Origin of the sequence: Hymenobacter persicinus, from assembly GCF_004167665.1 — a bacterium.
GTDB lineage: Bacteria > Bacteroidota > Bacteroidia > Cytophagales > Hymenobacteraceae > Hymenobacter > Hymenobacter persicinus.
In genome coordinates, this window is sequence record NZ_SEWE01000005.1 from 1 (window position 1) to 56,914 (window position 56,914).

The 56,914-nt window shown below is 63.6% G+C and carries 48 protein-coding genes and 1 tRNA gene (1 of these 49 cut by a window edge); 17 read left to right on the forward strand and 32 right to left on the reverse strand.

The window, feature by feature from the left end:
- Positions 1-69 precede the first annotated feature (69 nt).
- The 5 genes from EWM57_RS21050 to EWM57_RS03595 all read left to right on the forward strand — a co-directional run bounded on the left by EWM57_RS21050 (position 70) and on the right by EWM57_RS03595 (position 8,633).
- Positions 70-234, forward strand: coding sequence for a class I lanthipeptide (locus EWM57_RS21050; protein ID WP_165370398.1), 165 nt, complete (start codon positions 70-72; stop codon positions 232-234).
- A gap of 288 nt (positions 235-522) precedes the next feature.
- Positions 523-3,678 (forward strand): lantibiotic dehydratase, encoded by a 3,156-nt coding sequence (locus EWM57_RS03580; RefSeq protein ID WP_129919764.1) that lies wholly within the window; start codon positions 523-525, stop codon positions 3,676-3,678.
- A gap of 145 nt (positions 3,679-3,823) precedes the next feature.
- Positions 3,824-5,050: a lanthionine synthetase C family protein gene (locus EWM57_RS03585; RefSeq protein WP_129919765.1), complete on the forward strand. Its 1,227-nt coding sequence runs from the start codon at positions 3,824-3,826 to the stop codon at positions 5,048-5,050.
- Between the two features lie 19 nt (positions 5,051-5,069).
- A complete protein-coding gene (locus tag EWM57_RS03590) occupies positions 5,070-7,259 on the forward strand; it encodes a peptidase domain-containing ABC transporter (RefSeq protein ID WP_129919766.1) in 2,190 nt (729 codons plus the stop codon).
- 81 nt (positions 7,260-7,340) lie between these two features.
- Entirely contained in the window at positions 7,341-8,633 is a 1,293-nt protein-coding gene (locus tag EWM57_RS03595) for an HlyD family secretion protein (RefSeq protein WP_165370399.1), read from the forward strand.
- 48 nt (positions 8,634-8,681) lie between these two features.
- On the opposite strand, the gene EWM57_RS03600 is transcribed toward EWM57_RS03595, so the two are convergent.
- Positions 8,682-8,879 (reverse strand): class I lanthipeptide, encoded by a 198-nt coding sequence (locus tag EWM57_RS03600; protein WP_129919768.1) that lies wholly within the window; start codon positions 8,877-8,879, stop codon positions 8,682-8,684.
- A gap of 4 nt (positions 8,880-8,883) precedes the next feature.
- Positions 8,884-9,027, reverse strand: coding sequence for a class I lanthipeptide (locus tag EWM57_RS21055; protein WP_165370400.1), 144 nt, complete (start codon positions 9,025-9,027; stop codon positions 8,884-8,886).
- A gap of 269 nt (positions 9,028-9,296) precedes the next feature.
- Here EWM57_RS21055 and EWM57_RS03605 point away from each other — a divergent pair, with 269 nt between their 5' ends.
- Positions 9,297-9,644 carry a helix-turn-helix domain-containing protein gene (locus EWM57_RS03605; RefSeq protein ID WP_262708229.1) on the forward strand — a complete coding sequence of 116 codons (348 nt, stop codon included), beginning with the start codon at positions 9,297-9,299 and terminating at the stop codon, positions 9,642-9,644.
- Between the two features lie 122 nt (positions 9,645-9,766).
- On the opposite strand, the gene EWM57_RS03610 is transcribed toward EWM57_RS03605, so the two are convergent.
- Positions 9,767-10,285 (reverse strand): DinB family protein, encoded by a 519-nt coding sequence (locus tag EWM57_RS03610; RefSeq protein ID WP_165370402.1) that lies wholly within the window; start codon positions 10,283-10,285, stop codon positions 9,767-9,769.
- Between the two features lie 133 nt (positions 10,286-10,418).
- The gene (locus EWM57_RS03615) at positions 10,419-11,864 is read right to left on the reverse strand and encodes an MFS transporter (RefSeq protein ID WP_129919771.1); all 1,446 of its coding nucleotides are present in this window, start codon (positions 11,862-11,864) and stop codon (positions 10,419-10,421) included.
- A 303-nt stretch (positions 11,865-12,167) separates the two neighbouring features.
- On the opposite strand from EWM57_RS03615, the gene EWM57_RS03620 reads away from it, so the two are divergent.
- Positions 12,168-12,992 carry a DUF5602 domain-containing protein gene (locus EWM57_RS03620; RefSeq protein ID WP_129919772.1) on the forward strand — a complete coding sequence of 275 codons (825 nt, stop codon included), beginning with the start codon at positions 12,168-12,170 and terminating at the stop codon, positions 12,990-12,992.
- Here EWM57_RS03620 and EWM57_RS03625 read toward each other — a convergent pair.
- The 6 genes from EWM57_RS03625 to EWM57_RS03650 all read right to left on the reverse strand — a co-directional run bounded on the left by EWM57_RS03625 (position 12,970) and on the right by EWM57_RS03650 (position 19,806).
- A complete protein-coding gene (locus EWM57_RS03625; protein ID WP_129919773.1) occupies positions 12,970-13,596 on the reverse strand; it encodes a nucleotidyltransferase family protein in 627 nt (208 codons plus the stop codon). The two genes, EWM57_RS03620 and EWM57_RS03625, sit on opposite strands and share 23 nt — an antisense overlap.
- 70 nt (positions 13,597-13,666) lie before the next feature.
- The gene (locus EWM57_RS03630; RefSeq protein ID WP_129919774.1) at positions 13,667-14,863 is read right to left on the reverse strand and encodes an XdhC family protein; all 1,197 of its coding nucleotides are present in this window, start codon (positions 14,861-14,863) and stop codon (positions 13,667-13,669) included.
- Between the two features lie 126 nt (positions 14,864-14,989).
- Positions 14,990-17,329, reverse strand: coding sequence for a xanthine dehydrogenase family protein molybdopterin-binding subunit (locus EWM57_RS03635; RefSeq protein ID WP_129919775.1), 2,340 nt, complete (start codon positions 17,327-17,329; stop codon positions 14,990-14,992).
- Between the two features lie 99 nt (positions 17,330-17,428).
- Entirely contained in the window at positions 17,429-18,412 is a 984-nt protein-coding gene (locus EWM57_RS03640) for an FAD binding domain-containing protein (RefSeq protein WP_129919776.1), read from the reverse strand.
- Positions 18,413-18,416: 4 nt separating this feature from the next.
- On the reverse strand, positions 18,417-19,061 hold the full coding sequence (locus EWM57_RS03645; protein ID WP_129919777.1) for a (2Fe-2S)-binding protein: 645 nt from the start codon (positions 19,059-19,061) through the stop codon (positions 18,417-18,419).
- Positions 19,062-19,353: 292 nt separating this feature from the next.
- Positions 19,354-19,806 carry a DUF4890 domain-containing protein gene (locus EWM57_RS03650; RefSeq protein WP_129919778.1) on the reverse strand — a complete coding sequence of 151 codons (453 nt, stop codon included), beginning with the start codon at positions 19,804-19,806 and terminating at the stop codon, positions 19,354-19,356.
- 380 nt (positions 19,807-20,186) lie between these two features.
- Here EWM57_RS03650 and EWM57_RS21750 point away from each other — a divergent pair, with 380 nt between their 5' ends.
- Positions 20,187-20,321, forward strand: a complete 135-nt coding sequence (locus tag EWM57_RS21750; protein WP_262708226.1) for a hypothetical protein — start codon at positions 20,187-20,189, stop codon at positions 20,319-20,321.
- A 215-nt stretch (positions 20,322-20,536) separates the two neighbouring features.
- On the opposite strand, the gene EWM57_RS03655 is transcribed toward EWM57_RS21750, so the two are convergent.
- The 7 genes from EWM57_RS03655 to EWM57_RS03685 all read right to left on the reverse strand — a co-directional run bounded on the left by EWM57_RS03655 (position 20,537) and on the right by EWM57_RS03685 (position 33,654).
- Complete coding sequence (locus tag EWM57_RS03655) at positions 20,537-22,045, reverse strand: glycoside hydrolase family 32 protein (protein ID WP_129919779.1); 1,509 nt, start codon at positions 22,043-22,045, stop codon at positions 20,537-20,539.
- Between the two features lie 122 nt (positions 22,046-22,167).
- Positions 22,168-23,052 (reverse strand): carbohydrate kinase family protein, encoded by an 885-nt coding sequence (locus EWM57_RS03660; protein ID WP_165370403.1) that lies wholly within the window; start codon positions 23,050-23,052, stop codon positions 22,168-22,170.
- 122 nt (positions 23,053-23,174) lie between these two features.
- Positions 23,175-24,509 carry a sugar porter family MFS transporter gene (locus EWM57_RS03665; protein WP_207218264.1) on the reverse strand — a complete coding sequence of 445 codons (1,335 nt, stop codon included), beginning with the start codon at positions 24,507-24,509 and terminating at the stop codon, positions 23,175-23,177.
- 179 nt (positions 24,510-24,688) lie between these two features.
- Entirely contained in the window at positions 24,689-26,404 is a 1,716-nt protein-coding gene (locus EWM57_RS03670; protein WP_129919781.1) for a RagB/SusD family nutrient uptake outer membrane protein, read from the reverse strand.
- Positions 26,405-26,427: 23 nt separating this feature from the next.
- Positions 26,428-29,586, reverse strand: a complete 3,159-nt coding sequence (locus EWM57_RS03675) for a SusC/RagA family TonB-linked outer membrane protein (RefSeq protein ID WP_129919782.1) — start codon at positions 29,584-29,586, stop codon at positions 26,428-26,430.
- Positions 29,587-29,931: 345 nt separating this feature from the next.
- Entirely contained in the window at positions 29,932-32,712 is a 2,781-nt protein-coding gene (locus EWM57_RS03680; RefSeq protein WP_129919783.1) for a substrate-binding domain-containing protein, read from the reverse strand.
- Between the two features lie 84 nt (positions 32,713-32,796).
- Entirely contained in the window at positions 32,797-33,654 is an 858-nt protein-coding gene (locus EWM57_RS03685) for an AraC family transcriptional regulator (protein ID WP_129919784.1), read from the reverse strand.
- Positions 33,655-34,268: 614 nt separating this feature from the next.
- On the opposite strand from EWM57_RS03685, the gene EWM57_RS03690 reads away from it, so the two are divergent.
- The 3 genes from EWM57_RS03690 (at position 34,269) to EWM57_RS03700 (ending at position 36,218) form a co-directional block, all read left to right on the forward strand.
- The gene (locus EWM57_RS03690; RefSeq protein ID WP_129919785.1) at positions 34,269-35,480 is read left to right on the forward strand and encodes an MFS transporter; all 1,212 of its coding nucleotides are present in this window, start codon (positions 34,269-34,271) and stop codon (positions 35,478-35,480) included.
- A gap of 72 nt (positions 35,481-35,552) precedes the next feature.
- Positions 35,553-35,888, forward strand: coding sequence for an ASCH/PUA domain-containing protein (locus EWM57_RS03695; protein ID WP_129919786.1), 336 nt, complete (start codon positions 35,553-35,555; stop codon positions 35,886-35,888).
- 60 nt (positions 35,889-35,948) lie between these two features.
- Positions 35,949-36,218, forward strand: coding sequence for a SemiSWEET family sugar transporter (locus tag EWM57_RS03700; protein WP_129919787.1), 270 nt, complete (start codon positions 35,949-35,951; stop codon positions 36,216-36,218).
- Between the two features lie 117 nt (positions 36,219-36,335).
- Here EWM57_RS03700 and EWM57_RS03705 read toward each other — a convergent pair.
- From EWM57_RS03705 to EWM57_RS03735, 7 genes are all read right to left on the reverse strand, one after another.
- Positions 36,336-36,423 (reverse strand) — tRNA-Ser (locus tag EWM57_RS03705).
- Between the two features lie 57 nt (positions 36,424-36,480).
- Positions 36,481-37,575, reverse strand: coding sequence for an asparaginase (locus EWM57_RS03710; RefSeq protein WP_129919788.1), 1,095 nt, complete (start codon positions 37,573-37,575; stop codon positions 36,481-36,483).
- 124 nt (positions 37,576-37,699) lie between these two features.
- Positions 37,700-38,467 carry a TatD family hydrolase gene (locus EWM57_RS03715; protein ID WP_129919789.1) on the reverse strand — a complete coding sequence of 256 codons (768 nt, stop codon included), beginning with the start codon at positions 38,465-38,467 and terminating at the stop codon, positions 37,700-37,702.
- 24 nt (positions 38,468-38,491) lie between these two features.
- Positions 38,492-39,604, reverse strand: coding sequence for a glycosyltransferase (locus EWM57_RS03720; RefSeq protein ID WP_129919790.1), 1,113 nt, complete (start codon positions 39,602-39,604; stop codon positions 38,492-38,494).
- 3 nt (positions 39,605-39,607) lie between these two features.
- A complete protein-coding gene (locus tag EWM57_RS03725; protein ID WP_242509969.1) occupies positions 39,608-40,240 on the reverse strand; it encodes a polysaccharide deacetylase family protein in 633 nt (210 codons plus the stop codon).
- 106 nt (positions 40,241-40,346) lie between these two features.
- Positions 40,347-41,480 carry a glycosyltransferase family 4 protein gene (locus EWM57_RS03730; protein ID WP_129919791.1) on the reverse strand — a complete coding sequence of 378 codons (1,134 nt, stop codon included), beginning with the start codon at positions 41,478-41,480 and terminating at the stop codon, positions 40,347-40,349.
- 81 nt (positions 41,481-41,561) lie between these two features.
- On the reverse strand, positions 41,562-43,070 hold the full coding sequence (locus EWM57_RS03735) for an oligosaccharide flippase family protein (RefSeq protein WP_262708227.1): 1,509 nt from the start codon (positions 43,068-43,070) through the stop codon (positions 41,562-41,564).
- Between the two features lie 149 nt (positions 43,071-43,219).
- Between EWM57_RS03735 and EWM57_RS03740 the strand changes: the two genes are divergently transcribed.
- Together EWM57_RS03740 and EWM57_RS03745 are read left to right on the forward strand one after the other, a co-directional pair.
- On the forward strand, positions 43,220-44,305 hold the full coding sequence (locus tag EWM57_RS03740; protein WP_129919793.1) for a GumC domain-containing protein: 1,086 nt from the start codon (positions 43,220-43,222) through the stop codon (positions 44,303-44,305).
- Between the two features lie 7 nt (positions 44,306-44,312).
- Positions 44,313-45,791 carry an O-antigen ligase family protein gene (locus EWM57_RS03745; RefSeq protein ID WP_129919794.1) on the forward strand — a complete coding sequence of 493 codons (1,479 nt, stop codon included), beginning with the start codon at positions 44,313-44,315 and terminating at the stop codon, positions 45,789-45,791.
- 232 nt (positions 45,792-46,023) lie between these two features.
- On the opposite strand, the gene EWM57_RS03750 is transcribed toward EWM57_RS03745, so the two are convergent.
- From EWM57_RS03750 to EWM57_RS03780, 7 genes are all read right to left on the reverse strand, one after another.
- Entirely contained in the window at positions 46,024-47,283 is a 1,260-nt protein-coding gene (locus tag EWM57_RS03750) for a GAF domain-containing SpoIIE family protein phosphatase (protein WP_129919795.1), read from the reverse strand.
- An 88-nt stretch (positions 47,284-47,371) separates the two neighbouring features.
- On the reverse strand, positions 47,372-48,556 hold the full coding sequence (locus EWM57_RS03755) for an ABC transporter permease (protein ID WP_129919796.1): 1,185 nt from the start codon (positions 48,554-48,556) through the stop codon (positions 47,372-47,374).
- A 2-nt stretch (positions 48,557-48,558) separates the two neighbouring features.
- Positions 48,559-48,816 carry a hypothetical protein gene (locus tag EWM57_RS03760; RefSeq protein ID WP_129919797.1) on the reverse strand — a complete coding sequence of 86 codons (258 nt, stop codon included), beginning with the start codon at positions 48,814-48,816 and terminating at the stop codon, positions 48,559-48,561.
- A 97-nt stretch (positions 48,817-48,913) separates the two neighbouring features.
- Positions 48,914-49,429: a c-type cytochrome gene (locus EWM57_RS03765; RefSeq protein WP_242509970.1), complete on the reverse strand. Its 516-nt coding sequence runs from the start codon at positions 49,427-49,429 to the stop codon at positions 48,914-48,916.
- 172 nt (positions 49,430-49,601) lie between these two features.
- Positions 49,602-51,755 (reverse strand): glycoside hydrolase family 97 protein, encoded by a 2,154-nt coding sequence (locus EWM57_RS03770; RefSeq protein WP_129919798.1) that lies wholly within the window; start codon positions 51,753-51,755, stop codon positions 49,602-49,604.
- A gap of 144 nt (positions 51,756-51,899) precedes the next feature.
- The gene (locus EWM57_RS03775; RefSeq protein ID WP_129919799.1) at positions 51,900-53,075 is read right to left on the reverse strand and encodes a glycosyltransferase; all 1,176 of its coding nucleotides are present in this window, start codon (positions 53,073-53,075) and stop codon (positions 51,900-51,902) included.
- Complete coding sequence (locus tag EWM57_RS03780) at positions 53,072-54,112, reverse strand: lysylphosphatidylglycerol synthase transmembrane domain-containing protein (protein ID WP_165370404.1); 1,041 nt, start codon at positions 54,110-54,112, stop codon at positions 53,072-53,074. The genes EWM57_RS03775 and EWM57_RS03780 overlap by 4 nt, the downstream gene beginning before the upstream one ends.
- A 95-nt stretch (positions 54,113-54,207) precedes the next feature.
- Here EWM57_RS03780 and ruvC point away from each other — a divergent pair, with 95 nt between their 5' ends.
- On the forward strand, positions 54,208-54,855 hold the full coding sequence (gene ruvC / locus EWM57_RS03785; RefSeq protein ID WP_262708228.1) for a crossover junction endodeoxyribonuclease RuvC: 648 nt from the start codon (positions 54,208-54,210) through the stop codon (positions 54,853-54,855).
- A gap of 48 nt (positions 54,856-54,903) precedes the next feature.
- Positions 54,904-55,119: a KTSC domain-containing protein gene (locus EWM57_RS03790; RefSeq protein WP_129919801.1), complete on the forward strand. Its 216-nt coding sequence runs from the start codon at positions 54,904-54,906 to the stop codon at positions 55,117-55,119.
- Positions 55,120-55,129: 10 nt separating this feature from the next.
- Here EWM57_RS03790 and EWM57_RS03795 read toward each other — a convergent pair whose 3' ends face one another.
- Complete coding sequence (locus tag EWM57_RS03795) at positions 55,130-55,927, reverse strand: PhzF family phenazine biosynthesis protein (protein WP_129919802.1); 798 nt, start codon at positions 55,925-55,927, stop codon at positions 55,130-55,132.
- Positions 55,928-56,141: 214 nt separating this feature from the next.
- Between EWM57_RS03795 and EWM57_RS03800 the strand changes: the two genes are divergently transcribed.
- Together EWM57_RS03800 and EWM57_RS03805 are read left to right on the forward strand one after the other, a co-directional pair.
- Positions 56,142-56,696 (forward strand): RNA polymerase sigma factor, encoded by a 555-nt coding sequence (locus EWM57_RS03800; protein WP_129919803.1) that lies wholly within the window; start codon positions 56,142-56,144, stop codon positions 56,694-56,696.
- Positions 56,689-56,914, forward strand: the 5' end (the start) of a protein-coding gene (locus EWM57_RS03805; protein ID WP_129919804.1) for an outer membrane beta-barrel protein. 1,358 nt of this gene lie beyond the right edge of the window; only the first 226 of its 1,584 coding nucleotides appear in the window; its start codon is at positions 56,689-56,691; the stop codon falls past the right edge of the window. The genes EWM57_RS03800 and EWM57_RS03805 overlap by 8 nt, the downstream gene beginning before the upstream one ends.

Genomic DNA, 56,914 nt, shown 5'->3' on the forward strand with positions numbered 1-56,914 from the left:
CCTTGCTGCCACTTCGGACGAAGTCGGTGCAGCGGTGCACCGGCGGGGGGCCGAAGCAGCTACAGTATTATGAAAAAAGTAACCACCAAACTCGCGCTCAACAAGCAGACGCTGGCCTCGCTCGACCAGAAGCAAATGGCAGCCGCCAAAGGCGGTTTCACCTACTCTCTTTCCCTGGGTGAGCGTTGCATTAAATCCGGCCACTTCACGGACGTTGGACAGTGCCACGACTAGTGGATAGTTTTTCAAAAAAAGGGGTGACTGCGAATGCAGCCACCCCTTTTTTTATAACTCTCTGGGCACAATAGAGATACCACCTACAAAAGTTGCACCCAGCCAAGTTAATTTAAAATTAACCCTATCAAATTACGGTTGAGCTTGCAAAAAAGCAGTAGTATTGGGCTCGCTATTACCCTGACTACAACCTTAGTTGCGCAGTTTTTTAGGGTTCTCAATTTTCATCCGGCACTAGCGAATAGGTTATTCTTCCAGCAACAACTACCTGTATAGCAATATCGTTTTATGCTTTTTGATTGCGGCTTTTTTTTCCTGCGCACCCCGGCTCTCCCTTACGGTACCATCGATGAGCTAACTTCCGAGAAGCTACGCGCCCTGTGCGACGACCCTTACGTTCGGGAGGCCATATTCGTCGCTTCCCCAGATCTGTTTGCAGTGTTTGAACAGTGGCGGCAGGGGGCCCTGACTGATCCGAAAGACCTTGACCGGCTGGAGCTGACCGTCGCTAAGTACCTGCTTCGCATGAGCTACCGCAGCACGCCGTTCGGCTTGTTTGCCGGAGTTTCCCGCGGCGACCTGACGGCGGGCACTGATCTGCAGCTCGTGGGGCCCGCGCAGTACGAGAAGCACGTGCGGCTCGATATGGATTACCTCTGCGCCCTGGCCCTGTCGATTGCGCGTGACCCGGCCATTCGGGAGCAGCTGCTCTACTGGCCCAACACGACGCTTTATTCCACCGCGGACAGTACGCGCCTGGTTGAGTACAAGGTTTTCAACAAGGTTCGGACCCACCACCTGGTAAGCCTGGAGCGCACTTCCTACCTAGATAAGGCCCTGGCCAGGGCTGCCACCGGGGCGACCATACGCAGCATTGCCCAGCACCTGACCGACGAAGACGTGACGCTGGAAGAAGCGGAAAGCTACGTGCACGAATTAGTCGGCAGCCAGGTGATAGTCAGCCGGCTGGAACCCGTGCTAACCGGCGCCAGCTATTTACAAACCGTTATCAGCGTGCTGACTCCGCTACCCGGTTGCGCCGAACTGGTGGCCCACCTGACCACCCTCGACCGCAGCCTGACCGAGCTGGGTCAGCAGCCCAGCGCCGCCGCGCTGCCCCTCTACAAAAATATTGCGGCCCAGCTCAGTACCCTGGGCGTCTCGTTTGAACTGGGCCAGCTGTTCCAGGTTGATCTGCGCAAACCAACCCTGGGCCACACCCTGAACGTGGCCGTGGTGGATGAAGTCCGCAAAGCCATTGACCTGGTCAGCCGGCTGAACCGCCACGAGGAGGCCGACCACCTGACCAAGTTCAAGGAAGCCTTCCGCGCCAAATACGACCAGGCTGAGGTAGCCCTGGTGCAGGTGCTCGATAGTGAAATGGGCCTGGGCTACCCGCTGAACAGCGCCTCCGTGTCGGACAATACTCCGCTGCTGCAAGGCATCGTGGTGGACTCGGCCGCCGCTGCTACAACTAAAACCTACCGCTGGACCGAGTGGCGCAAGTTTTTGCTGGACTCGTACCTGGAAACCCTGCGTACTGGCTCCCCGGTGCTCACGCTCACGGCCGAGGCGGTTGCCCCCTACCTGCAGCAAATCGACGCCGCCACGCTGCTGCCGGCATCCTGCTACTCCATGGTCACGCTGGTCGCCGAGTCCGCCGCCGCCGTTGATGCCGGCCAGTACCAGGTGCTGCACCACGGCACCGACGGCCCTTCGGCGGCGCGCCTGCTCGGGCGCTTCAGCTACCTGGATGCGACGCTGACCGCCCAGCTCCGGGAGTGCCTGGACCGCGAGGCGGCGGCCTATCCGGAAGCGGTGCTGGCCGAGATTGTGCACATCAACCAATCCCGAATGGGCAACGTTGTAATCCGGCCCCAGCTGCGGGCCTACGAAATTCCCATCATGGTGCAGGCCGGCGTCGATGAGGAGCACTGCATTCCGTTGGATGATCTGCTGCTTTCGCTCCACCACAACACGCTGGTGCTGCGCTCCAAGCGCCTGGGGAAGCATGTCATTCCCCGTCTGAGCACGGCCCACAACTACGGCTTCAACACGCTGCCCGCCTACCGCCTGCTCTGCGACTTGCAGCACCAAGACCAGATGCTCAACTGCCGCTGGGACTGGGGCGTACTCAACGAAGCCGATTTTCTGCCCCGGGTGGAGTTCGGCAAAGTTATTCTGGCCCGGGCCCGCTGGATGCTCAGCACCCGGGAGCTGCAGCAGTTTCGGGATGCCAAAGCCGAGCTGAGTTTCATGGCGGAACTGCGGCAAACCCGCCGGCTTCCCCGCTGGGTGACCTATAAAGAAGGCGACAACGAGCTGCCCTTCGACCTCGACAACCCTTTGTCGGTGAAGCTCCTGAAGTCGCTGCTCAAGAACAGCACCACCGCAACGCTCGAGGAGCGCCTGGTGCAGACGCCAACCGGCGCGGTGCAAAGCCCGGACGGCAGCTTTCTGAATGAATTCATCATTCCCCTGCACAATCCCCACTTCCGCCCCACGCTCCGGCCCGCCGCCAAACGACCCGACCCGGCTTCCGTGGTGCGGCAGTTCCCGGTGGGTTCGGAGTGGCTTTACCTCAAGCTGTACTGCGGGGTGAAAATGGCGGACAAGCTTCTGCTCGAATACATCAAGCCGGTGGTAGAGGAGCTCACGGCGGCGGGCGTCGTGGAGCAGTGGTTCTTTATTCGCTACGCCGACCCGAATCATCATCTGCGGCTGCGGTTTCGCGGACGCGGGCCATTTTTTGCTACTGTGCTCAGCCGCCTGCAGCAGGTGCTCGAACCCCTCCTGCACGATGCCCAACTCACCGACTATTACCCCGCCACCTACCAGCGCGAACTGGAGCGCTACGGCTGGAGCACGATCGAGCACAGCGAAGCCATGTTCTGGCAGGACAGCCAGGCCGTGGTCGACATCCTGGCCCTGCTGGATGAGGGCGAGGCCGGCGACGAACTGCGCTGGCAGATTGCGCTCCGGGGGGTGGACGCCCTGCTCACGGATTTCAAGCTGACCACGGCCGAACGTAAAGCCTTGTTTGACGGCCTGCAGGAACGCTCCAAAACCGAATTCGACGCGCATTCTGCCGTTGCCCGCAAATCTCTGGGCCACCGCTACCGCCAGGAGCGCGCGAAAATTGCCGCTATTCTGCAACAGCCCCTCACGCCCCAGGACGAGCTTTACCCGGTGGGGCAACTCCTGGCCACGCGCAGTCGGAACTGGCAGCCGCAGGTAGACCATATTCGGTGCCTGGCCCACGACGGGCAGCTTACGGTAGGCTACACGCCCCTGCTCGAGTCGTTTATCCACATGTTTCTGAACCGCATATTCCGGTCGCAGCAGCGCATGCAGGAGATGGTGCTCTACGACTTTCTGCACCAAGCCTACGCCTCCCAGCTGGCCCAGCAGCGCACCGCCCCTCCCGCCCTGCTGCCGGCTTAGGCTTCCTGACAACCGGTTACCCGGCCCGCGGCACCTTCCTGTCGCCACCCGCCGCACGCAGGGCCGGCCCCAGCCCTACGGACTGCGCTCCGGCTCTAAACGGCCGCCCGCCGCGGGCAGGCCGACGCCCCTTAGCACCATTTGCATGAATGCTTATCTAGCCCCTGCCACCCACTCCGTGCTCGACGAGAGCCTGACGCACATAGCCGAGCTGTTGCAGCGCCATCCGGAGCTGCACCTGCCCACCCTGATCCAGGGCAATGCCGGCATCGGCCTGTTCTTCGCCTACTTATACCAGTATCGGCCCCGGGAAGAATACCTGGAAGCCTGCGCCACCCAACTCGAACAGGCCATTGAGGCCGTCAGCACCTCCGACCAGACGCCCTTTCTGGCCACCGGCTTCCTGGGCCTGGGCTGGGTGGTTGCCCACCTGATTCGGCAGGGCGTTCTGGACGAGGAAGCCGAGGAAGTGCTGGACGCCATCCGGCCCGCCATCGTGACGGCCGCTACCACGGGGCCCATCAGTACCACCTACGACCTGCTGTATGGCTTTCTCGGGGCCTCAGTGTTTTTTTCGGAGCATGCCGACGCCGACTATGGGGCTCCGCAGCGGGCTATTCTGGCGCAGCTGCGCCGGCAGGCCCTGCCAGTAGCGGCCGGTACGGCCTGGACCAATTCCTCCGACCCCACCGACCGCAGCTTCAATTTGGGCCTGGCCCACGGCATCCCGAGCGTGGTGGTGGTGCTGCTGCAGCTGCGCAAGCAGGGCTACGACCCCGCCCAGTGCGAGCTGCTGATCCGCGGGGCCATCCGGTTTGTGCTGGCCCAGGAAAAAGCCACCGGCCATTCCTTGTTTGCCACCAGCGTGGAGGGCGCAAAACCGCTGGCCACGAGTCGGCTGGCCTGGTGCCACGGCGACCTGGGCGTGGCCCTCATGCTGCTGCTGGCCGGCACCGAACTACAGGACCCAGACTTGCGCCACAAGGGCCTAGAAGTAGCTCGCCATGCCGCCGGCCGGCCGTTGGCCTCTTCCGGGGTGAGCGTCACGGAGGGTCCGGGCGGCGTGGATGTAGGCTTTTGTCACGGCACGGCGGGCATTGCCCTGCTGTTTCTGCGGCTGCATCAGCTGACCGGGGACGAACTGCTGGGGCAAACGGCCCGCTACTGGCTGGAACTGACCCTGACCAACCTCACCCCGCGGCTGCAAGAGCTAAGCGCCGCCTTCTGGATCAAGGAGTTTGACGGGGAAAGCCCGGACCTGGAGCAGCGCTACGGAGTCCTGGAGGGCATTGCCGGCGTCGGGCTGACGCTGCTGGCCTTCGCCAACCCGGAGAAAGCGGACTGGACCCGCCTGTTTCTGCTGGCACTTTAATCGGCTTAGCGCATTTCGTATGAAGAAATTTCCGGTTTATATCCAGCTGGACCAGATGGACTGTGGGCCGTCGTGCCTGCGCATGATTGCCAAGCACTACGGCAAATCGTTCAGCCTACAAACCCTGCGCTCAGCCTGCGGACTGAGCCGCGAGGGGGTTTCCTTGCTTGGCATCAGTCAGGCGGCCGAAACAATAGGCTTCCACACCCGGGGCGTGCGCATCTCGTTTGAGCAGCTGCTCGAAGACGTCACCCTGCCCTGCATTGTGCACTGGAAGCAGGAGCATTTCGTGGTGGTGTACAAAGCCCGCAAGGGCCAAGTGTACGTGGCCGACCCCATGAATGGCCTGGTCACCTATTCCCAAGAAGAGTTCTGCGAGAACTGGGCGGCGACGGCTGCCGTGGAGCACGCCCAAGGCATTGCCCTGTTGCTCGAGCCCGGTCCCACCTTCGCCGACGACGCCGAGGAAGCCAGCCAGAAGTACGGATTCCGGCAGCTGTTTACCCACCTCTACCCTTACCGGCGCCTGGTCGCGCAGCTGTTCGTGGGGCTGGTGGCCAGCAGCCTGATTCAGCTGCTGCTGCCCTTTCTGACCCAGTCCATCGTCGATATTGGCATCAACACCCAAAACCTGAATTTTATCTACGTGGTGCTGCTGGCCCAGATCGGGCTGTTCGTGGGCCGCACCTCCATTGAGTTTATCCGCAGCTGGATTTTGCTGCACATCAGCGTCCGGATCAACATCTCCATTCTGACGGACTTCCTGATCAAGCTCATGCGGCTGCCGCTGTCGTTTTTCGACGTCAAGCTGTTTGGCGACATCATGCAGCGCATGAACGACCAGCGCCGCATCGAGAGCTTTTTGACCGGCGCCTCCCTGGACATTGCCTTTTCCCTGTTCAACCTGCTGGTTTTCGGCGCCGTGCTGCTGTACTTCAACACGGCCATTTTTCTGGTTTTCTTCGGGGGAAGCCTGCTGTATACCGGCTGGGTGGTGCTGTTTCTGAAGCAGCGCCGCAAGCTGGACTTCAAGCGGTTTGAGTTTCAGTCGAAAGAGCAAAGTGCTCTGGTGGAGCTGGTCAGCGGCATGCAGGAAATAAAGCTGGCCAATGCCGAAACCCAGAAACGCTGGCGCTGGGAGGCGCTCCGCGCCCGGCTGTTCCGGCTCAATACCAAGTCGTTGGCTCTGAACCAGGCTCAGCAAACGGGTGCCCACTTCATCAACGAAGGCAAAAACATCATCACTACCTTCCTGGCCGCCAAGGCCGTCATTTCCGGCGACATGACGCTGGGGGCCATGCTGTCGGTGCAGTACATCATCGGTCAGCTCAACAGCCCCATCGAGCAGCTCATCACCTTTCTGCAAACGCTGCAGGAAGCCAAAATCAGCCTGGAAAGACTCAGTGAGATTCACGAAATGGAAGACGAGGAGCCCGCGGCCCTCACGCCCGTCCCCATCCGGTACGAGCAGCAGGACATTGTCGTCAGCAACATGTCCTTCGGCTACGGCACGGCGGGCGCGGGCTACACCCTGGACAACATCAGCCTGACGATTCCGGCCGGCAAGACGACGGCCATCGTGGGCATGAGCGGCAGCGGCAAAACCACGCTGCTCAAGCTGCTGCTCAAGTTCTACACTCCCAGCGCCGGGGGCATTCAATTGGGCAGCACCAACCTGAAAGACATCAGCCACCACCTGTGGCGCGACAACTGCGGGGTGGTGGGCCAGGACGGATTTATCTTTTCCGATACCATCGCCAACAACATTGCCGTCGGGCAGGAGGCTATCGACATGGTGCGCCTGCGCCACGCGGTGACGGTGGCCAACATTGCCGGCTTCGTGGAAACGCTGCCCTTGGGCTACAATACCAAGATCGGGGCGGAGGGCAACGGCATCAGCCAAGGCCAGAAGCAGCGCATCCTGATTGCCCGCGCCGTGTACAAGAATCCGGATTACATCTTCTTCGACGAGGCCACCAACGCCCTCGATGCCAACAACGAAATCCGGATCATGAACAACCTGGAAGACTTCTTTCAGGGCCGGACGGTGATAGTGGTGGCCCACCGGCTGAGCACGGTCCGGAATGCCGACCAGATTATCGTGCTCGAAAACGGCCAGATTGTGGAACAGGGCAACCACCACGAACTGGTGTACCAGGAGGGCAAATACTACGAGCTGATTAAGAACCAACTAGAGCTGGGCGCCTAAGCAGCACCGCCGGCTACTCCCACTCTACCTATTTTTTGTCTTATGCCCGCCCATCGACCTTCTACTCCGACCTCCGCCGGAGTGCCTGCTTTCGCCGTCCAGGAGCGCAGCGAAGACATGCAGGACCTCGTGGAGAAAGTCCCCAGCTGGATTGCGCGCTGGGGCATCACCCTTATTTTCGGTTTGCTGCTGCTGGTGCTGTGGGGCAGCTACGTCATTCAGTACCCCGACATTATCACGGTGCCGCTGCGGCTGACCACCCACAACTTTCCCAAGCCCGTCAGCAGCCGGCTGGAAGGCAAGCTGGTCCGGCTGCTGGTGCAGGACCGGCAGCCCGTGCGGCGGGGGCAGCCCCTGGCCTACCTGGAAAGCACGGGCAACCACGCGCAGGTGCAGCGGCTGACCCGGTGGCTGGAGCAGCTCGAACAGGCCATGCAGGTCAATGGGCAGCCCTCCCGCCGCCTAAGCGCCGCCGCTACTTCCTTCGCCTACGCGCAGCTGGGAGAGCTGCAAACCGACTTTCAGACCTTTGAGCAGGCCCGCGCCCAGTACGAGTCCTTCGCCTCGGGCGCGTACTACCAGCAGAAGCAAGGGCTGCTGGAAAAGGATTTGGCCAACCTGGAAAAGCAGCACGACGGCCTGCTGGCCCAACGTAACCTCTACGAGCAGGACGTGGTGCTGGCCCGGCAGGAATTGGCCGCCCAGCGGGAGTTATTTGCCCAAAAGGTTATTGCCCCGCTCGACTTCAAGCAGCAGCAAAGCAAGTTCTTGAACCGGCAGCTCCCGCTCCGGCAGGTAGAGCTCAGTTTGATCAACAACCTGGCCCAGCAGTCGGCCAAGCGCAACGAGCTGCTGGACCTGCGCCACCTGATTTCGCAGCAGCAGGGCATTTTCAACCAGGCCCTGCGCAGCCTGCACAGCGCGGCCAGCAGCTGGGAGCGACAATACATTTTAACCGCGCCCACGACGGGCAAGGTTTTCTTCACTTCCTTTTTGCAGGAAAAACAAACCGTTCAGCCCGGGCAAGAGCTTTTTTCGGTGGCGACGCAGTCGAGCACAGAATTCGGGGAAGTGCAGATTCCGCAGTATAATCTGGGCAAGGTAAAACCTGGCCAAGCCGTCATTTTAAAATTCAACAGCTACCCATTCCAGGAATTCGGAGCCGTGCGCGGAAAAATAGATTATATCTCCGACGTGCCGGCCAAAAATGGCTCCTTTCTGGCCCGGATTATTCTGCCTCAGGGGTTGCGCACCACCTACAATCGGCAGATTACCTACCGGGCCGGCATGCAAGCCTCCGCCGAAATAATCACCGAGGACTCGCGGCTGCTGGCCAAAATATTCTACAATTTCCGCAGGAGCGTAAGCCGCTAGCACGACTGTCCGCGGACCCGGCGCGGGCCCGCGGACAGTCGGTTTTGCTTACAGCGAGTTGATGCAGCCTTCTCGGGTAGGTACGCCCATCATCTGCGAATACCGGCAAAGGTCACCCATGGACAGGGAATACGTGTGGTCCATATCGGGCCACATCATGCCGCCCTTGAGCTGGGCCATGGCCTGATCGTCGAGGGAGGCCAGGGTTTTCTTGTTGAGCTGGAGTTTGTTGTTGAGCTTTTTCATGGTCTTACTCCGCGTGAGGATTGCAGCAAACGGTCATGGTCAGGGAGTACGTGAAGCCCAGGCCCCCTTTCACTTCCGCCAATTTCTGGGCGTCGAGGCTGACCAGAGTCATTTTCTTCAGCGCCAATTTGTTTTTCAGCTTTTTCATGTTGTACACATTTTCCAAATACCCCACCGATGCAGTATAGCCCGGCTTTGATTTGTTGGGCTAAAACAACAACAGCCCGCTTGTCCCCCCAATAGCTTCGCGCTCTAAACCGCAGGCGGAATTAAAAACGACGAAAAAACCACCCCGAAAATAGTGAGCTTGGGGATGAGCGCGCCACCCGCCCGGCAGGTATTTTTTTCAACCACTTTACTCTTTTCCCGTTGGTAAAGCTCAACGGTACACTATTCATTTCACCATTCTTTTTACGCATGCAGGTTCACCACATCTTGCGCAGAATCAGAGAAGAACAGGGTCTTTCCCAGGAGCACTTGGCCTATCAGTTGAAGGTTTCCCAAAACTGCTACCACAAAATCGAGTCGGGGAAAGTGGCCTTGAAAGTGGAAACCCTCATCACCATTGCCCAGCTGCTACGGGTTCCCATCGGCGTGTTCTTCCACGAACCGGCCTTCCCGGCGGGTACCGAGGAGTTAAGCCCGGGGCAGCTACGCGGGCTCCAGGGGGGCCGCGGCTGGCTACCGACTGCCTTGCTCCAGCTGCCCGACCACGGGCTGTATCGGCAAACTACTCGTCCGGCCCGGTTGTCGGATTGCTGCTAACCCAGGCGCCAGCCGCGGCGGGCCCGGCTGGCGGCGCCGCCCAAAAAAGCCCTTTACCGTTGTCGGGTAAAGGGCTTTTTGCGAGCGGCGCAACCTGGACTGCTCCTATCCGGCCGCGGGGCTTAGCGCGCGGGCGTTTCGTCGGCGGAGCTGCCGTAGATGGCGGGCACCGGAATATCGAGCAGGCGCAGGTACACGCTGAGTTGCCCGCGGTGGTGAATCAGGTGGTTGAGCACCAGCGTGCGGGCCACGGCCGTCCGGGGCAGGGTCATGATTACCTGCTCGCCGCGGCGCATGGTCCAGAGCCCCTGAAAGGTGGCGTCGTCGACGTCGCCGAGGGCTTGGTGGATGTTCTGGGCGTTGACGTCGAAGCGGCGCAGCACCTCGTCGGTATCGGCGGGCTTTTCGGGCCAGGCGTAGCTGAGCAGGTCCGTTTCGGCGCCCTGCAAGGACATTTGCAGAAAGCCGACCAGGTTAGCCATGTGCGAGGCCAGCGTGCCCAGCTTCATGGATTTGGCGTGGGGCTGCCAGCCAAACTGCTCGGTCGGAACCCGCTCCAGCAGGCGGCGGGTGAGCTGCAGTTCACGCTTGAGCTCCTCGTTAAGGGCAGTTTGCAGGGAAGGCTGGGTGGGAGTTGTCATGAAAAAACGGGAAGGGTTGGGTCCTAAAGTTCTCGAATAAGCCGGATTCCGCGCAAATGTTACGTAGCCCACTCCCCATGACACGCAAAAGCCCCGCCGCCGGGCGAGGCTTTTACTTGTAGGTAGCGGGCACTTACTTGGTGGAAGTGGGCATGCCAACGTTGGGCGTGGCCAGCGGCGGGGCCAAGTCCTGGCCGGGCGCTGCGGCATCGTCGCGCAGCTTGCGGCCGCGCAGCTGCAGCAGAAAAATCAGCCCCAGGATGAAAAACACAATCAGGGCCAGGATGCTGTAGCGCATGTTGCCGCCCATCAGCTGGGAAATTCCCCCGAATACGACCAGGCCGATAACGATACCGACTTTCTCGGTCACGTCGAAGAAGCTGAAATACGCGGCCGAGTTGGGCGTATTTTCCGGAATAATCTTGGAATACGTGGAGCGCGACAGGCTTTGCACTGCCCCCATGGTAAGACCAATGACGGAGGCCAGGGCGTAGAAGCTCCAGCCGGCCTGCACAAAGTAGCCGGCCACGCAGATCAGCATCCAGATGAACACCGCCCAGCTCAGGGCCCGGGTGTTGCCGATGCGCTCCGAGAGCTTGGAAAACAGGTAAGCGCCCAGAATACCCACAATCTGCAGCAGCAGAATGGTGATGATAAGGGACTTGCTGTCGAGGTGCAGCTCTTCGTCGCCGAAGAGGGTGGCCACGTACATCACGGTTTGCACGCCCATGTTGTAGGTGAAGTAGGCCAGCAGAAAGCGCTTCAGGTTGGGCTGCTGCTTGGTTTCCTCCCAGACCTTGCCCAGCTCCCGGAAGCCGTTGAGCAGCCAGCCCGAGTCGGAGGTCGCACCAGGAGCGCGGCCCCGGTCGGCAGGCAGCGTGAAGAAGGGAATCTGGGCGAAGCCGGCCCACCAGATGCCCGTGAGCAAAAAGCTGAAGCGCGTGGCCTGACCCGCGGTGAGGCCAAACATGGGCGTGCCCGACAGCGTGGGCCCCTGAATCAGCATCAGGCACAGAATCAGCAGCAGCACCGACCCGATGTAGCCCATCGAAAAGCCGCGCGCCGACAGTGAGTCAAACTTTTCCTCCGAGGAAATATCGGGCAGGTAGGAATTGTAGAACACAATGGAGCCCGAAAAGCCTACCGTCGCCATGATGAACACGAATACGCTGATGGTGAACGTGCTGGGCTCGAAGAAGTACAGGCAGGCGCAGGAAATGGCCCCGATGTAGCAGAAGATCTGCAGAAACAGCTTTTTCCGCCCCGAGAAGTCAGCCAACGAGGTGAGCAAGGGACTGATCAGGGCAATGATGAGAAAAGCCGCCGATACCGAATAGTTCTGCAGGGAAGTCCCGGGCACGTGCATGCCCAGAAAGTCGACCGGAGTTTTGCCGCTGTCGGTGTGGGTGACGGCTTTTACCATCGAGCCCCAGTAAATCGGGAAGATGGAGCTGGTAATCACCAGCGGGTACACCGAGTTGGCCCAGTCGTAAAAGGTCCAGCCGCGGGTGATGCGCTTGTCGTCCTTGGGAATGTTCTCGACTGAGGTGTCCGGCGCGGTAGCCGAGGCAGTAGGCATATGACAATGGTTGAGGTTGAGGGCCGGACAAGATAACGGGATTTCGGCGCTGTCGTTGCCGGCCGGGCACCCTCCCCCGGCGGGCAGGGCTCTACCCGGGGGCGGCGGGCGGTGCCAACTGCAGTAGCGGCTCTTACAACCAAACCCTTGAAAACCAACCGTTAGGTTGGATATGCTAACAAATTATAGCTTAAAACAAAATTATTCCAATACATATATGTGTTATTTCAATCCACATACTTCCCGGCTTATCTTTATAGAGCCCGCCTTTGCGCGGGCTTCTCACTTCATCCTGACCTTGCTATGAAAACGACAAAAACGAATTCCCGCCTTTTTCTTCCGGTCTGGACCCGGCTGCTGGCGCTGCTGGCCGTTGGCCTGCCCCTGCTGCAGGCCTGCGACAACGACGACTCCGACGCACCCCGGCAGCCATCCGTCAACTACGGCCCCACGGTGCAGGTCGGCAGCGGCTCGGCCCGCAGCTTCGTCGCAGCCGATGCCGACGGCAAGCCCACCGAAATTGGTATTTCCGTGACTGAAACTGCCCTCAACGGCCTGCCCGCCACCCCGGCTACCGGCACCATGTACGATTTGCTGCTGCCCGGCGGCGACGCCACCAGCCGGCTGCCGTTTGACCACCTGTCCTTCGACTGGAACCCCACCGGCCACGAACCCGCCGGCACCTACACCGTGCCGCACTTCGACGCGCACTTCTACATGATTCCGATGAGCGTGCAGCACGCCATTACCCTCGACGACCCCAAGGGCGACATTTTCCCGGCGGCCAACAAGCTGCCCACCGGCTACATCACCCCGCCCAACGTGGCCCCGGGCCGCACCGTGCCCATGATGGGCCGGCACTGGGTTGACCCTACCAGCCCGGAGTATCAGCCCGGCGGCAGCTTCAGCCATACCTTCATCTACGGCACTTACGACGGGCACGTGACTTTCCTGGAGCCTATGTTGACCAAGGCGCTGCTGGTGCCGGGAGTGGCTATTCAGCAGGCCATCAAGCAGCCGCAGGTGTATGAGACAACGGGCAAGTATTATCCCGCCACCTACACCATCCGCCACGACGCCGGAGCCCGCGAATACATCATTTCCCTCAAGGACATGACGCTGCGCTAGACGCCGGGGCGGGTGGCCCCGCCAGCAGGGCCGCATACTGGTCGGCAGTATCCACGTCTACCGCGCCCGCGGCAAAGGACACCGTGGCTACCAACTGCGGATGCTGCCTGAGCAGTTGCCCCGCCCCGGCCGACGCGGGCAGTTCCCGGAGCCAAGGCAGCGCAGCCGCGCTAAAAAACACCGGTACCCCGCGCGTCCCGTCGTATGCACTGGCTACAATGGGTTGCCCGCTGGCAACGTGCGTTTCGGCCAGCTCCCGCAGCAGCGCGGGCGTCACGAAGGGCTGGTCGCAGAGCATGATAGCCACTGAAGGCACCGGGCCAGTGGCTTCCAGCGCCGCCAGTCCGGCCTGCAGGGAAGCACCCATACCCTGCTCCCATTGCGCGCACCGCACCACCTGCAGGGGCAAACCCGTCAGCTCGGGCAGCAGCGCGTCGTGCTGGGCCCCGGTCACGACCACCACCGGGCCGCCCGCAGCGGCAGCCACGGCCGTTTCGGCAGCGCGGCGCAGCAGCGTCTGGCCCTCGAAGACGAGCAGCTGCTTGGGCCGGCCTAACCGGGATGAAGCGCCGGCAGCCAGCAGGAGCACGGGAAAAGAAGCCATAACGCTCAGCCGGATTGGGGAGAAAAAGACTGGGCAATCCGACTGCACGGTGCCGGATTGCGGCCAACTACTACTGACCTACCGCGCAAGCAACATCCACCCGGCCCTCGGGCACCAAGGGCGCGTCGGTGCGCAGGGGTGGATGAATTGGGTGGGGTGAGTCGCGCAGAAAACCCGCGGGGCGGCCGGTGAGCACCGCCTGAATTTCGGCCACAATGGAAAGCGCAATTTCCTCCGGCGTTTCGGCCCCCAGGTTCAGCCCCACCGGACTATGAATACGGCCCTGCAGCTGCTGAACCGCGTCGGGCAACTCCTGGCGCAGGTCGTCGAGCAACCGGTCGTACTTTTTGCGCGGCCCCAGCAGGCCAATATAGCGGGCCGACGCCGCCGGCAGCAGATGGCGCAGCACGGCCAGATCGTAGTGGTAGTTGTGAGTCATGAGCAGGGCGAAGCTGCCGTCGTGGGGTTCGGCAGCTACCTGAGTAAGGGGCAGCACCCGCACCACGTCGGCCTCGGGGAAGCGTGCGGCCTGGGCCTGGGCGGGCCGGCCATCCACCACCTGCACGCGCCAGCCCAGGCCCGCGGCCAGCCGCACCAGGGGCTGCACATCGTTGCCGGCCCCGTACACCGTCAGGCGCACCGGGGGGCGCAGAATTTCCAGGCTCACCCGCACGGGTCCGACGGCCCCCGAATAGTGGCGGGTGGCGGGCTGACCCGCCCGTAGCGCCGCCTGGGCATCGGCCAGAATTTCGGGGTGGAGCGCCGCTTCCGTCGGCACGGTGCCCTGCACCTGCCCATCGGCGGTAAGCAGCAGACGCTGGCCGACCACCAGCCCCGAGTCCGACCCCGCCAGGCCAAACACCGTAGCCACCACCGCGGGGGCTTCAACGCCGTCGGCCCAGCGGCGCAGCAGCTCCACGGGGTTATCGGGGTCAAGAAAGTCGAGGGGCTCAAGCAGAATTTGCACTACGCCCTGGCAGCCCAGTGCGGCCCCGAACTGCAGGTCGTCGTCGGGGTCGGTGCTGTCGTAGGTTACCACCGTGGGGCGCCCCTGCTGGATGGTGCGGCGGGCCCGCTGCCGGGCGTCGCCTTCGAGGCAGCCCCCGCTGATGGCGCCGGTGAGCTGGCCCTCGTCGGTAACCAGCATTCGGGCGCCGGGACGGCGGTAAGCCGAGCCGGCCACGTCGACCACCGAGGCCAGGGCGCAGGCGCGGCCAGCGGCACGGTGCTCGTCGTAGGCGCGCAGCAGGCGTTGGAGTTCAGTCATAACCTTCACAGTGCGCACGAGGCGCTAATTCGTCAGTTGAGGACCCAAAGGCCCTGGATGGGCGTTATTTCTTTCATCAGGCGCACGCCAGCCGCCAGAAGCGAAGCGGGCGGGTGCCCGTTATGCTTACGCCGACGCAGCTTTGGTTTCCAGAATCTTGTTGGGCGTAATTGGCAGGCTGCGGACCCGCTTGCCAGTGGCGTGGAATACGGCATTGGCCACCGCGGCGGCCACACCCACCATCGAAATTTCCCCGATGCCCTTCACGCCCATGGCGTTGATGTAGGGGTCGTGCTCCTCGACGAACTCCACGGTCATGTCGGGAATGTCGGCGTTGACGGGAATGTGGTAGTCGGCCAGGGAGGCGTTGGTGTAGCGGCTGTAGTTCGGGTCGCGGAACGTGGATTCCATCAGGGCGCAGCCGATGCCGAAAATGCTCCCTCCAATAATCTGGGAGCGGGCCGTTTTGGCGTTCAGAATGCGGCCCGCCCCGTGCACGCTCACCCAGCGCGTGACGCGCACGGTGCCCAGCTCCGGGTCAACCTTTACCTCGCAGAAGTGGGCGCCGAAGGAGTGCATGGAGTGGTGGGCGGCCTCGTCTTTCTTGGAAGGGTCGGCGTTGGCGGCCGCCTGGGCATCTTCGTAGCCGCTGCCGTAGCGGCCCTGCCCGTTGCCTTCCACGTCGCCTATTTCGGCCCGCTTCATCAGGGCCCCGAACTCCTCCCCTTTCTTTGGATCAGCCTTGAGCTGCAAGCGGCCCTGCTTGACTTCCACGTCGGCCGGCTTGGCGCGGTAGAGCGGCGACTTTTTATCGAGCACGGCTGCCTTAATCAGCTTCTGCCACACATCCTGCACGGCCATGTATACCGACGACGACACGGTGCCAGCCGCCACCGAGCCGCCCGAGTTGGGCGCCGTGGGCAGCTTGGTGTCACCGAGCTCGAAGCGGACTTTATCCACGGGCAGGCCCAGCGCGTCGGCGGCCACTTGGGTCATCACGGTGTAAGTACCCGTGCCCAGGTCCGTGGCCCCGGCTTGCACCACTGCGTGGCCGTCGGCGTAGAGGCGGGCCCGGGCCGTGCCCTGGGAGTTGTGCACCGGATACGAGGCTGTAGCCATGCCCCAGCCCACCAGCAGGCGGCCGTCGCGGGTGGCGCCGGCCTTGGGGTTGCGCTTGCTCCAGCCGAAGAGCTCCGCCCCGCGGGCGTAGCACTGCTTCAGGCTTTTGCTGCTCCAGGCCTGGCCAGTGCTGGGGTCTTTTTCGGCGTAGTTGCGCAGCCGGATTTCCAGCGGATCAATGCCCAGCTCGTACGCCAGATCATCCATGCTGCATTCGAGGGCAAACGAGCCGGGCGCCTCCCCGGGAGCCCGCATAAACGTGGAGGTCATCACGTTGGCCCGGGCCAGCTGGTAGGAAGCCTCAAAGTTGGGGCACTCGTAGAGCAGGTTGATAATCTTACTGTTGGGCTCGGCGTAGTTGTCCCAGGGCGAGGTGGTCGAGGTTTTCTCGTGAATCAGGGCCGTGAGCTTGCCATCCTTGGTGGCCCCGAGGCGCAGGGTCTGGGTCTGGTCTTCGCGGTGGCCCATGCTGGTAAACATCTGCGGCCGGGTCAACGACAGCTTCACTGGCCGGCCCACGGCCCGGGCAGCCTGCACCGTGAGGATGGTGTGGGGCCAAGCTGAGCCCTTGCAGCCGAAGCCGCCGCCCAGGTACTTAGTCACCACCCGCACCTGCTCGGCCGAAAGCCCGAGCATGGTGCTCACCGACTTCTGGGTCCGCGACACGCCCTGGGTCGACTCGTAAATCGTCAGGCGGTCCGCCGCCTCCCAGTGGGCGGTGGTGGCGCCGGGCTCCATCGGGTTGTGGTGGTTGATGGCGTGGTCGTACTTGTGGGTGAGCTGCACCGGCGCCGCGGCGAAGGCCGCCTTGGGGTTGCCGCGCACGGTGTGGCCCTTGGTTTTGCCGTCCTGCACCGCTTCGGGGTCAAACAGTTCGGCCTTGGGGTCTTCGTAGGAAGCCAGGGGCTTTTCGGCCGCGTACTGCACCTTCAACAGGGCCGCCGCATGCTGGGCCCGTTCCAGCGTGTCGGCCACCACCACGGCTACGGGCTGCCCGGCGTAGTGAATCTGATCAGTGGTGAGGGGCAGAAAGCCCATGGGCGCGCCGATGGCCTTCTTACCGTCGGCATCGTTGGGCGTTTTGGCCAGCTTGGGCAGGTTCTGGTGGGTAAGAATGGCTAACACGCCCGGCTGTTTCAGCGCGGCGCTGGTGTCGAAGCCGGTGATGCGGCCCTTGGCCACGTCACTGGTTTTGAGCACGGCGTGCGTCAGACCCGGCAGCTGGTTGTATTCGGCCGAGTACTTAGCTTGGCCCGTTACCTTGGCCCGGCCGTCCACGCGGTCCAGGGGCTGCCCCACCGCGCCGGCCTGGGGATTGGTTTCAAAAAAGCTTGGTTCGATATCCATAGGTTCAGCATTCGGGGCCGGGAGGCGGGTTTTGGGAAGCAGCGCCGGGGCAAGACGGATAAGGGGGTGAGCAACTTGCCCCGCCGGTTCAGGAGAAATTTAGGCGGCAACCTGCCGCAGGGCCTGCACCAGCGTGTTCTGGGCCAGCTCAACTTTGTAGCGGTTGTGTTCCCGGGGCTGGGCGTCGCGCAGAGCGGCGGCGGCGGCGGCCCGGAACGTGGCATCGGTGGCGGGCGCGCCGGTCAGCACTTTTTCTGCCTCGGGGCTACGCCAGGGCTTGGTGCCCACGCCACCCAAAGCCACGCGGGCCGCGCGGATGATACCGCCCTGCACGTCGAGGCCCACGGCGGCCGAAGCCAGGGCGTAGGCGTAGCTGCTGCGCTCCCGCACCTTGAGGTAAGTGGAGCGCCGGGCGTGGGGCGTCACCGGAATTGTGACGGCCACAATCAGCTCGTCGGGCTCCAGGACGGTTTCCCGCTGGGGCGTGGTGCCCGGCAGCCGGTAGAACTCCGTGACGGGCACCCGGCGCTGCTTACCCTTGGCGTTTTCCAGCGTGAGCACCGCATCAAAGGCCGCCAGCGCCACCGACAGGTCGCCGGGATACGCGGTGGCAATGCAGCTGTCGGACGTGCCCAGGATGGCCAGGTTGTGGTTGTCGCCGGTCAGGGCCGGGCAACCCGAGCCGGGCACGCGCTTGTTGCAGGAAAAAGCCGCGTCGCGGAAGTAGCCGCAGCGGGTGCGCTGCAGCAGGTTGCCCCCGATGCTGGCCATGTTGCGCAGCTGGGGCGAGGCGGCCAGCAGCAGGGATTCCGATACGGCCGGAAACTGCTGCACCACCAGCGGGTGCTCCCCGACGTCGCTCATGCGCTCCATGGCCCCAATGCGCAGGCCGTCCTTGGTTTGCTCGATTCCTTTGAAGGGCAGCAGGTTGATGTCGACCAGCTGCGGGTGCTCCTCCAGATTGGCTTTCATCAGATCCAGCAGCGTGGTGCCGCCGGCAATGTAGGCCGCCGCGGGCTGGTCCTTGCGGATGCCGGTGGCTTGCTTGGCCGTCGTGGCCTGAGTATAGCTGAAGTTGTTCATAGCCTTATCCTTTGCTTGCTTGCCCGGCCACTTCGCGCACGGCGGCCACAATGTTGGGATAAGCGCCGCAGCGGCACAGGTTGCCGCTCATCCACTCCCGGGTTTGCCCGTCGGAAGTGGCGTGGCCCTCTTGCACGCAGGCCACGCCGCTCATAATCTGGCCCGGGGTGCAGTAGCCGCACTGGAAGCCGTCGTGCTTGATGAACGCTTCCTGCATCGGGTGCAGCTGTTCTCCTTTATTTAGCCCCTCGATGGTCGTAATTTCTTTGCCCTGGTGCATCACGGCCAAGGTCAGGCAGGCGTTGATGCGGCGGCCATCGACGTGCACGGTGCAGGCCCCGCACTGGCCATGGTCGCAGCCTTTTTTGGTCCCGGTCAGGTCCAGGTACTCGCGCAGGGCGTCGAGCAAGGTCACGCGGGGCTCCGCCTGCAGGGTGCGCGACACGCCATTGACCTTTAGCTGGAGCGTGGTCACGCCTTCCACCGTCTTGGAATAGGCCGTCAGCCGCTCGGCCTGGCTCAGCAGTGGTGGGGCCAGCGCCAGTCCCAGAATGCCGCCGGCCTGCTTCATAAACGTGCGGCGCGAACCGTCATTGGGGGCGCCTCCGGACGGCGTGGCGGCCGGGTCGGGCGTAAAATCGTGGGGCATAGCGACTGAGGTTAGCGGTGAGGCAGGAAGCGTTGGCAGCCGATGCGGAGCGGAAAACCGGCAAGCCTTTCCCGGGCAGCGTCGCAGCAGCACAACAGCATGAAATACCGATTCTAGGCCTAAAATGTTGGCTTATCATTAACATTCACTTAAGGCTTAGTTTCTATATAGCAACGACCTAACGGCTTGCCCCGGTAACCCAGCTGGCGCAGGCCCGCGGCCAGGCTCGGTAGCCCCGAACGCAAAAAAGCCCCGACGAAACCGCCGGGGCTTTTCCATATATGCAGTAAGATTAGCTTTTGGCCTTCAACTTGTCCTTGCGGGCGCCCAGGCCCTGCTTGTGCTTTTCCATCCGCTCGGCCCGCTGCTGGGCGAGCTTGGCGTACTGGTCGGCGGTCAGGATCTGCTTGAGCTGGGCATCGAACTGGGCCCGGTCGGCTTTCATGGCGGCGTGGTGGGCAGCTTTGTCGGCGGGCGGGGCGGTGGCGTACTTGGCGCGGTTGGCCTGCTTCTGCTGGGCCTGGGCCAGGTAGAGCTGGCGCACTTTGGCCGACTGGTCCGCCGTCAGGCTCAGGGATTTGGTCAGGCGCTGCGTCATGTGGTCGGCGCGCTGCTCGGGGGTTTTCTGGGCTCTGCCGGCGTGTTCGTGCTTGGCTTTTTCCTTGACTTTAGTAGTCATCGTCTGGGCCGAAGCAGCGGCGGCGGACAGCGAAAAGGCGGCGAGCAACAGGAGAATCTTTTTCATGGGAATAGAGCGGAGTTGAAAAGTTAGGTTTTGTAGTTTCAGAGGAATGGCAGCCGGCGTATCCGGCGCCGCTACTGCCCAACTGACAACCCACGTGCCATTTTTCGTCTTTTCGCCGGTAGCGGGCCTAGATTTAAAATATACTTTTCCGCGTTAAACCTTCGGCGCAGCCACCGTTCTAAGCGCGCCGCCAACTGGCTTACCAAGCCTGAAAAGCGCAGGTAAAGGCCGCCCGCCGATGCATCGTCCCCGCTCGTCGGCACAATCCCGGCGGTGGCCGATTGGACCCCACTTTTTTGCGGCCGCCGCCTAGTTTTGAAACCAGCCAGCCCGCTGAGGGTACCTGGTTTCATTCGCCACTCCCCCAACGTTTCCCCGCCATGCAGCAACGTCTCGAAAACGACACCGAACTTGAATTGAAAGCCATCCTCTCGGCCGACGAGTATGCCAAGTACAAAAGCCAGCGCGTGGCCTACAAGCGCAACCAGCGCTCCGGCCGCCGGCCCAAGGCATAGAAATTTGCGCTCCTCCAACAACCAAAAAGCCCCGGATGAAGAATCCGGGGCTTTTTGGTTGTTAGGCGGTGGTAAGGCCGGCCGGGCGCGGGCGCCAGGCGAGCGGGGCAACACGTAGCGCGGGCGCAGTGAGCCGAGCGGGTAAAATGGCGAAATGGGGAGATTCTACTTGCTCAGAACTTCCCATTTCCTTAATTCCCGACCCCACCTTTTCTCTATTTTCCCGCCAGCGGCGCGTAGCGGAGCTGGGTCACGGTCAGGTCGGCCGCCCGCAACTGGAGCTTGTTGAGCGGCTGGGAGGGGAAAAACGTGGATGTCATCACCGTTAGGCCCTGGTCGGTGAACAGCTCCACCGAGCTGGCATCCACGAGCAGGGTGAGTTCGGTGGGGCCGCCGGTGGCCAGGCGCGGGGCGGTGTGGCGGCCGGCAAACTTGGTGTTGAAGTCCGTTTTACCCGCCTTGCGCCGGTCGATGTAGTACTCGTTCTTGGGCTTGTCGAAGCCGATTACCAGTTCCTCCCCCTGGCTGTTTGACAGCACCACGGCCCAGGTCGTCAGGGTTTGGGGGGTAAGCTTGAGCTCAAACTTGTCGCCGACGCTCTTGAGTTGCGGCGTCAGGTCCAGCTGCTTCTGCACCCGGATAGTCTTCAGGCTCACGCCGGGCCGGGCCAGCTTGCTTACTTCCGGCACGGGCCGGGAAGTCAGGTAGAGCTCCGCGCCCACTTTCTGCAGACCCAGCTCCCGGGGCACCGTCATGGCATTGCGCCAGGGTGAGGTCGGCACCTGGTTGGAATAGTCCCAGTTGCTCATCCAGCCCTGGAAGATGCGGCGGCTGCCGGTGTTGTGGTAGGTCACGCCGGCGTAGTCGTCGGGGCCGTAGTCGGCCCACTTGGTGGTGGTAGACGAGGGCGTGAACGTGTGCCCATCGAAGCGGCCGACGAAGTACTGGGTGCCCGAGCCGCCGTTGGGGGCACCCGGGTTCAGGTTCACGATGAGTACCCAGTGCGTCTGCCCGTTCAACGTTAGCGGAAACAGATCGGGGCACTCCCAGACGCCGCCGTGGGCGCCCAGCGTCGCACCAAACTCGCTTTCCTTGGCCCAGCTTTTCAGGTCCGACGACGAGTAGAAGGTGATGCAGTCCTTGGTGGCCAGCGTCATCACCCACTTCTTGGTGGCCGCGTGCCAGCTCACTTTCGGGTCGCGGAAGTCCTGGATGCCGGGATTTTTCAGCACCGGATTGCCCTGGTACTTCGTCCAGGTTTTGCCCTCGTCGAGGCTATAGGCCAGGCTTTGGTTCTGGTGCTTGTTGGTGCCGAGCTTTTCCGTTACCGGGTCGTGGTGGGTGAAGATGGCCACCATGGCGTTCGGGCCGAAGCCGGCGGTGTTGTTGGCGTCGATGACGACCGAGCCGGAGAAGATGTAGCCCAGGCTGTCGGGAAACAGGGCAATGGGCTGCTCCTGCCAGGTCAGCAGGTCGGGGCTGGTGGCGTGGCCCCAGTGCATCGGCCCCCAGACCATGCCATCGGGGTAGTGCTGAAAAAACAAATGGTAGACGCCCTTGGAGTACACCATGCCGTTGGGGTCGTTCATCCAGTGGGCGGCAGGGCTGAAGTGGTAAGCCGGGCGGTACTGGGGCGTGGCCGGCGGCACGGGCGCGGTAGCTTGGGCGTGGGCCAGGGAAGTAGTGGCGGCCAGGGACAGGGCCAGCAGGAAGGTCTTTTTCATGGGTGGGAAGTTGGAACGACGTAGAGGCGCCTACTGGCTGCTTACTCGTGACGGAGGTGGTTTAGTTGGCGCAGCGGCGCCCGGCCGGGTTGCGCTGGCCGAAGGCGGGAAAGGGTGCGACCCTACACGGTGCGTTCGGCCAGCAAGCCGGTGACATCGGCTTCGACAATGGCGGGCGTGGCGCCCAAGTGGGTGGCCACCAGCGCGCCGGTGGCACAGGCAAAGCGCAGCATCTGGCCCGGCTCCTGTCCGGCCTGCCAGCCCTTGAGCAGCGCGGCCAGAAACGCGTCGCCGCTGCCGATGGTGTCCTTGACCTCGACGCGCACGCCCGGGGCGCGGAAAAGCTGCCCGCGGGTGTAGAGCAGGGCGCCGTCGGCCCCGCAGGTAACGCACACGGCCTCCAGCTCAAACCGCTCGGCCAGCCACTGCATGGCCGCGGCGCGGTCGGTTGCGGGCCCGAACCAGGCCATGATTTCGCTGAGCTCGTGGTGATTCATCTTCACCAGGTTGGCCTTTTCGAGCAGGTACTTCACTACCTCGCGGGTGTAGTGCGGGGGGCGCATGTTCACGTCGAACACCTTGAAGCGGGCGTGCTCGAGCAGGCGGTAGAGCGTTTCGCGGGTGCCGGCCTGCCGGGCGGCCAGGCTGCCAAACACGAGCATCTCGGCCTCGCTCACCAGCTTTTCCAGGGCGGGCTCGTACTGGATGTAGTCCCAGGCCACGGGCTGCACGATTTTGTAGGTTACCTCGTTGGCGTCGTCCACGTTGGCCTTGACCACGCCGGTAAGGTGGGTTTTGCCGTGCTGTACGTAGTCGGTGCCCAGGCCCTTGGAAGCTACGAAGGCGAGCAGCTCGGTGCCCAACTCGTCGTCGCCGATGCGGCTGATGAGCTCGACGGGCAGCCCGAGCTGGTGCAGGTGCACGGCCACGTTGAAGGGCGCCCCGCCCGGCTGCTTGCCGGTGGGCAACACGTCCCAGAGAATTTCGCCGAAGCAGACGATTGACATAGTGGAAGTGGTGAAATGGTGAATTAGTGAACTGGTGAGTTTGATGTTCTGGTGGTGCAGCTCCGCGCGGCTTGCGCCGATGGAACGACAACTCACCAGTTCACCAACTCCCTAGTTCACTACTAATGCAGAACGAGCGTCTTTTCCAGCTGCTCCAGGCTGGTGTTTTTGGTTTCGGGCATGAAGCGGAATACGAAAAAAAGCTGGCACACCATCATGACGGTGAAGAAGGCGAAGGTGTGGCCGCCGCCCAGCCGCTCGGCCAGGTAGGGAAAGGTGAAGGCAATGACGGCGGCCATCACCCAGTGAGTGGAGCTGCCCAGGGCCTGGCCCTTGGCCCGCACCGTGTTGGGGAAGATTTCGGAGATGAACACCCAAATAACGGCCCCCTGCGAAAAGGCGAAAAAGGCGATGTAGACGAACAGCAGCCCGGGCACCAGCATCCCGCCGAAGGCCTGGAAATTGCCGCTGTAAAATGCCCACGAAACCAGCCCCAGCGTGGCAATGAGCCCGAACGAGCCAATGAGCATCAGCTGGCGCCGGCCCACCTTGTCGATAAATTCGCGGGCCAGCAGGGTGAAGGCGAAGTTGACTAGGCCCAGCCCGGCCGACGAGAGCAGGGCCGAGCTTTTGCCCAGGCCGGTCATCTCGAAAATGCGCGGGGCGAAGTAGATGATGGCGTTGATACCCGACACCTGGTTGAAAACGGCGAAAAACACGGCCAGCAGCACTGGGGTGCGGTACTGGCGGGCAAACAGCGAGGCCCCGCCCTGGGCCGCGTCGGTGGCGTTGGTGGTCAGGATGGTCGTCACGTCCTCGTCGGCGCGGGCGGGGTTGATGAGCGCCAGCACCCGCCGGCCGTCCTCTACCCGTCCCTGCCCGATCAGCCAGCGCGGGCTTTCGGGCACCCGGAACAGCAGCAGAAAAAAGGCCAGCGCGGGCAGCACCTGCACGCCCAGCATCCAGCGCCAGTCCTGGGCGCCGGTGCCCGTGAGCAGGTAGTTCGACAGGTAGGCGGCCAGAATGCCGAACACGATGTTGAACTGGAACATGCTCACCATGCGCCCCCGCGACTCGGGCGGCGACACCTCCGAAATGTACAGCGGGGCCGTCACCGACGAGGCGCCCACGCCCAGTCCGCCCAGGAAGCGGAACAGCATAAACAGCTCCCAACTCGAGGTAAGGGCCGCCCCCAGCGCCGAAACGAAGTAGAGCACCGCAATCCAAATCAGCGTCTGCCGCCGCCCGAGCCGGTCGGACGGGATGCCGCCGAAGATGGCCCCGAACACGGTGCCGATAAGGGCCACGGCAATGGTGAAGCCGTGCTGCACCGGACTTAGCCCCCAGAGTTGCTGAATGGCCTTTTCGGCCCCGGAAATCACGGCCGTATCGAAGCCGAACAGAAAGCCCCCGAGCGCTACGACCAGGGACCAGAAAAATACCTTATTGTTTTTCACGACGAAGAAATTAGCCGGCACCAAACCGGTGAGCGGGTGGAAATAGGGTGAGCAAGGGCACCAGCGTGGCCGGGGTGCGGGCGGCACGTTGCAGCGCGCCGCCCTTCCCCACTTTTGAATTCTGAATTAGATCGGTCTGGAGTAATTCAGAATTCAACATTCAGAGTTGCTCAAGGCTACTACCAGCCGCTGTTTTGCTTGTAAAGGCCCTTGCTGAAGTTGATCTGGTTGAGCGGGATGGGCAGGTACTCGTCGCGGCCCTTGGTGAAGCGGGCATCCTTGAGGTAGAGGCGCTTGGTTTTTTCCTGGTTGAAATAGGTGTTCAGGTAGTCGCCGGCAATACCCCAGCGCACCAGGTCGAAGAAGCGGTGGCCTTCCATGGCAAACTCCAGCCGCCGCTCGAAGCGCAGGGCCTGGCGGGCGTAGTCCTGGGTCCAGCCGGCGCTGCCGTAGGGCCCGATCTTGTAGTTGGAGGTGCTGCCGCCCGTCGCGTTTTTCAGGCGGCCCGTGCTGGCCTGGGCCCGCAGCCGGATCTGGTTGATCAGGGGCAACGCCTCGCTCTGGCGGCCCAGCTCGATCAGGGCCTCGGCCTTCCAGAGCAGCACGTCGGCCAAACGGATGATGGCCCAGTTTTTCGAGGAGCTCATAAACGGCGGCGTTTTCTGGAAGCTCGGGTCCGAGGGCAGCACGTTTTCCTTCATCGACATGTACACGCCGTAGGTGTTCTGGTCGCGCAGCCAGGAGGTTTCAAACACGAACGTGGGCGCGTACTTGTAGGGGTGCGACGGAATGGCCACCGTGTGGTCGAGGCGCGGATCCACGGTCTGGTTCTGGAAGTCGGCCGGCGTGGTCAGGTCCGAATTGTTGAAGGTGGTGAACAGCGGCAACCCCTGGGCGTCGGTCTTGAAGGCGTTGACCAGGTTCTGGCTGGGCTGGTGGAAGCCGCAGCAGCCGTAGTCGGGGTTCATGGGGTAGTTGAGCTGGTTGCCCCGGTCGGTGCGGCCCTTGGGCGTGCCGTCGTTGCGCGAAAACTGGATGGCAAACACCGACTCCACGCCATTGTCGCCGGCCGTGAGGAAGTTGGTGGCGTAGTCGGAGTGCAGCGAGTACTTCGGAATCACCAGGTCGGTAAGGCGCACCACTTCCTGGAGCTTGGCCGCGTCGATGGACGTCACGGCGTTGTTGTCGTTCTGCACGTAGGCCTGGTAGAGCAGGGTTTTGGCCAGGTAGGCCCGGGCCGCGGCCTTGTTGGCCCGGCCGATTTCGGGCTGGTTGTCGGGCAGGTTCAGCTCGGCAAAGCGGAAGTCGTCGGCAATCTTGGTCCAGAGCTGGTCGTCAGTCAGCGCCACGTTCGACACCTGGGCGTACTGGTCGGTGGGCACCGACTCGTCGAGGTAGGGCACGCGCTTAAACAGCTCCTTGAGCAGGAAGTAGTAGTGCCCCCGCAGAAAGCGCACCTCGCCCTGGCGCACGGACTTGGTGGGCATGGCCGCGGCGTCGATGGCGTTGAGGCGGCGCAGCGCGTCGTTGCAGCGCGACACGCCGATGTAAATCAGAAACCACAGCTCGTCGGTGTTGCCCACGTCGACGCGGTTGAAGGTGAAGGTTTCGTAGAAGTGAAACGCGTCCACGTCGGCCGTACCGTTGCCGCCCTTGTAGGCGTCGCCGCCGCGCACGTTGCCGTAGGGCCACAGGCTGGTGTAGGGGGCGCGGTACACGTCGTTGCCGAGCTGGGAGTAGGCCGCAATAACCTGCTTCTCGATGTTGGCGGGCGTGTTCAGGTCCTCGTCGGTGAGGGCGCCGGTGGGCTGCACGTCGAGAAACTTCTTATCGGAGCAGCTGACGGAAAGCGTGAGCAGCGACAGGGCCAGCAGGCTGGTTTTGAAGATTTTCATGGGAATTTGGAGCTAGCAGGTCGTTAGAAGGACACGTTGAGGCCGGTGGTGAAGATGCGGGGCACGGGGTACTGGTAGTTGGTCACCTCGGGGTCGGGGCCGGTGAACTCCTTGCTTTTGAGGGTGAAGAAGTTCTGGCCCTGCACGTACACCCGCACGCCCTGCAGCTTGATTTTGCTGACCACGGCGGCCGGCAGCGAGTAGCCCAGCTGGATGTTGCGCAGCTTCAGGTAAGAGGCGTTTTCGATGAAGTAGGTCGAGGCGCGGCCTTCGGTGTTGGTGTTCAGCAGCGTGGCCGCCGGAATCGTGGAGCCGGGGTTGTCGGGGGTCCAGGCGTCGAGCAGGCGCTGGCCCCAGTTCTCGCCCGTAGCCAGGGAGGAGAAGTCGGTGCGGAACTTGGCGTTGTTGTAGGCGTCGAGGCCCTGCACGCCCTGCAAAAAGAGCTGCAGGTCGAAGCCCTTGTAGCCCGTGCCCAGGTTGAGGCCGTAGCTGAAGTTGGGCACGCCCTCGGTAATCCAGGTCTGGTCGAAGTTGTCGACTTTGCCGTCGCCGTTCAGGTCCTTGTAGCGGATGCGGCCGGGCGCGGCGCCCACCTGGGTGGCGTGCTCCGCTACTTCCCGCTCGTTCTGGTACAGCCCGTCGGCCACGTAGCCGTACACGGCGTTGATGGAGTGGCCCAGGCGCGTTACGTCCTGGCCGTTGCCGCCGTAGGCGTTGATTACCTCGGCGGGCAGGTAGGTCAGCTCGTTGCGGTAGGTGGAGAGGTTGCCGCCGATGCTGTAGGTCAGCCCGTTCTTAAGCTCGTTCTGGTAGGCCAGCAGAAATTCCCAGCCCCGGTTCTCGATGGAGGCGCCGTTCACGAACTTGTCGCCGCCCTCCCCCACCACGGCCAGGTAGGGCAGGTTCACCAGGATGTCCTTGCTCTGCTTGACGAAGTAGTCGACCGAACCGCTGAGCTTGTTTTGCAGCAGGCCGAAGTCGAGGCCCACGTTGGTCTGGGTGGTGGTTTCCCACTTCAGCTTATCGTTGGGCTGCTGCACGCGGCGGTAGCCGGAGGGCAGGTTCGTGTCGTTGCCGTAGATGTCGTAGCCCGTGCCCCGGTCGTACTCGAAGTTGGGGTCGAGCGTGCCCAGCAGGCTCTGGTAGAGGCCGCGGGAGGCGAAGTTGGCAATGTCCTGGTTGCCGGTCTGGCCCCAGCCGGCGCGCAGCTTGAGGTCGGTGAAGATGGGCGCGCCGTTTTTCACGAACGTTTCCTCGCTCAGCCGCCAGCCCGCCGACAACGCCGGGAACACCCCGAAGCGGTTGGCCTCGCCGAAGCGCGACGACCCGTCGCGGCGCAGCGTGCCGGAGAGCAGGTACTTGTCGGCGAAGGAGTAGTTGACCTTGGCGAAGGTCGAGGCCAGGCGGTAGGCCGTGGCCGAGCCGCCGTTGTCCTTGTTGGCCGCGCCGGCGTCGAGGTAGGCGTAGCTCAGGCTTTCACTGGCGAAGTTGGTGCGCGAGGCGTAGGAGCCCTCGTCGTAGTAGCTGATGCGCTCGGTGCCGGCCAGCAGGTCGAGCTGGTGCTTGTCGCCCAGCAGCAGGTTGTAGTTGAGCGTGTTCTGCCACACCCAGTTGCCCCAGAAGCGCTGGTTGTCGGTCACCCGGTTGTTGGTTTCCGACAGGAACCCGGCCTTGTAGGTCTTGTAGATCTGCCGGAACTTATACAGGCTGTAGTCGATGCCGAAGCTGGTGCGCAGGTGCAGGCCCTTGATGATTTCGGCGTCGGCAAACAGGTTGCCGAAGGCCCGGCCGGTGTTGGAGCGGTTCTGTTGGTTGTCGGTGAGCAGGCGCAGCGGGTTGTCCCGGTCGCTCATGCCGGCCACCGGGCCGCCCCAGCCCACGCCGTCGACGGTGTGCACCGGCACGATGCTGGGCAGCTGGGTGGTCCGGTCGCGCACCAGGTTCAGGTCGTACTCGGCCCGCTGCGACTTGACCAGGGTCAGGTTCTCCCCAATCTTGAGCTTGCCGCCCAGCAGGTTGTAGTCGGAGTTGAGGCGGGCGGTGTAGCGGTTGAAGCCGGTGTACTTGAGCGTGCCGTTGTTGTCGTAGTAGTTGAGCGAAAACAACGCCCCGCCCTTCTCCCCGCCGCTGCTCACGCTCAGGTTATAGCTCTGGATCAGCGCGTTCTGCTGGGTTTCCTTGAACCAGTCGGTGTCGGCGGCGCGCTGGGTTTTGCCCGCGTCAATGAACTCGGGCACGCTCACGCCGTCGAGCACGCGGCGGCCGTTGGCGTCGAGGTGGGTCTGGAAGTTGTAGTAGGGCAGGCTCGGGATGGTGCCGTCGTTGAGGGCGGCGCGGGCGTACACCCGGCCGTAGTCCAGGGTGTTGAGCAGCTGCAGGTGCGGGCCCGGGGTCTGCACGGTGAAGAAGGTGCTGAAGTCGACGCGGGTGGCCCCTTTCTTGGCCTTCTTGGTGGTGATGATAATCACGCCGTTGCCGGCCCGGGAGCCGTAGATGCTGGCCGCGGAGGCATCCTTGAGCACCTGAATGCTCTCGATGTCGTTCTGGTTGATCTGGTTGATGCCCTCCTTGGTCGGGATGCCGTCGATGACGTAGAGCGGGTCGTTGTTGCCCAGTGTGCCGTAGCCGCGGATGCGCACGGTGGCCGCGCTGCCCGGGGCCCCGTCGGTGGTGATGCTGACGCCCGGCACCCGGCCCTGCAGGTTGCGGGTCACGTCGTTGGAGGCCATGTCCTTGATTTCGTCGGTCTTGATGACGGCCACGGCCCCGGTCAGGTCGGCGCGGCGCTGCACCTGGTAGCCGGTCACGACCACCTCGTCCAGGGCCTTGGCATCGGTGGCCAGCTGCACGGTAAGGCTGCTGCGGCCGCCCACGGCAATTTCCTGGGTCAGAAAGCCGACCGAGGAAACGACGAGCGTGGCGTTGTCGGGCACGGTCAGGGTGAACTTGCCGTCGGCGTCGGTGGAGATGCCCGTGGTGGTGCCCTTCACGACGACCGTCGCGCCGGGCACGCCCTCGCCTTTGTCGTCGGTGACGCGGCCACTGACGGGAATATCGGCCTGCAAACGTTTGCGGGCAGCCACCGGCCGCAGGGTCGCCGCGTAGCCGGACTCGGCCAGCGGTAAGGTAGCCAGCAGCGTCAGGACCAGGGCCGGCCGCAGGAAGGGTACAGCGTGTCTCATGGGAATTTTGGGTTTGGAAAAGGAAGTGCCGGAGAAGTCGAAGCCGGCCGTGAGGCTGCCCCAACGGCACCGCCGCGCCCCGGCCGCCGCGCCCGGGGAGGGAAGCAGAGCGGGCCGGAACGCGGCGGTGGCGAATGGTTGGGCAAGGTTTTTCACGACTGAGCTATTGCCCAAAATTCAGTCGAAAGCCCGCGGCGGGCTTGCTCTATTCACTCAAACTCTTTCAGTATTTGATCTTTCTTCACAAGCAGCAATAAACCCTGTCAATCAGATGATTAACCCAATCTTGCCGACCTATTTTTAAAGCCCGGGTTTCATTTTTGATACCGGATTTCAAAAATTGATTCAGGCGCTGGGCGTGGTGTGCAGGGCCCGAAACTCGGAGGGCGACACCTGGTAGCGGGCCCGGAAGCTGGTGGAGAAATACGAGGGCGTGGAGAAGCCCAGCTGGTAGGCTACTTCGGCAATGGTCAGCTCGTCGTCGAGCAGCAGCTGCCGGGCCTTGGTGAGCCGGATGCCCTGGATAAAGTCGGTGACGCCGGTGCCCAGCACGGCCTTCACCTTGCGGTAGAGCTGCACCCGGGAAATGCCCAGGCTGCGGGCCACGTCCTCCACGCTCAGCTCGGAACGGCTCAGGTTGGCTTCCACAATGGCGGTCAGGTCGGCCAGGAACTTCTGGTCGACGCGCTGGGGGGCCACGGTGGCAGTGCTCACGCTCAGCTCCCGGCGGAAATGCTCCCGCTGGCGCTGGCGGTTGCCGAGCAGGGTGCGGATGCTTTCGAGCAGGAAGGTCGGATTGAAGGGCTTGGTCAGGTAGAGGTCGGCGCCGGCCTGCACGCCCTCCACCTGCTGCTCGGGGGCGCTGCGGGCCGTGAGCAGCACCACCGGAATGTGGCTCGTGCGCCAGTCGCCCTTGAGCTGGGCCACCACTTCCAGCCCGCTGATTTCGGGCAGCATCACGTCGCACACAATCAGGTCGGGAATGGTTTCGGCCGCCAGGCGCAGGCCGGTGGCGCCGTCGAGGGCCGTCTGCACCTGAAAGTGCGGGCGCAGCTTCTGGCTCAGAAAGGCGTTGACCTCCGCGTTGTCCTCGATGACGAGCACCAAGGCCTCGCTGTCGAGGCCGGTGGCCAGGGCCGGCGGCAGCGCCGGGGTGGCCGGCAGCAGGCTGTCCTCGTCCAGGGCGAAGGCGGCGGTGGTCGGGGCCGGAGCCGTGGTGGTAAGGGCGGCCGGCAGCTCCCGCGGCAGCGTGACCACGAAGGTGCTGCCCTGCCCGGGCTGGCTGCTGAACGTGAGCTGGCCCTGGTGCAGGCGCGTGAGCCCCAACGCCAGCGCCAGGCCCATGCCCGAGCCCTTGACCGCCGAGTCCTGGCCCTGGTAAAACCACTCGAAGATGTGCTGGCGGTCCTGCTCCGAGATGCCGGGACCGGTGTCTTCCACGCTCACCCGCACGCGGCCCTCAGCGGGCACGGGCTGAATGCTGACGGTGATCTGGCCGCGGTCGGGCGTGAACTTGAGGGCGTTGGCCAGCAGGTTGAAGAACACCTTGTCGAGGATGTTGACGTCGAACCAAAGCGGGATGACGGGCTCGGCGGGCAGGAAGCGCAGGCTGATGCCGCGCTGTCGGGCCGGCTTCTCAAACACGTCCATGATTTCGCGCACGAAGGCCACCAGGTTGCCCTGGGTGGCCCGCACCGGCATCTTGCCCACGTCGATCTTGCGGAAGTCCATGAGCTGGTTGACCAGCTGGAGCAGGCGCTGGGCGTTGCGGCGCACCAGGCCCAGGTCGTGGCGCTGGGGCGCGGTGAGGGCGCTGGGCGCGGTCAGCAGCTCCTCCACCGGGCCCAGAATCAGGGTCAGCGGGGTGCGCAGCTCGTGGCTGAAGTTGGTGAAGAAGCGCAGCTTGGCCTCGGTTTCGACCCGGGCCTGCTCGGCCAGCTCCACGATGCGGTTGCGCTGGGAGCTGATTTCCTCGTTCTGCCGCTCCAGCCGCCGGGTGATGCGGCGGTTGGCCTGGAAGGCCCGGTAGGCCACGAAGCCCAGCCCCGCGGCCCCGAGCAGGGCGGCCAGCAGCACGTAACGCACGGTCTGCTGGTTGGCGTAGGTGTCGCGCTGGCGCTGGAGCAACTGCTGCTGGCGCTGAATGTCCTGCTGCTGGCTGCGCAGCTTCTCCGCCTGCAGCTTCATGGTGGGCGCGTTGGTCGAGTCGATGACCATGGTGCTGAGCAGATTTTCCTTGTCGTAGGGCTGGCGGTGCAGAATCTTCATGGCCGTGCGGATGGCCTCCTCCCCGCCCGGCGAGTACAGCATGGTAGCCGTCAGGATGCCGTCCTGCACGAACTGGATGCCGCCCTGGGTGCCGGGCAGCCCGTCCACGCCCACAATCCGGACGCGCCGGCTCAGGCCCTGCTGCTTGCAGATCTGGTAGGCTCCCAGCGCCATCCGGTCGTTGTGGGCAAAGATCAGGTCGACTTCGGGGTGGGCCCGCAGCACGGCCGGCAGCTGGCGGATAACGGAAGGCCGCTCCCAGTTGCCGTGCACCTGGGCCACCAGCCGCACGCCGGGGTGGGCCGCCAGGGCCTGGGTCAGGCCCTGGTGCCGGTCCAGGGCCGGGGAGGCCCCGATGGGTCCGAGTACCTCCAGCACGTTGCCGCGCCCGCCCAGCAGGCTGCTGATGTAGTTGCCGGCAATGCGCCCGACCTCGGTGTTGTTGCCGCCCACGTAGGCCGTGTAAAGTTTGGAAGTGGTACGCCGGTCCAGAATCACAACCGGGATGCCGCGGTTGAAGGCTTCCTCCACGATGGGCGTAATGGGCTCGGCCTCGTTCGGCGACACGATGAGCAGGTCCACGCCCTCGCGCAAGAACTCCTTGATCTGCTGCTGCTGCACGGCGCTGCTGTTGCGCGCATCCTTCATTCGGAACGTTACTTCGGGGTAGAAGCTCAGCTCTTTCTGCATGCCGGCCAGCATGGCCAGGCGCCAGGCGTCGCCGTTGGTGCACTGCGAAAAGCCGATGCGGTACGCTTTGCGGACCGTGGTTTTGGCGCAGCCGGCCCCGAGCAGCGCCAAACTCAGCAGCAGGCAGCAGCGGGCCAGAAACAGTCGTACGAAAGCAGCCTGGGGCATAACGAAGAAAGGGCAATGGGAGCCGCCGGGACTTCCGGGGCGCCAAGTTTAACTTTTCTGCTCATAACCGGGTCCTCGGGCCCGCTACACCAGCTCGCTGAGCTTCTGCTTGCGGTACTCCGAGGGGCTGTGGCCGGTAATTTTGCGGAAGGTCTTGTTGAAGTGCGACAGGTTGTTGAAGCCGCTGGCGTAGCTGACCTCGGTGATGGTAGCGTCGGTGAGCAGCAGCAGGCAGGCCTGGTTGACGCGGTATTCCTGCACGAAGTCGGTCAGCGTCTGGCCGGTCATCTTCTTGAAGTAGCTGCAGAAGGCCGGCACCGACAGGTTGGCAATGTCGGCCAGCTCCCGCACTTCGAGGTTGCGGCCGTAGTGCTGCTGCACGTACTGGTAGATCTGGGTCAGGCGCTCTTTTTCCTTGCCGTACTTGCCCAGGCCCCCGCTGCCGGCGTGCAGCACGGTCACGTCGGGGGCCTCGGCCAGCTGCTGGAGCACCTGTAGCAGCGTGAGCAGGCGCTGAAACGACGACTGGGTGGTCATCTCGCGCAGGGCGGCCCCTACCGAGGCGCGGGTTTCGGGGCCAAACGAGAGGCCCTGGTGGGAGCGGGCAAACAGCTGCTGCACGGCCGCCAGCTCGGGCAATTGCCAGAAGGCCTCCCCCATCATATTGGCCCGCAGCTGCAGCACAATCTGCTCGTAGGGATCCTGGCGGCCGTAGCTGAAGCTCAGGTGGGGCAGGTTGGGCCCGATAAACACCAGCTCGCCTTCCTCAAAGCGGGCAATGTGCTTGCCGATGTGGCGCCGGCCGCCCCCCGACGGAATATACACCAGCTCGTACTCGGGGTGATGGTGCCAGACCATGTCGCTGTCGTTGACGCTGGTGTGGTGGAGCAGGGTGAACGAGCTGCCGGTGGAAGTCTGGATATTTTCGAATTGCAGCTTCATGAGTTGGTGCTTTAAATACGTTCCGCAAACGTTTGCGGAAGATTTTTGCTAAATATAGCACGCAAACAAATGAATACAGGCGTAGTAGTGGCTATAATTCACGTATACCTTTGTATTGTAGCAGTCGGGTAATAAAGCGCTTTGCTTGCCGGCTTCAGTGGTTTGGTCTGACGGACAACCGCGCTACTCTTTTCACCTTGATTTTTTGCTTCGGCTCCCGGCTTGCCGGCTCGAAGCTTTATAATAGTATCGTGCGGCGGCTCTCAACGGAAAGCACAGCCGACAAGGACTGACCACTGGCGCGCCGCTGTTTCGGCAGCGCACCTGGGGCCAGGATCGGACCGGAGTTGGGTGGGAATTTTTCTCCGGTTTCTGATTCCACTAAAAGTCGTTCCGGGTGGGGCGGCTTTTTTTATGCCCTTTCGGGTCGGTTTTCGGGAGCACCACAGCCAGCGCAGCAGAGTGCCTTGAAGTTTTTTTTGGTGCTAAAAATCGATTCGCGCAAACGATTTCGCCGCCAATTCAATTAACACAGCATTATAATTGCCGCATTGGGTGGTAGTGCAGCCGGGGCTGGAAGCCGACCTTTGCTGTTTCCATAACCTCGTTTTGGTATGCCCCAGCTGCTGTCCCGCCCCGCCGACGTGCTGCCCACGGCCAGCCGTGCGCGCTTGGCCGTCACGCTTATCTTCTTCCTCCACGGCCTGCTCTTCGCCAACTGGGCCGCCCGGCTGCCCGAATTGGAGCTGCGCTACAGCCTGAGTCACCGCGAACTGGGCCAGGTGCTGTTTTGCAACGCCCTGGGCGCCTGGGCCGGCATGCCCTTGGCCGGCTGGCTGATTCAGCGCCTGGGCAGCGCCCGTCTGACCACCCTGGCGGCCCTGTTTTTCTGCGGCCTGATTCCGGGCATGGCCCTGCTGCACACGCAGCTGCAGGTGATGGGGCTGTTTCTACTGCTCGGCGCCTCCACCGGCCTGCTCGACGTGGCCATGAACAGCCAGGCGCTGGAAGTGGAAAAGCAGCACGAGCGGCCCATCATGTCGTCGTTTCACGCGGCCTTTAGCTGTGGCGGTATGCTGGGGGCCGGGGCCGGAGCATTGAGCGCCAAACTCGCCCTGGGTTTGGCACCCCACCTGCTGGGCTTCACGGCCGTTAGTTTGCTGCTGGTGCTGGCAGTAGCCCCCCGTTTGCTGCCCGACGAAGCACCCGCCGCCGCCAAAGCCGGGCAGGCGCCCACGAAGGGCATCCGCTGGCCGAGCCGGACGGTGCTGGGCCTGGGTCTGGTGGCATTTTGCTGCATGCTGGGCGAGGGCGCCATGGCCGACTGGAGCACCATCTATTTGGTGCAGGACACTGGGGCCACGCCGGCCCTGGCCCCGCTGGGCTACGCGGCCTTTTCCCTGACCATGACTTTCGGCCGGGTGTTCGGCGACGCCCTGGTGCTGCGCTTCGGGCCGCGCCGGGTGGTGGCCCTGGGCGGCCTGCTTGCCTTCGCCGGGCTGCTGAGCATGCTGCTAATCCCCCACCCCGCCGTGGGCATCGGGGGTTTGTTTCTGGTTGGCCTGGGCTTGGCGGGCGTGGTGCCCACGGTGTTCAGCGCCGCCGGCCGGCAGCCGGGCCTGGTTCCCAGCGTGGCGCTGGGCATGGTGTCGACCATCGGCTACGGCGGCTTCCTGCTGGGCCCGCCGCTGATTGGCTTTCTGGCCGATGTCATCACCCTACGGCTGGCCCTGGGCGTGGTGGTAGGGCTACTGGCGGCCCTGGTGGCCGTGGCGCTGAGTTTGCGCTTTCCTGCCGCGGCCCCAACCGAACCGGCCCCGCGCTAAGCCCGGACCAGGCCGTTTTCCGGTGCCCTGCTTGCGAGTGGGGCCCGGTCTTTTCATCTAACCTGACTTCTCATGACATCAACTCTTTCTTCCCCGAACCCGGTGCCGGAGCGTGTGCAGCCGCGCACCCACGAGCTCAAAACCTGGCCCGCCTGCTTTGCGGCCGTGGAAGCCGGTGTGAAGCCCTTCGACGTGCGCGAAAATGACCGGCACTTCCAGGTCGGCGACGCGCTGCTGCTGCGCGAGTACGAGCCCGAGCGGGAGCAATACAGTGGCCGCACCACCCTGCGCTGGATCAGCTACGTGCTGCCCGGCGGCACCTTCGGCGTAGAGCCGGGCTGGTGCGTGCTGGGCTTCGGCAACCAGCCCCCGCTGCCCCCCGGCATCAACGACACCAAGCTCTGGTAGCCGCGGCCACCGTTTTTCAGGCCGCGCCCCGCGCGGCTATTGTTCACCAACTCTTGCTCTATGACGCTTATTTCCCTGCTGGGCCTGCTGGCCGCCTTCTTTACCACCGCAGCCTACGTGCCCCAGGCCTACAAAACTATTACCACCAAGTCCACCGCCAGCCTGTCGCTGCCCACCTACCTGATGCTGTTCGTGGGCACGCTGCTGTGGGTAGCCTACGCCCTGTCGATTGGCAACGTGCCGGTGCTGCTGGCCAACCTAATTACGGCCCTGCTGGCGGGAATCATCCTGTTCTTGAAGCTGCGGGCCCGGGCCGTGAAATCGGCCTAACGGACTACTCGGCGCGAAAGCGGCCGGCCCCGCGGGTTGGCCGGCGGGGCTTTTTGTTGGCCCCGGCTCGTCGCGGGAAACAAAAAACCCCGTCTCTGAATCAGAAACGGGGTTTTGCAGAGAGGATGGGATTCGAACCCACGATGAGCTTTTGGCCCATACACACTTTCCAGGCGTGCTCCTTCGACCACTCGGACACCTCTCTAGGGCGGTAATCGGGCACAAAGTAACGCTTGAATTTCGGGATACGCAAGCCCGGCGGCTACACCAGCGTTATTTCCCCGCGCAGATCGTGGGAAAGCAGGCGGGCCGTTTCGGCCGGACTGCGCTTCAGGCCCAGTACAAACATGAGCTTGGTGATGGCCGCCTCGGTCGTAATGTCGTCGCCGCCGATGATGCCCAGGTCGCGGAAGTGGGCGCTGGTTTCGTACTGGCCCTGAATCACCCGGCCCTCCTCGCACTGGCTCACGTTGAGCAGCTGCACCCCGCGGCCGTGGGCCTCGCGCAGGCACTGCAAAAACCAGGGCGCGGTGGGCGCGTTGCCCGAGCCGTAGGTTTCGAGCACGCAGCCCCGCAAATCGTCGATTTCGAGCATCGTGCGCACTACCCGCTCGGTGATGCCGGGAAACAGCTTCAGAATCACGACCCGGTCGTCGAGGCGCTGGTGCACCCGCAGCGGGCCGCCGGGCAGCAGCAGCATCTGCTTATCGTTGAACGCCACCTCGATGCCGGCCCGAGCCAGGGGCGGGTAGTTTTCGCTGCGAAAGGCGTCGTACTGCTCGCTTTCCACCTTTTTGGCCCGGTTGCCCCGGATCAGCAGGTCGTTGAAGAACACGGCCACTTCCGGCACCCGCACCGTGCCGGCCACGGGGTGGCGGGCGGCGGCAATGTCGAGAGCCGTAATCAGGTTGCGGCGGGCATCGGTGCGGATGCGGCCCACGGGCACCTGGGCGCCGGTGAAGATGACGGGCTTGCCCAGGTTTTCGAGCAGGTAGCTCAGCGCCGCGGCCGAATACGCCATGGTGTCGGTGCCGTGCAAGACCACGAAGCCGTCGTAGTGGGCGTAGTTTTCGCCGATCAGGCGGGCCAGCAGCAGCCAGTCGGCCGGCACCACGTTAGAAGAGTCGATGGCCTCGGGCAAGCTCAGCACCGAAAGGTTCATGCGCAGCTGGCGCAGCTCGGGCATCTTCTTGCGAATCTGCTCAAACTTCATCGGCACCAGCTCCCCGCGCTTGTTGTATTCCATGCCCACCGTGCCGCCGGTATAAATAACGAGCACTGAAGCCACCGCCCGGCCATCGGACGCCGCCTCGGCACTGAGAATACTGGTGGGTTGGGGGAGCGTGGTGGGGAGCATGGGGTGGGAAAGGTGAAATTGTGAACTTGTGAAATGGCGAGATGGTGAGCAACTGTTCGGGCGGCGTCAATCCGAGCCACTGCTGCCCTTGAACGTTAAACGCACAAGTTCACCTTTCACAACTTCACAACTTAAACAGCGCCTGAGCGTTGCGGGTGGTGGCTTCGGCTACTTCGGCTTCAGTTTTGCCCAGCAGCGTGGCCACGCGCAGGGCAATCAGGGGCAGGTAGGACGGTTCGTTGCGCTTGCCGCGGTGCGGGGCCGGGGCCAGGTAGGGGCAGTCAGTTTCGAGCAGCAGATCATCCAGGCTCAGGCCGGGCAGGAACTTGTCGGCTCCGCCGTTTTTAAACGTAGCCACCCCGCCGATGCCGAGCTTGAAGCCCAGCTTGATGGCGCGGTCGGCTTCCTCGGGCGTACCCGAAAAGCAGTGGAACACCCCGCGCAGGGTGCCGTCCTGGCCGGCTTCGATCAGGTCAGCCGTTTCCTGGAAAGCGTCACGGGTGTGCAGCACAATGGGCAGATTGTATTGCTTGGCCAGCTCAATCTGCACCCGGAGCGCTTCTTTCTGCTGGTCGAGGAAAGTTTTATCCCAGTATAAATCGAGGCCGCACTCCCCCACTGCCGCGAAGGGGCGCTTGCTGAGCCAGTCCTCAATCTGGTAGAGCTCCCGCTGGAAATCCTGATTTACCGAGCACGGGTGCAGGCCCATCATGGCAAAGCACCGGTCGGGGTAATTGGCCTCGGTTTCGAGCATTACGTCCACGCTGGTGTGGTCGATGTTGGGCATCACGATGGTAGTGACGCCCGCGTCGAAGGCGCGGCGCAGGGCCTCGTCCCGGTCGGGCTTGAATTGTTCGGAATAGATGTGGGCGTGGGAATCGGTGAAGTGCATGGGGCAAAGGTAGCACCGGCGGGCCTACTCGTACTGCCGGCCTTTCCAGTCGAAGCGGCGGCCCAGCAGGCGAAACAACACTAAACTCAGGGTGAGGGCCACGGTGTAAAGCTCGAAGGCCGGCAGCAGGCGCCAGCGCAGGCGCAGTCCCGCCCGCCGGAAGCACAGGTGCGCCAATCCGCCCTGCACCAGCATCTTGGCCAGCAGCACGCCCAGTCCCACCAGCGGCCCCGCCACTGCCGCCAGCCCAACCAAAGCCAGGTAAAACGCCCCGTAGAACACCAAACCGCCCTGTAGCCAGGCCGGCAGGGCTTCCACGCCGCGCAGCCAGCGCCGCCGCTGGTGCAGCAGGGCCGCGGGCGTGGCAATGGGCAGGGAAAAGGCCAGCACCGCGGGCTCAAACAGGTTGCGAAAGGTGAAGCCCCGGGCCAGCACGGCCTGAAACAGCGCAAAGTCCTCGGTGACCGAAAATGGCAGCGCCTCGTAGCCGCCGGTGGCCTCGTAAGCCGCCCGGGTTACGAGCATGTTGTTGCCCATGGCCGTCACGGGCCTTCCCTGGTCCGACACCACCTGCACCAAGCCCAGCGACAAGAGCCAGTCGAGGCCCTGGAGCTGGTCGAACAGGCGCGGGCCCTGCACCACGGTCAGGCCCGTAACGGTGCCCACGCGGCTGGCCGGCGGCAGCACGGGTCCGAGCATGGCCTCCACCCAGGTGGCGGGCACGGCAATGTCGGCGTCGGTGATAAGGAAAAAGCTGGTGGTAGCGGCGCGGGCCAGGTGGGCCAGCACGTTGGCCTTGCCCCGGGCCGAGCCCAGGGATTCGGTGATGGGCAGGCAGCGAAACTGGCCCGCGTAGCCCTGCATCGTCGCGGCGGCGACGGCGGCAGTCTGGTCGGTGGAAGCGTCGTCACCGAGCAGTACCTCGATTAAATGAGCCGGGTAATTGAGCGCCCGGACAGTCCGTAGGCAGCGGCCAATGGCAGCCTCCTCATTGCGGGCCGCAATCAGAATGCTGACCCGGGGCAGCGGCGGCGCCAACGGGGCCGGTACGGCCGCGCGCCGCCGCCAGAACAGGACGGTGCAGGTTATCAGCACCAAAAACCACAGCCCGAAATACCCCGTCAGCAGCGCCAGCATGAGTTACAGAGCCTCGAAGCGGAAACCGCGCGCGGCGAAGTGGGCCAGGTAGCGCGGCAGCACGTAGCGCAGGTTGCGGCTGGCTTTGAGGCTGTCGTGAAACACAATGATGGAGCCGGGCTTGGTGTACTTAATGGCCGTGGACAGGCACTGGGCGGCCGGAAACGCACGGTCGTAATCGCAGGTCAGCACGTCCCACATCACCACCTGGTGGGTGGCGGCCAGCGCCGCAGCCAGCGGGGGAGTGATACGACCGAAGGGCGGGCGCAGCAGCGGCCGGGCCTCGGGGGCGGGCAGCAGCTCGTTCAGCTCCTGCTGGCACCGGGCCACGTCGGCCAGAAACTCGGGGCGGGAGTGGCTCCAGCCGCTGATATGGCGGTGGGTATGGTTGGCCAGGCGGTGGCCGGCGGCCAGGGTCTGGCGGGCAATGTCGGCGTGGCGAACCAGGTTTTCGCCCACGCAGAAGAAAGTACCCTTGGCGTCGTAGCGGGCCAGCTGGTCTAGCACGAAGGGCGTTTCGTCCGGAATCGGGCCGTCGTCGAAGGTCAGGTAGAGCGTGTTGGTGGTGGCGGGCATTTCCCAGAGGCAGCCCGGCAGCAGGCGCCGGACGGGGCCGGGCATTCGGATCAGGCGCACGTTTCGGGAATTCTGAATTGTGAATTGGGGCGGCGGCAAGGTACGGCAATCCGCGGGGAGCCTGCCCCCGGCAGTTCGGCCAGCCAAGCGAACTACAAATTTGGCGCTACTTGGTTTTGGCCGCGGCCAGCACCGCTTCCCACAGCGCGTCGGCGCTCTGCTCCCAGGAAAAGCGCTGGATGTTTTCGTAGCCTTGGGCCACGAGTTGCTCGCGCAGGCCGGCGTCGGCGTGCAGGGTTTCGAGGCCCTGGGCAATGGAGTCGACCTGAAACGGGTCGACCAGCAGGGCCGCGCCGCCGGCTACTTCGGGCAGGCAGCTGCAGTTGGAAGTAAGCACCGGACAGCCGCAGGCCTGGGCCTCGATAATGGGAATGCCGAAGCCCTCAAAATAGGGCACGTAGGCCGTGGCCAGGGCGGCGGCGTAGAGTTGAACGAGCTCCTCGTCGGTCACGCGACCGGTCAGGTGCACGTCGGTACGGAAGCGCATCTGCTGGTAGACGTCGAACATGGGGCCGGCTTTCCAGGCCGTGCGGCCCACGATGAGCAGCTTGGCCACGGAGCCCGAGCGGGCCTTAAACTGGTCGAAGGCCCGCAGCAGGTTCACCAGATTCTTGCGCGGCTGCAAAGCGCCCACAAACAAAAAGTAGGGTTTGCCGGCGCTGAACCGGTCGCGCACGGGCTGCTGCTCGGCGGCAGATAAGGGCCGAAAATGCTCGTCGGCGGCGTTGTAAACCACCCGGATCCGGTCGGCCGCAATCGTATAGGTGTCGATGATATCCTGCTTGGTGGCTTCCGACACGGCTACCAGCACCCGGGAGGCGCGGGCGAAGCGGGGCGCGAAATACTGGTAGTACTTGCGCTGCAGAAAGCCCACGTCCTGGGGGAAATGCTCGAAGGCCAGGTCGTGCATTACCGTCACGCGGGGCACGCGGGTACTCAGGGTCGTGAAGCCGTCGGGACTCAGGAACACGGCCGGGCGGTGGCGGGCCAGCCAGGCACTCACGGCCCCCTCAAACCAGGCCACGAACAGAAACGGGTGCCGGGCCGGCGGGTGCAGCACGTGGGGCACCACGTTGGGCCCGAACAGGTAGCGCGGGTCGTAGGCGCGGTCGAACAGAAAGTGAAACGTGTGCTCCGGGTGCCGGCGCACCAGGCGCAGCAGCGTTTCGTAGGTGAAGCGCCCGATGCCTTCGAGCTTGTCGCCGGGCAAAAGAAAGCGGACGTTGACGGCTATCTGCAAAGAGAATTAGGAATGTTGAATTCTGAACTCTGAATTAAAAACGGCATCACCGAATCATAATTCAACATTCAAAATTCAGAATTAACGTAACTGCTTCAGCTCACTGAGCCGGATGATGCCGGTGGCGAACAGAATCCCGACGAAGGCCAGCCCCGCTCCTACCGCCTCAAGCAGCCACTGATCCAAGACGAGGCGCAAGCCCCAGAACGTGGCGCAGAGCAGTCCGAAGGCCAGCCCCAGCCGGGCCAGCAGCGCCCACGGAATCTGCACGCCGGCCCGCTGCCGCACCAGCCACAGGTAGCCCCCGGATACGAATACGGCGCACAGCAGCGTGTCGAGGGCGGCGGCCACGGCGCCGTAGCGGGGCAGCAGCAGCACGTTGAGCACCACGTTGAGCCCGATGCTGACGGCCACGAACCAGCTCACCGGCTTTTCCTGGCTGGTGCTGGTGAGCAGGGTGCTGTAGATGGCAAAAAACGCGTGCACGAGCACGTTGACAAACAAAATCTTGAGCGCCGTGGTCATGTGGGCCAGTTCCAGGGGGCTGCTGTGGGTGAACTGCCAGAACAGCACCTCCCCCCGAAACAGCACGAAGGCGCACACAAACAGCAGCGGCACCGTGACGATGCGCTGCCCGAACCAGAGCAGCTCCTGCTGCTCCTGGGGCTGGTCGGTGGCGCGGGCAAACTTGGCGAAGAACAGCGGCAGCACCGTCCACATATACATCATGATGGCGTCGACCCAGCGGTAGGCCCCGGCGTAGTAGCCGGCCTCGGCGGGCGTGGCCAGCCGCTCGAGCATCACCATGTCGATGCGCTCATTGAGGCCGTAGAGCAGCGTAATCATGGCGAAGGGCAGGCTGGCCCGGAGCACGGTGCGGGCCTGGCTCCAGCGCAACCGGTAGCGCACGAAGCCGTAGAGCCGGCTGATAAGCCCGTAGAGCACTACAAACGTGAACAGCGTAGCTACCGAGCGGGCCACCACGTAGTTGTCGAGCGTGAGGCCGACGGTAATCAAGCCCAGCACCACCAGCAGCAGCAGGGCTTTTTCCAGCACCGAGAGCAGGGCGTCGGTGTTAAAGCGCTGGTGGGCCTGGAGCGTGCCGCGCAAAAAGCTCGTGTACTGAGTCAGCAGCAGCCCCACGCCGGTCAGGGCCAGCAGCGTGAGCGTGTGCCCCCGGTAGCCGATGCCGTAGCCGACGAGCACAATCAGCCCCAGAAACAAGGCCGACAGCCCGCTTTTCAGGGGCAGAATGGTGGGGAAGTACTCGGGCAAAAACTCCGCGTTGGCCGCCACCCGCTTGGTGGTGAGCTGGGTCAGGCCCAGGTCCGAGACGGAGGCAAAAATCAGCGTCAGCGCGTACAGGGCCGTGAACGTGCCGAAGGCGGCGTGGCCCAGGCGGTCCTGCACCAGGTTTTCCACCACCACCCAGCCCGGCTTCACCAGCAGGTTGAGCAGCACGACGAAGCTGATATTTCCGAAAAACTTTTTGATGGGGTCGAAACGAGGGATGGGCGGCGAAATTATGGAAAAACCCGCGGGGCTACCCCATCTTTCTGCGCACCGGCGAGGGTAATCGGGCCGGGCCACGGCTGGCAAAGCGACGCGGCAGCCAATTTTGCTAAAAACGCGGCTGCCATTTCGGGGCTATTCATTGCGGGGAAAATCGAGTAGCTTTGCCACTCTGCGGCCAGCCGAAAACCGACCCGGCCGCCCCTATTGCCCTTTCTTTTTACTGCATGTCTTCCCGCTCCTATTCACTGCTAGGCCTGTGGCCGGTTATCAACCGCTGGAAATTTCTCGTTCTTACGGCCGTCGGCCTGGCGCTGGTTATCAGCGTTATCGTGGCGTTGATGCTGCCCAATATCTACAAATCGACGGCCGTCTTCTACCCTACCAATCCCAACACCACTGACCCCGACCGCATTGTGACGGAAGGCGGCAAGCTGGAGCTGGGCGGGCGCACCGAAGACCTGGACCGTGTGATTACCATCGGCGAGTCGCAGACCGTGGCCGAGCTGATGATCAAGCGCTTCAAGCTGCACCAGCACTACAAAGCCGGCAAGCCCGGTGACGACCTGGCCGACCAGGCGGCGCTGGACGAGTTCAACGGCAACCTGACGGTGGTGCACAACGACCGGGACGCTATTGAGCTCACCTTCAAGGACCGCGACAAGGTGCTGGCCGCCAAGATTGCCAACACCCTGACTCAGGTCATCGACTCCATCAACCAACAGCTCACGTTCGAAAACCGCCGCAACATCATCGAGCTGTACCGGGAGCGGCGCGACTTTCTGCAGAAGGAATATACTGCCACCCACGACAGCCTGGTGCAGGGCCGCCGCCGCTACGGCATCTACGGCATGGACCGGGAGTCGCGCTACTTGGCCAAGGAAATCATTGAAACCGAGGCCGACCTGCGCCGGGCCGAGGGCGAGGGCGACTCCCGCCGCGCCGCCGGGCTGCGCCGGGCCCTGAAGGGCCTTACCCAGGCCGAGGGCGGCAACCTGCTGAACCTGGAAAACTACGTGGCCGGCACCGACCTGATGACCACGCTCTACGCCCGCTTCAACGACGTGCAGGGCCGCCTGATCGGGGCCCGCAGCGCCTACGAATCGGCCAAGCTGGCCATCAGCGGCAAGATTTCGTCGATTTACGTGGTGCAGAAAGCCTTCCCGGCCACCAAGAAAGCGGCGCCCGTGCGCTGGCTGATTGTGGTGTCGTCGGTGCTGATTACGCTGGTGCTGTCCGTGATTTTCATCACCCTGCTGGAGCTGTACCGCGGCAACCTGAGCGTAGGCCGCGCCGGCCGTGCGCAGGCCTAGCCCGCCCATGGAAACGACGCCCCTCCCCCTGCTGGAGCGCCTCTGGCCCCGCGACAACGCCCAACGGCTGTTCGTGGTCTTCGTCGTGCTGCTGCTAACGGCTGGCTCGGCGGCGGCCCTGCTGGAAGCGCCGGTCTTGCTGGCGCTGCCGCTGCTGGTCCTGGGCGTGGCCGTGCTACTCGTCGACTGGCGCTGGGTGTACTATCTGCTCTTGTTCTGCTTGGCCTTTTCCCGCGAAATCGGTCTGCCGGGTGGGTTGAGCATGGACGTGCCCTCCGAGCCGCTGATGCTGGTGCTGCTGGGCTGCTTCGGGGTAAGCGTGGTGCTGGGCAAAACCCACGTGCCGGCCCGGTTCTGGGCGCACCCGCTGGTTATCATCATGGGCCTGGCCCTGCTCTGGTCGATGGTGTCGTCGGTGTTTTCGGTGGCGCCCATCAAGTCGGTGAAGTACCTACTGGCCAAAACTTGGTACATCGTGCCCTTCGTGTTCGTGACGCTGTCCATCGTGCGGCGCCCGGCCGACGTGTGGCGGCTGGCGGCTTTCTACGTCACCGGAGCCGTGCTTACGGTGCTCTACACGGCGGCCCGGCACGCCACCAAGGGCTTTTCCTTCGACTCCATTAACTGGGCCATTCAGCCCTTCTACATCAACCACGTTATCTACGCCGTGGTGGCGGCTATGCTGGTGCCCTACGCCTTCTACGCCGCCCGCGACACCGCGCCCGGCCTGAAGCGCACCGTCTGGCGGACGGCGCTGCTCATCCTGGTCTTCGGGGTGCTGCTCTCCTACACCCGGGCCTCGATTCTGTCGTTGCCACTGGCGGCGGGGTTTTACCTGATCATGCGCCTGCGCCTGACCCGGCTCGTGCTGGCGGGCGCGGCCATTGCGGCGGCTAGTGGAGCGTTCTACTTCATGAGTCAGAACAACTACATGCTCTACGCCCCGGACTTCGAGAAAACGATTTTCAACGGGCACAACTTCGAAAAGCACCTGGAGGCGACTTACAAGCTGCAGGACGTGTCGGGCATGGAGCGGGTGTACCGCTGGGTGGCGGCGGCCCGCATGATCAGCGAGAAGCCCATTACCGGCAGCGGCCCGAGCACCTTCTACCCCGAATACAAGCGCTACACGGTCAAGAGCTTCCGCACCTACGTGAGCGACAACCCCGAGAAGTCGACCACCCACAACTACTTTCTGCTCCAACTGGCCGAGCAGGGTCTGCCGGGCTTTCTGCTCTTCGTTATCCTGTTCGGCACGGCCCTGGTGCTGGTCGAAACGCTGTACCATCGCAGCCGCTCGGCTCAAAACCGCCGCGTGGTGCTGGCCGCGGGCCTGTCGTTGGTCGTCATCGTCTTTCACCTGCTGCTCAATGAGCTGGTGGAAGTCGACAAAATCGGCTCCTTCTTCTACATTGCCCTGGCCCTGCTGATGCGCGCCGAGGTCTGGGTTGAGGAGGAAGGCAAAGGGGAGCTGGTGAAGTCGTGAACTGGTGGGTTGTCGTTTGGGCCGCCCTGTCATGGCGAGGCGTAAGCCGAAGCAATCCGTCCGTTGAAACGACATAAGCCCTATCAACCGAAAAGCCCCGACGTTGCGTGAACGTCGGGGCTTTTCAGCTTAGTTGGAAGCAGGGCATTGCCCAGAACGGATTGCTTCGGCTTACGCCTCGCCATGACAGGGCGGCCCAAACGACAACTCACCAGTCCACCATTTCACTCAATCACTTAAACCGACAGCTCAGGATGGTGATGTCGTCGGAGAACTGGGTTTTGTTGACGTTGAAGGCTTCGATTTCCTTCAGCATCTGCTTGTGGATGCCGGTCAGGGGCAGGTAGCGGTTGCGGCGCATCAGGCTGATAAGGCCTTCTTCGCCAAATTCCTCGCCCTCGGCGTTGAACACTTCCGTCAGGCCGTCGGTGTAATTGAGCAGCAGGGAATGGGGCGGAATCTGGGTTTCGCCCACCGTGAGCATCGGCAGCTCTTCCATGATGCCAAGCATCACGGTGCCGTCTTTGAGGTACTGCACCGGGCCGCTGTCGGGCAGCAGAATCGGGTCGTTGTGGCCGGCGTTGACGTACTGCAAATGGCGGGTGCTGCGGTCGTAGATGCCGAAGAAAACGGTGATGAACTTCTCGCCCCCGGAGTTGCGGAACAGCAGGTGATTGAGTTCGTGCACGATGGTGGCCAGGTCGGCTTTCTGGCGCAGCAGCGTGCGCAGCCCGGCCTGGAAGTTCGACATCAGCAGTGAGGCCGGCACGCCCTTGCCCGACACGTCGGCCACGCAAAACAGGAACTTGTCTTTATCGATGGCCACCACGTCGTAGTAGTCGCCGCCGATGGCGGTGTGGGGCACGTAGCTGGCGTGCACGGCCACGTGGGCGTCGTTGGGGAGCTTGCTGGGGAAGAGCATGTTCTGCACTTCCTGAGCAATTTCAATTTCCTTGCGAATGGCGGCCGCCGACACCCGCTGCCGGTTCAGTCGGCGGTTTTCGATGGCCCCGATCAGGATGTTGCTCAGCGTCTGCAGAAAGCTGGCGGCCTCCTCGTTGGCGTAGTCGTCCTGCACGTTGCCGATGAGCACGTAAGCCAGCACCGTCCCCTTCTGCACCACCGGAATGATGGTTTCGAGCTGCTGCCACTCCTTGCCCAGCTCGAAGCGGCTCACCGGGCAGGGCGAATCGGTGCAATTATCGATGATGGTTTCGGGCAGCTCAATCTTTTTGAAGTCGGCGAGCTGGAAGCCGAACGACACCACGCACTGCCACTCCCGCTCCTCCTTCATGTACACCACCATGCGGCGGATGTTGAGCTGACCGAGCAGGGTAAACTGGAAGATCTTGTAGAGCGCCTCCTCCGTGGTATCCTGGTTGATGGCCTGCGTAATTTCCAGCAGCGCGCTGAGCTCCTGCTTTTTGAGCAGCAGCTGCTTGCGCAGGCTTAGTACGTCGGCGTTGGGGTGAATCAGGTTGGAATCGGGCATTTTGTTGGTTTTTGGTTTTTGGCTTGTGGTTTTTGGCCTTCGGAATTCGGCGGAAGCCGAAAACCACAAACCAAGCACCACCAACCAATCAGCCTCCCAGGGGAGTTTTGGGGTCGTAGGCGTCGCGCAGGCCGTTGCCCAGCAGGTTAAAGCTAAGCACCAGCAGACTGATTGCCAAGCCGGGCAGCAGCGTGAGCCACAGGCCGGCCTCGGTGCCGAGCAGCTGGAAGCCTTCGTTCACCATCAGGCCCCACGACGGCGCCGGGGGCTGCACGCCCAGACCCAGAAAGCTCAGTCCCGCCTCGAGCAGGATGGCGGCGGCAAAGTTACTGGTGGCAATGACGATAAGCGGGCCGGTCATATTGGGCAGCAGGTGGCGCACAATCAGGCGGCCCTGGGGCAGGCCCAGCACCCGGCCCGCCTCCACGAAGGTTTTCTCGCGCAGACTCAGCATCTGCCCGCGCACCACCCGGGCCACGTCGACCCACATGGTCAGGCCCACGGCCACAAACGAGGTCCAGACGCCCTTGCTGTCGAGGGCCAGGGAAATGGCAATGACGAGCATAATTCCCGGAATGCTCCACACCACGGTCATCAGCCCCAGCAGCAACGAGTCGACCCAACTGCCGAGGTAGCCGGCCAGCGCGCCCACCAGCATCCCCAAAGCCAGGGAAATCAGCACCGCTACCAGCCCGATGCCCAGGGAGATGCGCGTGCCCAGCAGCAGCCGGCTCAGCTCGTCGCGCCCGGCTTTGTCGGTACCCAGCCAGTACGTGCGCCGGAGGATGCGTTCCTGCTCGACGATTTTCCGCAGCTCGGCGGCGGAGCCCGTTTGGCCCGCTACTTCAGCCAGGGCATAAGTTTTAGGCTGTTCGGCCAGGGCGCTATGGTTCAGGTAGGGCTCAATCCGGACCGAGTCGCCGACAAACCGGTAGCCGCTGATGGGCGAATCCCGGAACTGCGGCTCCCGCCCCTGCTGCCAGGTGCGCAGCACGTTGTCGGCAGCGGCGCGGGCCGAGTCGGGCAAGGGCAGGCGCAGGATGGTGGCCGTGAAGCCGGGGGGCTCCTTCTGCAGTTGCACCAGGCCGTTGTTGGCGTCGGGCGAGTTGTCGGGCAGCACCCAGTAGCCAGCCAGGCCGATGAGCACGCAGAGCACAATAAAGCCCAGGCCGAGCATGGCGGGCCGGTTTTGGAGCAGCCGCTGCCGCACGTAGTAGCCCGGGGGCCGGGCCGCGGGGGCCGGCGGGGGCGCCGAAACGGAGGGGCCGGCCACTACTAGCGGGAGTTATGCGCCAGCAGCCCGGCCTTGGTGGCCAGGTAGTAACAGTCGCGGGCAATGGCCCCGAAAGAGGTTGTCTCGTAGGCCAATTCGGTGTCCGGGTCGGGGTAGAAGCACTTCACGTAGTCCTGCTCGAGCAGGGCGCGCAAGCCGTTTTCTAGGGCCGGCGCGGGCAGGCCGGCTTTCTGGGTCAGGTCGCGGAAGGAAGTAACGAAGTACAGCTCGTCGAGGATGTCGAATTCGGCGTTGGTCACGGAACGGAGGGCAGGTGAGGCTAACAAATGTAGCGCTACGGGGCGGGAAAGGGAAATGCGCGGCCCCAGAACCGGAAATAGCCGTCGGCCCCGGCCCCTAGTCCCGCAGCGCCACCACCCCGGCCACCGCCGTAGCCCGCCCTTCCTCTGACTCAATATAGGCCATGATATCCTCAATTTGCCGGGCCGAGAGCTGGAAGCTGGGCATCTGCTGTTTCTGAAACTGGGCGAAAATCTTCACCGCGTATTCGTCGCCGCTGGCTACCACTTTGCCGGAGTTTTTCACCCACGGAACCAGCCAGGACAGTGGGCGGCGCTTGGTAATGCCGGCCAGGGCCGGGCCCACCACCACGTCATTGACGGCGTGGCACTGGGCACAGTTGCCCTTAAACAGGGCGTCGCCGGCCGCAATGGCTTTAAGTTGCTCAGGACGCGCCGCCGCCGGAGCCGGCAGGGTGTCGGTTGCCGCAGCGGCAGGAACTTCGTTGCTCAGCGCAAGTTGGGCCGGCGGAGTCTGCAGCCAGTCTAACGACCGATATAGTACGGCGCCGATAACGCCCAACACCAACACCATGCACACCGGCAGCAGCCAGCCAAATTCAACTTTACGCATCACTACGGACTTTGGTGAAACCATTCATTCCGTAGTATAAGGTCGCACTGAAAAAGCCGGAAACCTAGTTATTTTCGACTTATTAACCCGATTTGTCAGGCCAGGCGAGTTCAGCAAAAAGCCCCTGCCCCGCACGGTGGAAACAGGGGCTTTGCCAAAAAGGATTACGGGGTTACTTCCCGGACTCCGTAATACTGATGGCGTAGCCGCCGCCGGGGGCGCAGAGCTGGCTCAGCTTGGTTTTGCTGGTCACAGTCTGTTGGCGAATAGCGTAGGCCTGGGGGTTTTTCTCGTAGTGGGCATCCTTGCCGTCGGCGTAGATGGTGGCCAGGTACTTTTTGCCCGGGTCGAGGAAGCTCAGGCTGATTTTGGAGGTGCGGCCGTTTTCGTCGCAGGTGCTGCCCACAAACCAGCTGCTCTTGCCCTTGGCCTTGCGGGCAATGGTGATATAGTCGCCGGGCTCGGCTTCGAGCACCTTCGTGTCGTCCCAGTCCACGGCCACGTCCTTGATAAACTGGAAGGCGTCGAGGTACTTCTCGTAGGTTTCGGGCAGGTCGGCGGCCATCTGCAGGGGCGAGTACATGGTCACGTACAGGGCCAGCTGCCGCACCAGGGTACTGTGCACGAAGGAGTTGTTGTTGGGATTGTAGGCGCTGATCTTGGTCTGGAAGATGCCCGGCGTGTAATCCATGGGGCCGCCAATGAGGCGGGTGAAGGGCAGAATGGTGGTGTGGTCGGCGTTGTTGCCCCCAAATGACTCGTACTCGGTGCCCCGGGCGGCTTCGTTACCAATCAGGTTCGGATAGGTGCGGGCCAGACCGGTGGGGCGCACGGCCTCGTGGCCATTGACCATGATGTGGTGCTTGGCGGCCGTGGTCAGCACGTAGTTGTAGTGGTTGATGAGCCACTGCCCGTAGTGATGCTCACCCAGGGGCAGCACGTCGCCCACGTAGCCGGTTTTCACGGCGTTGTAGCCGTACTTGTTCATAAACTGAAAGGCCGTGTCCAGGTGCCGCTCGTAGTTGCGCACCGAGCCCGAGGTTTCGTGGTGCATCATGATGTTGACGCCTTTGGCGTGGGCGTAACGGTTGAGCTCGGCCACGTCGAAGTCGGGGTAGGGCGTCACGAAGTCGAACACGTAGTCTTTGTGTTTGCCAAACCAGTCTTCCCAGCCCGTGTTCCAGCCCTCCACCAGCACCGCGTCGAAGCCGTGCTTGGCGGCGAAGTCGATGTAGCGCTTCACGTTGGCGTTGGTGGCGCCGTGGGTGCCGTTGGGCTGCACCTTGCGGTAGTCAATCGAGTCGAGCTTGATGTTGTCCTGGTTCGTGTACGACCAGCTGCTCTTGCCCGTAATCATCTCCCACCACACGCCCACGTACTTCACAGGCTTGATCCAGGAGGTGTCCTTGATTTTGCTCGGCTCGTTCAGGTTCAGCACCAGCTTCGATTCGAGAATGGCGCCGGCCCGGTCGCTGACGATAATCGTGCGCCAGGGCGAGGCGCAGGGCGTTTGCAACGAGGCCATGTCGCCGACGGCATCGGGTGTGAGGCGCGACTCGAGCACGAAGTTCTGGTCGTCGAGCTCCAGGTGCATGGCCGAGTAGTCGACCAGGGCCGCTTCGTGGATGTTGATGTAGAGCCCGTCCTGGCTTTTAAGCATCAGCGGAGTCTGCACGCCGGTGGCCGAAAACGTGGTCTGGGAGGCATTAGGCGTCACAGCGGCCTTCATGCGCCCGCGCACCTCCGACAGCTTCGACGTGACGGTGCTGTACTCCTGGGTGTCGTAGTCGCCGGGCAGCCAGAAAGCTTTGTGGTCGCCGGCCAGGGCAAACTGGGTTTTCTCCTGCTTCACCACGAAGTAAGTCAGGTCTTTCTGGGCCGGAAACTCGTAGCGGAAGCCCAGCCCGTCGTTGAAAAGGCGGAAGTGCACGAGAACCACGCGGCCCGTGGCAGCCTGCTGCAGGTTCACCGTGAACTGGTTGTAGTGGTTGCGGATGCTCTTAACCTCACCCCAGACCGGCTGCCAGGTTTCGTCGAAGGTGGTTTGCTTGGTGGCGGCCACCGTGAAGCCGTCGGTCAGGGCCGGGGCGTTTTTCAGCTCCACCCCCAGCTTGCTCGGCTTGATGACCACCTTGCCCTTGTAGGTCAGGCGGTAGGTGGGCACGCCCCCGCTCTGCAGGGCGAAGTCGAGCACGAGGCGCTGATCCGGGGACTTGAGCTCCTGAGCCCGGGCCAGAAAGCTGGTCAGGCCCAGAAAAAGCAGGATGAGAGTCCAGCGGCCGGAGCGGCCGAAAACGGCCGTAGGTCGGCGTAGCGGGTGGTTCATTCGAAACGGGATAGTGGGTGGCTGATCAGGAGTTTGCGGGGCAAAACAAGGAAAAAATTACGCAACTTATTTACGAATATCCGGCCTCCGCTCCTATCGGCTGCCAGATCAGCACCTTGGTGGTTTTGCTTAGGCCCGGGGCCGCTACAGCTGCCGGCCTTTCCAGGCGTAGCGCCCGCGCAACCCCAGCAAACCGGTAGCCAGGGCGTAGGGCGCGTAAAGCATTTGCAGTACCGGCAGCCACCGCCGCCACCGCCGCCGGCCCAGACACGCCAGCACCGGGGTCAGAAACCAGGCGTCGGCGCCCAGCTTGAGCGCCCAGGCGACCAGGGTCCAGGGCCAGAGAACGGGGCGGGCAAACGTCAGCAGCAGGGCCGCGAACAAGGCCACGTTGGCCCCGAGCACCAGCACGGCCAGCTGCTGGGAGGCCGGGTGCCGGTAGTGCCGCCACTTGCTGGCCCAGCGCACCCGCTGCCGGAGCAATGCGCCCAGGGTAGTTGGCGCGGCCGTGCTCACCACGGCGGCCGGACTTTTGAGAAACCGGATGCTGCCGGGAAAAGCTGCGTGGAGCTTGTGGAGCAGGAATTCGTCGTCGCCGCTGGCCAGGTGCTCATTGCCGGCAAAGCCCCGCACGGCGGCAAAAGCGGTCCGCTCGTAGGCCAGGTTAGCCCCGTTGCACATGGTGGGCCGGTGCCACCCGATGCCGGCCGCCCCCACCCCGACGAGCCCCGCAAACTCGAGGCCCATGAGCTGCTGCCAGCCGGTGGCGGGCCCCGTGAGCAGCACCGGCCCACTGATAAAGCGCGCCGCAGTATCAGTCGTGACCACGGCGGCATAGCTGCCGAGCCAGTCGGGGCCGAAGCGACAGTCGGCGTCGGTGCAGACCACCCAGGGGGCCCGGGCGCGGTAGAGAGCGGCTTGCAGGGCGGCTTTCTTGCCCGTGCCGGCCCCGGGCTCCTCCCGCAGCATTATTAGTCGCAGCGAAAATGAACTGTGCGAGGCGGCCTCGGCTACCAGACGGGCAGTGTCGTCGGTGGAATAATCATCGGCAATGAGCACCTCGAACCGGCCGGGAGGCAATTGCTGCCGGGCCAGGTCGCGGAGCAGATTGGGAATATTGTGGGCTTCGTTGCGAGCGGCAATGAGCACGGAAAACAGCGGCCCGGCCGCGTCCGCAAAGGCACCGGCCCCGGCAGATGGCGCGGATTCGATGGGTGCCACAGTCGGCAGCGCGGCCCAGGCTTGGCGCAGGCGCAGCATCAGGGCCGCGTACACGACGGGCAGCACCAGCAGCCCCGCTCCCACCCACGGCGCGCTCATACCGACTCAGGGGCAGGCGCCCCGGCTTTCTTGCGAAACACCTTCAGGCGAAGCACGAACAGGAGCCCCGCCGCGCTGGGCAGGGCAATATTGATTACCCACAAGCTCAGACTGGCGCTGAGCACAGGCAGGGCCGGCTCGCGCAGCAGCCCAAACAAGTGGGTGGCCGACAGCTCCCGCACGCCCACGTCGGCCAGGGCATTCAGCGAGGGCACCAACGACTTGAGCAGAAACGTGCCCGCAATGGCGGCCAGCCCCGGCCCTACGGGTGGCGTGGCCCCGTAGGCGAGCAGCAGCAGGCCAAATTGCAGGCAAAACACCGCGTAGCGCAGCCCCGACAAGGCCAGAATGACGTGCAGGGCCCGGGTTGGGTAGGTGGGCATTACGGCCAGAAACCGCCGGAACCGCCGCAGCGGCCGCACCACCGTCAGGGCCGTGAGCAACAGGCGGGAGCGGTACAAAGGCAGAATCACGCCGGCGTTGAGCAGCCCGGTAGCCACCACCAGGCCCAGGCCGGCCGAGGGGTAGCCGGGCAGGTAAAACGTGAGCAGAAAGTACAACAGGCCCGCCGTGCCGGCCACTACCGTGGCCACGAGCTGACAGTAGCGGCCCAGAAACACGGCCCCCAGCGCATCGAGGCGGCGGCTTTTGAGCTCGATGATGCGGCCGGCGTAGTCGCCGACGCGGTTGGGCGTCACGAAGCCCAGGGTCAGGCCCACGAGTACGGCCCGGAAGCAGCGCCGAAATGAGACGGGCTCCAGGTGCCGGGCCAGGCGCCACCACTTCCAGGCCTCCAGCCCCCAGTTGACGGGCACCAACGCCAGCGCCGCCAGTACCGGCCCCCGGCCCGAGCCGCTGAGCGTGGAACTCAGCAGCTGCCGCCAGGCCTGGGCCGTGGCCCCGTCGGCGTACACGGAGTGGTAGAGCAGGCCCAGCGTCAGCCCGGTCACGAGCAGCTTGCCCGCCACCACCAGCCCGCGCCGCCGGGCCGTGGGTTCCGGCTTTTGGGTGTAGTTTTGTAGGGAAGGACTGGGCAAAGCAGCGGCGGAACGATTGGTTGGGAGGGGCAAGTTACCTACTGCAAACCAACGGCCCGTGCTGGCGTGCCCCGGCCGCCTTATCTTTCCCTGCCATGCCCCCCCGCCTCCCCGCCTCCCCCGATTTGCTGCCCAAGATTATTATGGGCGTCGATCCGGGCACCAATATCATGGGCTACGCCCTGATTGAGGTGCGCGGGCAGAAAGTCGACGTGCTCTGCTACGACGTTATCAACATGCAGAAGCTGGGCACCAACCACGCCCTCAAGCTCAAAAAGATTTTCGAGCGGATGCTGGAACTCATCGACGAGTACCTGCCCGACGAGCTGGCCATCGAGGCGCCGTTTTTTGGGGTCAACGTGCAGAGCATGCTCAAGCTGGGCCGGGCCCAGGGCGTGGCCATTGCCGCCTGCCTCTCGCGCCAGATTCCGTACGTGGAATACGCCCCCACCAAGGTCAAGCAGTCCGTCACGGGTTCGGGCAACGCCACCAAAGAGCAGGTGGCCCACATGCTGCGCCAGACCCTGACGCTGCCGCCCGTGGAGGAGGCCAGCAAATTTTTAGACGCCACCGACGCGCTGTCGGTAGCGCTGTGCCATCACTACCAGAAGGGCAACAACGTGAAGGCCGGCGGCAAAAGCTGGGGCAAGTTCCTGGCCGACAACCCCGGCAAGCTGGCGGCCCCGGTGGCGGGCAAAAAAGCCGCTGCGCCGAGAGCAGCCCCCAAAGCCAAGGCGAAGTAGGGCCGCTATTCCGTAAGTTGGCGGCTCTAGCCCCTCACCGGAATCCTTATGAAACGCCACCCTATCCGCTCCACGTCCCTGAAGGCCGTGGGCTACGCTGCCGATACCCAAACCCTGGAAGTTGAGTACCGCAACGGCCGCCTGGTGCGCTACCAGGGCGTCAGCGCCGCCGTGCACCGCAGCCTGTTGGCCGTGCCGGGCAAGGCGCTGTTCGTGGTCCAGGTGCTAGATGGCGGGCCCTACCAGCGGGAGCAGCTCAAGTAAAGCGGGCTTTTCAGCCCTCGACCTCAATTTCACCCTTCAAATACGTCACGGCGTAGCCGCTCATCAGGGCCCGGTCGCCGCGCAGCTCGCACCACAGGTCGCCGCCCCGGGCCGATACCTGCCGGGCGCGCAGCTCGGTTTTGCCCAGGCGGCCAGCCCAGTAGGGAATCAGCGTGGCGTGGGCCGAGCCGGTCACCGGGTCTTCGGGCACGCCCACCCGGGGCGCGAAAAAGCGCGACACGAAGTCGATGCCGTTGGAGCCGGGCGCCGTGGCAATGACGCCCACGTACTCCAGGGCCGCAATTTTGGCAAAGTCCGGGGTCAGGGCCAGCACTTCGGCCTCGGAGTTGAACAGCGTAACCAAGTCGCGGGAGGCCAGCACGTCGAGGGGCGTGGCGTGCAGGGCGTCGCGCAGGCCGGTGGGGTGCGTGGTCAGCGGCCGGGGCGGGCGCGAGGGAAAGTCGAGCGTGAAGCGGCCGTCGGCGGCGTGGCGCACCCGCAGCGGACCGCTCTTGGAGTGGAAGGTTATTTCCTCGCCCCGGAAGCTCAGGTGGCGGAACAGCACGTGGGCCGAGGCCAGCGTGGCGTGCCCGCAGAGGTCAATTTCGGCCGCGGGCGTAAACCAGCGGATGTCGTAGTCGGAGCCACCCCGGGCCACGAAAAAGGCGGTTTCTGCCAAGTTGTTTTCGGCGGCAATGGCCTGCATGGTGTCGGCGGGCAGCCACTCCGAGAGCGGGCACACGGCGGCGGGGTTGCCGGCAAACACCCGGTCGGTAAAGGCGTCGATTTGGTAGAGCGGAAGCAGCATGGCGAGCGGGACTGGGTACGGAAAAAGCGCAAGGGCGGTACGGCGGGTGAAAGTAGCGGATCGGGCGCATACCTTGCCTGGGCGGCCGCGCAAATCAGGCCGGATATATTTTTTTATACCCCACGCAACCCCGCCCCGGGCGGGCCGGTCATGGGGGCAGTACGCTAGCGCACCTTATCTCTACTACCCGCCTATTCAGCTTCTGCTCCTGCCTATGGCCGAATCTATTACTGCCCTCCTCGAAGGCTGCCGCCGGGGCCGACCGGCGGCGCAGCGCGGCCTCTACGAGCGGCTAGGCTATTCGCTGATGGGCGTCTGTTTGCGCTATTGCCCCTCGCGGGCCGAGGCCGAGGACGCGCTGCAGCTCACCTTCGTGAAGATCTTCACCCGGCTCGACCAGTTCCGGGGCCAGGGTCCGTTCGAAGCCTGGGCCCGGCGCATCGCCGTCACGACCTCCCTCAACCTCTGGCAGCAACACCAGCAGCGCGGCCTGCACCTCGACACTGACGAAGCCGCCGCCGTGCCCCACCCCGACGGCACGCCCTTCGACCAGCTCTCGGCCGAAGATCTGGTGCAGCTCATCGGCACTTTGCCGATGGGTTACCGCACCGTGTTGAACCTCTACGCCATCGAAGGCTACTCCCACGCCGAAATCGGCGGGCTGCTCGGCATTTCGGAAGGCACCAGCAAGTCGCAGCTTTCCCGGGCGCGGCGCCTGCTGGAAGAACGCCTGCAGCAGCAGGCCCACATCCCCCACTACCATGACTGACCACGAATCCGAAAAATTCTACCAGGACCTGCGCCGCAAGCTTGATGGCTACGGCAGCGCACCGCCGGAGGCCGTCTGGGCCGGTATCCGGGCGCAGGTGCCGGCCCGCCGGCCACGCCGGTACCGGCCGTTGCTGCTCCTGCTGCTGCTGGGCACGCTTGTCATCGGCCTCACCTTCGGCCCCAGCCAGTGGCTGCGGCTGATCGAGCCCGCGGAAC

What these genes read in the sequence shown, in the direction of transcription:
- EWM57_RS03765 (WP_242509970.1), bottom strand. Translation starts at nt 49,429, where the DNA reads ATGCGTAAAGTTGAATTTGGCTGGCTGCTGCCGGTGTGCATGGTGTTG.
- EWM57_RS03710 (WP_129919788.1), bottom strand. Translation starts at nt 37,575, where the DNA reads ATGCTCCCCACCACGCTCCCCCAACCCACCAGTATTCTCAGTGCCGAG.
- EWM57_RS03745 (WP_129919794.1), top strand. Translation starts at nt 44,313, where the DNA reads ATGGAAACGACGCCCCTCCCCCTGCTGGAGCGCCTCTGGCCCCGCGAC.
- EWM57_RS03795 (WP_129919802.1), bottom strand. Translation starts at nt 55,927, where the DNA reads ATGCTGCTTCCGCTCTACCAAATCGACGCCTTTACCGACCGGGTGTTT.
- EWM57_RS21750 (WP_262708226.1), top strand. Translation starts at nt 20,187, where the DNA reads ATGCAGCAACGTCTCGAAAACGACACCGAACTTGAATTGAAAGCCATC.
- EWM57_RS03630 (WP_129919774.1), bottom strand. Translation starts at nt 14,863, where the DNA reads ATGACTGAACTCCAACGCCTGCTGCGCGCCTACGACGAGCACCGTGCC.
- EWM57_RS03645 (WP_129919777.1), bottom strand. Translation starts at nt 19,061, where the DNA reads ATGCCCCACGATTTTACGCCCGACCCGGCCGCCACGCCGTCCGGAGGC.
- EWM57_RS03700 (WP_129919787.1), top strand. Translation starts at nt 35,949, where the DNA reads ATGACGCTTATTTCCCTGCTGGGCCTGCTGGCCGCCTTCTTTACCACC.
- EWM57_RS03670 (WP_129919781.1), bottom strand. Translation starts at nt 26,404, where the DNA reads ATGAAAATCTTCAAAACCAGCCTGCTGGCCCTGTCGCTGCTCACGCTT.
- EWM57_RS03660 (WP_165370403.1), bottom strand. Translation starts at nt 23,052, where the DNA reads ATGTCAATCGTCTGCTTCGGCGAAATTCTCTGGGACGTGTTGCCCACC.
- EWM57_RS03590 (WP_129919766.1), top strand. Translation starts at nt 5,070, where the DNA reads ATGAAGAAATTTCCGGTTTATATCCAGCTGGACCAGATGGACTGTGGG.
- EWM57_RS03800 (WP_129919803.1), top strand. Translation starts at nt 56,142, where the DNA reads ATGGCCGAATCTATTACTGCCCTCCTCGAAGGCTGCCGCCGGGGCCGA.
- EWM57_RS03580 (WP_129919764.1), top strand. Translation starts at nt 523, where the DNA reads ATGCTTTTTGATTGCGGCTTTTTTTTCCTGCGCACCCCGGCTCTCCCT.
- EWM57_RS03690 (WP_129919785.1), top strand. Translation starts at nt 34,269, where the DNA reads ATGCCCCAGCTGCTGTCCCGCCCCGCCGACGTGCTGCCCACGGCCAGC.
- EWM57_RS03770 (WP_129919798.1), bottom strand. Translation starts at nt 51,755, where the DNA reads ATGAACCACCCGCTACGCCGACCTACGGCCGTTTTCGGCCGCTCCGGC.
- EWM57_RS03740 (WP_129919793.1), top strand. Translation starts at nt 43,220, where the DNA reads ATGTCTTCCCGCTCCTATTCACTGCTAGGCCTGTGGCCGGTTATCAAC.
- EWM57_RS03635 (WP_129919775.1), bottom strand. Translation starts at nt 17,329, where the DNA reads ATGGATATCGAACCAAGCTTTTTTGAAACCAATCCCCAGGCCGGCGCG.
- EWM57_RS03650 (WP_129919778.1), bottom strand. Translation starts at nt 19,806, where the DNA reads ATGAAAAAGATTCTCCTGTTGCTCGCCGCCTTTTCGCTGTCCGCCGCC.
- EWM57_RS03775 (WP_129919799.1), bottom strand. Translation starts at nt 53,075, where the DNA reads ATGAGCGCGCCGTGGGTGGGAGCGGGGCTGCTGGTGCTGCCCGTCGTG.
- EWM57_RS03620 (WP_129919772.1), top strand. Translation starts at nt 12,168, where the DNA reads ATGAAAACGACAAAAACGAATTCCCGCCTTTTTCTTCCGGTCTGGACC.
- EWM57_RS03655 (WP_129919779.1), bottom strand. Translation starts at nt 22,045, where the DNA reads ATGAAAAAGACCTTCCTGCTGGCCCTGTCCCTGGCCGCCACTACTTCC.
- EWM57_RS03615 (WP_129919771.1), bottom strand. Translation starts at nt 11,864, where the DNA reads ATGCCTACTGCCTCGGCTACCGCGCCGGACACCTCAGTCGAGAACATT.
- EWM57_RS03715 (WP_129919789.1), bottom strand. Translation starts at nt 38,467, where the DNA reads ATGCACTTCACCGATTCCCACGCCCACATCTATTCCGAACAATTCAAG.
- EWM57_RS03720 (WP_129919790.1), bottom strand. Translation starts at nt 39,604, where the DNA reads ATGCTGGCGCTGCTGACGGGGTATTTCGGGCTGTGGTTTTTGGTGCTG.
- EWM57_RS03675 (WP_129919782.1), bottom strand. Translation starts at nt 29,586, where the DNA reads ATGAGACACGCTGTACCCTTCCTGCGGCCGGCCCTGGTCCTGACGCTG.
- EWM57_RS03640 (WP_129919776.1), bottom strand. Translation starts at nt 18,412, where the DNA reads ATGAACAACTTCAGCTATACTCAGGCCACGACGGCCAAGCAAGCCACC.
- ruvC (WP_262708228.1), top strand. Translation starts at nt 54,208, where the DNA reads ATGCCCCCCCGCCTCCCCGCCTCCCCCGATTTGCTGCCCAAGATTATT.
- EWM57_RS03605 (WP_262708229.1), top strand. Translation starts at nt 9,297, where the DNA reads ATGCAGGTTCACCACATCTTGCGCAGAATCAGAGAAGAACAGGGTCTT.
- EWM57_RS03610 (WP_165370402.1), bottom strand. Translation starts at nt 10,285, where the DNA reads ATGACAACTCCCACCCAGCCTTCCCTGCAAACTGCCCTTAACGAGGAG.
- EWM57_RS21050 (WP_165370398.1), top strand. Translation starts at nt 70, where the DNA reads ATGAAAAAAGTAACCACCAAACTCGCGCTCAACAAGCAGACGCTGGCC.
- EWM57_RS21055 (WP_165370400.1), bottom strand. Translation starts at nt 9,027, where the DNA reads ATGAAAAAGCTGAAAAACAAATTGGCGCTGAAGAAAATGACTCTGGTC.
- EWM57_RS03790 (WP_129919801.1), top strand. Translation starts at nt 54,904, where the DNA reads ATGAAACGCCACCCTATCCGCTCCACGTCCCTGAAGGCCGTGGGCTAC.
- EWM57_RS03585 (WP_129919765.1), top strand. Translation starts at nt 3,824, where the DNA reads ATGAATGCTTATCTAGCCCCTGCCACCCACTCCGTGCTCGACGAGAGC.
- EWM57_RS03695 (WP_129919786.1), top strand. Translation starts at nt 35,553, where the DNA reads ATGACATCAACTCTTTCTTCCCCGAACCCGGTGCCGGAGCGTGTGCAG.
- EWM57_RS03625 (WP_129919773.1), bottom strand. Translation starts at nt 13,596, where the DNA reads ATGGCTTCTTTTCCCGTGCTCCTGCTGGCTGCCGGCGCTTCATCCCGG.
- EWM57_RS03685 (WP_129919784.1), bottom strand. Translation starts at nt 33,654, where the DNA reads ATGAAGCTGCAATTCGAAAATATCCAGACTTCCACCGGCAGCTCGTTC.
- EWM57_RS03600 (WP_129919768.1), bottom strand. Translation starts at nt 8,879, where the DNA reads ATGAAAAAGCTCAACAACAAACTCCAGCTCAACAAGAAAACCCTGGCC.
- EWM57_RS03750 (WP_129919795.1), bottom strand. Translation starts at nt 47,283, where the DNA reads ATGCCCGATTCCAACCTGATTCACCCCAACGCCGACGTACTAAGCCTG.
- EWM57_RS03680 (WP_129919783.1), bottom strand. Translation starts at nt 32,712, where the DNA reads ATGCCCCAGGCTGCTTTCGTACGACTGTTTCTGGCCCGCTGCTGCCTG.